Source organism: Rhodoplanes elegans (genome assembly GCF_016653355.1).
Classification (GTDB): domain Bacteria; phylum Pseudomonadota; class Alphaproteobacteria; order Rhizobiales; family Xanthobacteraceae; genus Rhodoplanes; species Rhodoplanes elegans.
This window is the reverse complement of the sequence record NZ_NHSK01000054.1, coordinates 1-42,379: the sequence shown is the minus strand read 5'-3', so window position 1 is coordinate 42,379 and position 42,379 is coordinate 1. Positions and strand designations below refer to the sequence as shown.

Here is a 42,379-nt window from a genome sequence, read left to right as displayed (position 1 = left end):
GGCGCGCAATGCGCGCCGGGGGTGGGGGGCTCTTCTCTGGCCGACGCGAACGCCAGCGCCGCGGCGAGGAGCCAGACGCAGCCGAACAGGATGTCGCGCCAGATGATGCCGAGGAACATGAAGCCGGGCGGCGCGAAGCCGAGCAGCACCGCGACGACGCCGAGCCATGGCGAGCGGCGCGCCAGCACCGCCCCGACGAACGCGAAGCCGCTCCAGTAGAGTGCCGCGGTGACGAGCAGCATGCCGGGCGGGCCGGGCACCAGGAGATCGATCTGCCGCCACGCCCACGCCATCACGGGCGACTGCCAGTCGCCGTAGACGCCGGCGCGCGCCGCCACCAGCACGTAGCGCGCGTCGTAGGTCATCACGCCGGGCCAGAACACGAGAAGCGTGAGGCCGAAGCCGGCGAGCGCGATCAGCGTGACGATGATCCGCGGCGCGGAACCCGCCGCGCGCGATGGCGAAAGTCCTGCAGCCGGCACCGCGAGCCGGAGGCCGGCGGCGCCGCGCCCCTCAGCGGACCGCATAGACGTCGCCGGAGTTCGCCGCGTGCGGCAGGCCGAGGATCCAGGCGCGCATCTCCTCGGCGCTCCGCCAGGTGCCGTGCTCGAAGCGATGGGACTCGCCGAGCGACGCCTCGAACTTCTCGTAACCGAGCGCGGCGCAACGGGCGAGCGCCGCGACCGCCACGTCGCGCTGTATCGTCGTGAACTCGAAGGAGAGCGCCGCGACCGTGTGAGACAGTCCGTGCAGCGCCTCGGCCTCGAAGCCTTCGACGTCGATCTTGATGAAGGCAGGGACGCCGTGGCGGGCGATCAGCGCGTCGAGCGTCGTCATCGGCACGGTGAGTCGCTCGGTCCAGCGCTCCTCCGCCCAGCCGGGCGCGCCGGCCGCCGCCGCGACGAACTGCTCCGACACGGTCGAGACCGTCGGGTTGTCGCGGTTGATCAGCAGCTCGGCCGTGCCCTCGCTGCGGCCGACCACGACGGGCGCGATCGTCACGGCGGGATCGCGACCGAACATCAGGCCGAGTACCTTCACGAGATGCGGCTGCGGCTCGACGGCCACCACCCGGGCGCCGAGCCGGCGGAACGCCGCGGTGCGGTCGCCGACATGGGCGCCGACGTCGAACACGAGGTCGCCCGGCGACACGTAGCCGGCATACAGCCGGTCGAGCCCGGCCCGGTGAGCGCGGCGGCCGTGATAGGTCCGCAGCGATCCGAGAAGGCCGGTCAGGGCGCGGAGGCGCTGGAGCATGACGGCAGTTCGGCGGGCGGGGACAGCACGGTGGGCGCGGGCGAGGTCGACGGCCGGACCGCGGACGGCAGCGCCGCCGCGGCCTGGACGACACGCAGGATCAGGGGCGGATCGCGCTCCTCCGGCAACCGGCACAGCCCCGCGCTCTGCATGAAGCGTCCGACTGCGGGCGAGGCGGTCAGCACCGCCAGCGGCACGGCGAGCGCCGGGCCGAGCGCCATCACGGCGGCGTAGGCCAGCGCAGCCGGCGCCGTCGCGCCGACCAGCATCAGCACGGCGAGCCCGAGGAACGTCTGCGGCCACAGCAGCCGCAGCGCGAGGCCGACCGGCACGGCGTGGTCGTCGCGGGCCTGGGCGCCCCAGCCGATGCCGCGCCCGAGCGCCAGCCGGACCAGGAACAGCGTATGGGCGAGCCACATGATCGGCACCAGGAGCTGCATGAACGTCATGGCGAGCAGCGCATTGGGCACCAACGCGGCGGCGCCGCCGAACGCTTCGGCGCCGCGCGGCCGCGTCACCATGGCGAGCACGGTCGCGATCTGCGGCGCGAACCACATCGGCAGCAGGATCCAGAACAGGGCGAGGCCGATCGCCGGATCGATCGCCGGGCGGCCGTCGGCCCCCAGCGCGGCGACGAGCGGGATCAGCACGGCGAGCCCCACCCAGGCCGGCGAGCCGAAGAACATCAGGATGGCGAAGACGAGCTGATAACGACTGATCGGCTTCAGGCCGGGCAGGCCGAGGAAGCGCCAGTACTGCATGTTGCCCTGGCACCAGCGCAGATCGCGCCGCACGAACTCCATCAGGGTCGGCGGGTTCTCCTCGAAGCCGAGCGTCTCCTCCGGCAGCACCCGCACCTCGAAGCCGGCGCGGCGCATCAGCACCGCCTCGATCTGGTCGTGGCTCAGCACGTGCCCGCCGAGCGGCCCGGTGCCGGGCAGCGCCGACAGCTCGCAGTGGGCGATGAATGGCTTCAACCGCAGCACCGCGTTGTGGCCCCAGTAGGGGCCGCAGTCGGCCTGCCACCAGGCGCTGCCATAGGTGTAGGAGCGCATCGACAGGCGCATGCTGTACTGGAACAGCCGCGCGAAGGCGCTGGTCGCCGGGCGTCCGATGACGAGGCCCTGGAGGATGCCGAGCTTCGGATCCGCCTCGACGATCCGCACCATGCGCAGCACGGCCTCGGCCGGCATGATGCTGTCGGCGTCGAGCGTCACGGCGAAGTCGTGCAGGTGCCCCCACGCATTGCAGAACTCGGCGATGTTGCCGGCCTTGAAGCCGGCATTGTCGGTGCGCCGACGATAGGTGAGCGCGATGCGTCCGACGAATTCGGCGGCGAGGGCGGCGAAGCCCGCCTCCTCGGCGGCCGCGATGGCGGGGTCGCTGGTGTCGCTCAGGACGTAGGCGTGGAACCGGTCGGCGTGCGGCGTCTCTGCGAGCCCGGCGAGAAGCGGCCGAAGGTTTCGCACGATCCGCTCCGGCGCCTCGTTGCGCACGCACACCAGGATGGCGGTCGAGCCGGCGATCGGGGCGGTCGGCGCCACCCGCGCCGCGACCGGCAGCACGGCGGCGACCGGATCGTCGGCGAGACGCAGGATCAGAAAGCCGATCACGGCGTTCCAGAAGCCGATGACGGTCCATGGCAGCGTGACGCCGAACAGCACGAGAAGGATCAGATCGAGACCCGACAGGCCGCCCGGCGCCAGCGCCGCGGCGGCGAGCGCCACGAGGCCCGCCATGGTGAGCAGCACGAGCCCGGCGAACAGCGCGCGCCGCGCGCCGGCCGGAACGGTCCGTTGCGGAACTGTCTGTCGATCCTCCGTCGGATCCGCCGCGGCCGCCTGCACCGACATCAAGTCCCCCTGCCCTGCCGCATCGTACGCGGGTATAGCGATGGGGCGGTTCCCGGGTCCAATAACGGATATGCGAGTGACACGCCCACCTCGGTCCTTCTCCGCTCCCATCGACGCCGCACCGGCCGATCCCCTGCAGGCCGACGCCTTGTGGACGGTCGCCCCCGGCCGCGCCGAGATCCGCCGCGAGACGCTGACCTCGCCCGCACCCGACGAGGTCCTGGTGCGGGCCCGGCACGGCGCCGTCAGCCGCGGCACCGAGCGCCTCGTGCTGCACGGCCGCGTGCCGGCCGCCGAGCACGATCGCATGCGGGCGCCGTTCATGTCCGGCGGCTTTCCGTTCCCGGTCAAATACGGCTATTCGACGGTGGGTTACGTCGAGGCGGGGCGGCCGGATCTGGTCGGGCGCACGGTGTTCGCGCTGTTTCCCCACCAGACCCGCTTCGTTGTGCCGGCCGAGGCCGTGGTGCCGGTGCCGGACGGCGTGCCGGCGCGGCGCGCCGTGCTGGCCGCCAACATGGAGACGGCCCTCAACGCGGTGTGGGATGCGGCGGCCGGCCCGGCCGACCGCATCGCCGTGGTCGGGGCCGGGGTGGTGGGGCTTCTGGTCGCATACCTCTGCGCCCGGCTGCCGGGCGCCGACGTGACGCTCGTCGACATCGCGCCGGAGCGCGCCGTCGCGGCGGCGGCGCTGGGGGTGCGCTTCGCGACCCCCGACGCGATGCCGCAGCGCTGCGACGGCGCCTGCGACCTGGTGATCCATGCGAGCGCCAGCGCGGCGGGTCTCGCGACGGCGCTGTCGCTCGCCGGGCTCGAGGCGACCGTGCTGGAGCTGAGCTGGTACGGCGAGGGCACGGTCGCCGCGCCGCTCGGCGGCGCCTTCCACAGCCGGCGGCTGACGCTGAGATCGTCCCAGGTCGGACAGGTGTCGCCGTCGCGCCGGCCGCGCTGGTCGTACCGGCGGCGGCTCGGGGCGGCGCTCGCTTTGCTCGCCGACGACCGCCTCGACGCCCTGCTCGCGCCGGCGGTGCCGTTCTTCGACCTGCCGGGGCAGCTGGAGCAGATGCTGGCACCGGAGGGCGGCAGCCTGTGTCCGCTGATCGATTATCCGGACGTCCCCGGTCATCCCGGGGCGGCGCTTCAGCGCCGAGCCCGGGATCCATGACCCCGGTCTTTCGTGAGCCGCTGACAACGGGCGTATGGGTTCCGGGCTCGCGCCCCTTCGGGTCGCGCCCCGGAACGACGGAGGCTCTCTCTTGCTCGGCTACATCTGCCCGGGTCCGCCGGGCGGGATCGGTGGCACGTAGTCGGGCTCCGAGCCGGGTTGGGTCGGGTCGGCGATGCCGGGATCGTTCACCGGATAGGGGCTGCGCGGGCCGGCCGGCCCCGGCACCGGCGGCTCGACCGGAGCCGGGGGTACCGGCTGCGGGTCGGGTCCGGGCGGAATTTTTGGTCCGGTCGGATCGGATGCCATGACGATGGCGTTTCCCGGCTCCGGCCGGCGCGGATCGATGTCCTGCATGCGTCCCTCGTTCGTCGCTCCGGACAAACCCGGCGCGTTCGAACGAGGTTCCGAACCGCGACGGCGATGCCGCCTGGGCGCGACGCCGCGTCGTGACGGTCACGCCGGCGCGTGGCAGACGACCTCGATGTTGTGGCCGTCGGGATCGAGCACGAAGGCGGCGTAGTAGCTCGGGTGATAATGCGGGCGCAGGCCCGGGCCGCCGTTGTCGCGGCCGCCGGCCGCGAGCGCGGCCGCATGGAACGCATCGACCGTCGCGCGGTCGGACGCCGACAGCGCGACATGAAGGACGCCGGTCAGGCCGCCCTCGCCGCCGATCCAGAAGTCCGGCTTGCCGTCGCGCCCGAAGCCCGCGGCGGCGTGGCCCATGTCCGTCTCGTCCGGGCCGAACTCCATGATCAGCGAATAGCCGAGCGGCGCCAGCGCGGCGGCGTAGAAGGCGCGCGAGGCCGCATAGTCCGCCACCGGGAAGCCGACATGATCGATCATGGTTTGTTCTCCATAAAAGCTCCGGGACGACCCACGGGCCGTCCCGGAAAAAACCGCGATGCAGAGGATCGGGTTCAGGTCTTCTGGCGCTCGACCATCAGCTTCTTCAGCTCGGCGATCGCCTTGGCCGGGTTGAGGCCCTTCGGGCACGCCTTCGAGCAGTTCATGATGGTGACGCAGCGGAACAGGCGGAACGGATCCTCGAGCTGGTCGAGCCGCTCGCCGGCCGCCTCGTCGCGACTGTCGATGACCCAGCGATAAGCGTGCAGGAGCGCGGCGGGACCGAGATAGCGGTCCGGGTTCCACCAGTATTCCGGGCACGAGGTCGAGCAGCAGGCGCAGAGAATGCACTCGTAGAGACCGTCGAGCATCTCGCGGTCGTGCTTGCTCTGGATCCACTCCTTCTCGGGCGCCGGCGTCGCGGTCTGCAGCCAGGGCTGCACCAGCGCGTGCTGGGCGAAGAAGTTGGTGAGGTCCGGGACCAGATCCTTGACCACCGGCTGGTGCGGCAGCGGCAGCACCTTCACGGCGCCCTTGATCTCGCCCATGTCCTTGGTGCAGGCGAGCGTGTTCACGCCGTCGATGTTCATGGCGCAGGAGCCGCAGATGCCCTCGCGGCACGAGCGCCGGAACGTCAGCGTCGGGTCGACCTTGTTCTTGATCCACAACAGCGCGTCGAGGACCATCGGCCCGCAGTCGTCGAGATCGACCGTGAAGGTGTCGACGCGCGGGTTCTTCCCGTCGTCCGGATTCCAGCGATAGACGCGGAACTCGCGCGTGTTGGTGGCGCCGTCCGGCTTCGGCCACACCTTGCCGTCGCCGACCCGCGAGTTCTTTGGCAGGGTGAATTCGACCATGTCAGTAAACCCTCGCCTTCGGCTCGATGTACGACACCTCGTTGGTCATCGTGTAGGTGTGCACCGGCCGGTAGTCGATCGTCACCTTGCGGCTCTCGGGATCGAGCCACGCCAGCGTGTGCTTCATCCACTCCTTGTCGTCGCGCTCCGGGAAGTCCTCGCGGGCGTGCGCGCCGCGGCTTTCCTTGCGGTTGACGGCGGAGTTCATGGTCACGACCGCCTGGGCGATGAGGTTGTCGAACTCGAGCGTCTCCATGAGGTCGGTGTTCCAGATCAGCGAGCGGTCCGACACCTTCACGTCGGCCGCGCCGGCCAGAACCTCGTCGATCAGCTTGACGCCCTCGGCCAGCACCTCGCCGGTGCGGAACACGGCGCAGTTCGACTGCATCACCCGCTGCATGCGGGAGCGCAGCTCGGCCGTCGGGGTCGCGCCGTTGGCGTTGCGGAAGCGGTCGAGCCGGGCGAGCGCCTTGTCGGTCTCGGCCGCCGAGAGGCTCGGCTGGCTGGCGCCGGGCTCCAGCACCTCGGCGCAGCGCAGCGCCGCGGCGCGGCCGAACACCACGAGGTCGATCAGCGAGTTGGAGCCGAGCCGGTTGGCCCCGTGCACCGACACGCAGGCGGCCTCGCCGAGCGCCATCAGGCCCGGGACGATGTAGTCGGGGTTGCCGTCCTTCCGGATCACCGCCTCGCCGTGATAGTTCGTGGCGATGCCGCCCATGTTGTAGTGGACGGTCGGGATGACCGGGATCGGCTCCTTGGTCACGTCGACGCCGGCGAAGATCTTGGCGCTCTCCGAGATGCCGGGGAGACGCTCGTGCAGGATCTTCGGGTCCAGGTGGTCGAGGTGCAGGAAGATGTGGTCCTTGTTCCGGCCGACGCCGCGACCCTCGCGGATCTCGATCGTCATGGCGCGCGAGACGACGTCGCGCGAGGCCAGATCCTTGGCCGACGGCGCGTAGCGCTCCATGAAGCGCTCGCCCTCGGAGTTGACGAGGTAGCCGCCCTCGCCGCGCGAGCCCTCGGTGATCAGGCAGCCCGAGCCGTAGATGCCGGTCGGGTGGAACTGGACGAACTCCATGTCCTGCAGCGGCAGGCCGGCGCGCAGCACCATGGCGTTGCCGTCGCCGGTCTGGGTGTGGGCCCCCGTGCAGGACAGGTAGGCGCGGCCGTAGCCGCCGGTCGCCAGGATGGTCATCTGGGCGCGGAAGCGGTGCAGCGTCCCGTCGTCCATGTTGAGCGCGATGACGCCGCGGCAGGCACCCTCGTCGTCCATGATCAGGTCGAGGACGAAGTACTCGACCAGGAACTCGGCCGAGTGCTTCAGCGCGGCGCCGTACAGCGTGTGCAGCATCGCGTGGCCGGTGCGGTCGGCCGCCGCGCAGGTGCGCTGGGCGATGCCCTGGCCGTAGTTGGTCGTCATGCCGCCGAACGGCCGCTGGTAGATCTTGCCTTCCTCGGTGCGGGAGAAGGGCACGCCCCAGTGCTCGAGCTCGTAGACGGCGGCCGGCGCGTTCCGGCACATGTACTCGATGGTGTCCTGGTCGCCGAGCCAGTCCGACCCCTTGACGGTGTCGTACATGTGCCAGCGCCAGTCGTCCGGGCCCATGTTGCCCAGCGCCGCCGAGATGCCGCCCTGCGCCGCGACCGTGTGCGAGCGGGTCGGGAACACCTTGGTCAGGCAGGCGGTGCGCAGCCCCGCCTCGCTGCAGCCGACGACGGCCCGCAGGCCCGCGCCGCCGGCGCCCACCACCACCACGTCGTAGGTGTGGTCTTCCAGCGGATAGGCCCGGCCGTTCACCGCCGGCGCGCCGCCGTTTCCGGAACCGTTGACGGCCATCGATCAGACTCCGAAGGAAAGCTTGAGGATCGCGTAGGTGCAGGCCAGCCAGAGCACGATGGTGAGGAACGTGTTGGCGATCAGCAGGCCCGTCTTCATCGCCTTGCCGTAGACGTAGTCCTCGATCACCGACTGCAGGCCGAGGCGCATGTGCAGCGTGACCGCGTAGACCCACAGCAGCATGGTGATGGCGACGAGGGGCGACCCGAGAATCTGGACGACGGCGGCGTGGTTGCGGCCGATCAGCGAGATCACGATGACGATCGCGGCGAGCGTCAGCGGCAGCAGCGCGATCGAGGTGAGCCGCATCTCCCACCAGTGCTCGGTGCCGGACTTGGCCGAGCCGAGGCCGCGCACCTTGCCGATCGGGGTGCGGATGCTGGTCGACTTCATCGCAGGCCTCCCATCACGAAGCCGCCGATGATCCAGGCGAGCAGGGTGAGCGAGATCGAGCCGATCAGGGTCATGCGGGCGAGCCACTCGCGCTCGTTGGGCGCGAAGCCGCGGCCGGTGTCCCAGATCAGATGGCGGACGCCGCCCAGCGAGTGGTGGATCAGGCCCCACGAGAAGCCGAGCAGCACCAGCCGGCCGATCCAGGTGCTCATGAACCACTGGATCCAGGCATAGGCGTTCGGCCCCGAGGCGGCGGCCAGCAGCCACCACACGACGAGGAGGAAGCCGACATACAAAACGATCCCGGTGACCCGGTGGAAGCCGGACATCAGGAACGTGAAGGTCAGACGATAGATTTGGAGGTGCGGCGAAAGCGGCCGCTCGACCCGCGCCGGGCGTTCAGCCATGGAATTGCTCCAATGAAGGCTTGTCCCTTGAAGCAGAAGCGCGTCTGTTGTGCAATGCCCAATCGACGGCCTGCGGTGGATGCCGGGGTCCTTGTGATTGCATGCCGGGGGCGAGACCGAACAGCCCGGCGGGCGACGGTCGACTGTGCCGCACGGCGGCACGATTTCAATGCGGGGAAACCCGCGTGCGCGGTGCGGAAAACACGCGTCGCGGACGCCGCGCGCGCGCGCCGTTTCGGCCGGCGGAGGCGCGGCCGCTCAGCGCGGAATCAGCGCCCAGTAATCGAGGTCCAGGATGACGCCCGGCTCGTAGTCGTGGCCGGCCCGCAGCGGGTGGTCCTCGCAGGTGCGGTCCTTGGTCGCGACGAGGCGCAGCCGCAGCGCCCCGACGTCGCTGCGGCCGGGCAGATCCGCTTTGCCGAGCACCTCCGACCAGGCGAACACGGTGTCGCCGGCGAACAGCGGCGCGACATGGGCGCCGCTGTTGATCGCCGCGACGTGGAAGACGTTGGCGAGGCCGTTGTAGGACAGTCCACGGGCGAGCGAGATGACGTGCCCGCCGTAGATCAGCCGGCGGCCGATCCGGGTGCGCACCTGGGCGAAGTGGTTGAAGTGCACCTTGGCCGTATTCTGGTAGAGGCGCGTCGACAACTGGTGCTCGGCGTCCTCGACCGTCATCCCGTCGACGTGGTCGATCTTCTCGCCGACCGCGTAGCCGTCGAACCGGTGGGGCGCGCCGGAGAGGCCGAAATCCCATCCCGCGGCATGGATCGACGGGCAGGCGGCGCCGAGGCTCGCCGGGTCGACCGTGGTCGCCAGCTCCGGCACCAGCTCGGTGTGGGGCTTGGCCGCCTCGTCGCGCTTGTTGACCATGACCCAGCGCACGTATTCGAGGACCTTGGTGCCGTCCTGGCGCCAGCCGGTCGAGCGGACATAGACGACGCCGGTGCGCCGGCTCGAGTTCTCCTTGAGGCCTATCACCTCGGAGGTCGCCGTCAGCGTGTCGCCCGGATAGACGGTGGCGAGGAAGCGCCCCTCGGCGTAGCCGAGATTGGCGACGGCGTTGAGCGAGATGTCCGGAACGGTCTTGCCGAACACGACGTGGAAGACGAGGAGGTCGTCGATCGGCGATCGCGGGTAGCCGATCGCCTGGGCGAAGGCGTCGGAGCTCTGCACCGCGAAGCGCGGGCCGTAGAGCGCCGTGTAGAGCGCCACGTCGCCGGTCGTGACGGTCCGCGGCACCGCATGCCGAATCACGTCACCGATGCGAAAGTCTTCGAAGTAACGTCCCGCGCTGGTCTTGGCCATCGGACGAGGCACTGGGGGTCGGTGGCGTTATGGGGATTGTCGCGTTGGGATTGCCCGAGTCGTAGCCCTCGGGCCGGACTTTGGCAATTGGCAGAAAGGCGGGAGGACCACCCCGGGTCCGCCCTCGGCCGGTCGAAGGTGCGCCCCGCGGGTCTCCCCGCCGCGACGCTCCGTCGTCCCGGCGTCGCTCTACCCCACGACGGCCGAGGCGTCGCTCGCCTCGGTCGACGACGAGCGGTCGGTGCGCGGCGCGAAGGGCTGCAGCAGCGCCCGCTTGATGGTGGCGATGCGGGTCGGCGAGGTGATGCGGGCGCCCATCAGGTCGGTGACGTAGAACACGTCGACGGCGCGCTCGCCGAAGGTCGCGACATGCGCCGAGGTGATGTTGAGGTTGAGCTTCGAGAGCGTCGAGGTGAGCTCGTAGAGCAGGCCCGGCCGGTCGAGGCCCGACACCTCGACCACGGTGTAGCGGTGCGACCACTGATTGTTGACCGACACCTCGGGCTCCACCCGGAAGGCGCGGATGCGGGCGCGGCCCGGCTGGCGCTTGGCCAGCATGTCCGGCACCTTCATGTCGCCGCGCAGCGCCTTCTCGATCGCCTCGGTGATGCGGGCGGCGCGGCGCGCCTCGTCGTCGTCGCGCTCGAACTCGCGTGACACCGAGATGGTGTCGAGCGCGAGCCCGTCGGTGGTCGTGTAGATCTGTGCGTCGACGATGTTGGCGCCGGCCGAGGCGCAGGCGCCGGCGATGACCGACAGCAGCCATGGATGGTCGGGCGCCAGCACGGTCAGCACCGTGACGCCGCGACTCTGGTCGAAGGCGAAGCGGGTGGCGAGCGGCAGCCCGGTCGCTTCGGTCTCCTGCACGAACCGCGCGTGGCCGACCTGCGAGGCAAGGTCGACCTTGAGCCAATAGGCCGGGTAGTGCCGGCCGATATACTTGTCGATCTGCTCGGGCGGCCAGTCGGTGACCGACGCGATCTCCTTGCGGAACGCGGTCTGCGACGCGGCGACGCGCTGCGCCCGGTTGACCTCGGAGAAGCCGCCGGTGAGCGCCGGCTCGGCCTCGTAATAGAGGGCCCGCAGGAGCTGCGACTTCCAGCTGTTCCACACGCCCGGGCCGACCGCCTTGATGTCGGCCGTGGTCAGCATGGTGAGCAGCTTCATGCGCTCGAGCGACTGCACGATCTGCACAAAGTTCTCGATGGTGCGGCGGTCGGAGAGGTCGCGCGACTGCGCGATGGTCGACATCACGAGGTGATACTCGACCAGCCACGCCACCGTCTCGGTGTCGGCCGCCGACAGGCCGAAGCGCGGGCAAAGATGGCGGGCGATCTTGGCGCCGGCGATGGAGTGGTCCTCGGGCCGCCCCTTGGCGATGTCGTGCAGGAACAGCGCCACGTAGAGCAGATCGCGGTGCTCCGGCTGGATGCTGCGGATCAGCTCGTTGGAGAGGCCGTACTCCTCGCTCTGCCCGGTCTCGATCTCGGCCAGCACGCCGATGCAGCGCAACAGATGCTCGTCCACGGTGAAGTGGTGATACATGTTGAACTGCATCATCGAGACGACGCGGCCGAACTCGGGGATGAAGCGGCCGAGCACGCCGGCCTCATTCATCCGCCGCAGCACGATCTCGGTGTCGTTGCGCCCGGTGAGGATCTCGAGAAAGAGTCGGTTCGCTTCCGGGTCGGCGCGCAGCTGCTTGTCGATCAGCTTGAGCGAGCGCGTCGCCGTGCGCATCGCGTCCGGATGGAAGGCGAGCGCGTGCTTCTGGGCGAGATGGAAGATGCGGATCAGGTTCTTCGGGTCGCGCGAGAAGACGTCCGGATCGGCGATGTTGATGCGGTTGTTGTCGACGATGAAGTCGTCGCTCTCGCGCAGCGTCCGCTGCGGCCGCGGCCGCAGGCGGTTGACGAAGCGGTTGAGCATCGGCACGTCCTTCTGGTGCCGGCTCTCCAGGCCCGCGCACAGGATCGCGGTGAGGTCACCGACATCCTTGGCGATCAGGAAGTAGTGCTTCATGAAGCGCTCGACGTCCTGCATGCCCGGGTGCTCGGTGTAGCCGAGCCGGACCGCGAGATCGCGCTGGATGTCGAAGGACAGCCGCTCCTCGGCGCGGCCGGTGACGAAATGCATGTGGCAGCGCACCGACCAGAGGAAGTCCTCGCAGCGCTGGAACAGCTTGAACTCCTGGCGGTCGAACACGCCGCGCTCGACCAGCTCCTCCGGGGTGCGCACCCGGTAGACGTACTTGGCGATCCAGAACAGCGTGTGGAGGTCGCGCAGGCCGCCCTTGCCGTCCTTCACGTTCGGCTCGACCAGGTAGCGCGACTGGCCGACGCGCTTGAGCCGGTCCTCGCGCTCGGCGAGCTTGGCGGCGACGAATTCCGGGCCGGTGTTCTGCACCACCTGCTTGTCGAAGCGGGTGACCAGCTCGTCGAACAGGCTCTGCTCGCCGAACAGGAAGCGCGACTCGAGGATCGCGGTGCGGATCGTCATGTCGGCCTTGGCCTGGCGGACGCTCTCGTCGATCGAGCGCGTCGCGTGGCCGACCTTCAGGCCCATGTCCCACAGGCAGTACAGGATCGCCTCGGCGATCGACTCGCCCCAGGCGGTCTGCTTGTAGGGCAGGAGGAAGAGGAGATCGATGTCCGAGCCCGGCGCCATCAGGCCGCGGCCGTAGCCGCCCGTGGCGACCACGGCCATGTGCTCGGCCTCGGAGGGATTCTGGGTCGCGTACAGGTGCGTCGTGGCGAAGTCGTAGAGGATCGCGATGACCGCGTCCTGCATTTGGCACAGCCGCTCGGCGCAATGGCGGCCGTGCTTGTCGGCGAGCAGCATCTGCTCGGCCTTGGCGCGCCCCTCGGTGACCACGGCCTTGAGGCGCTGCGCGACGGCGATGCGCAGCTCGCGTTCGCGTCCCTGATGCTCGGCGGCGAGCCGGTCGAGGTCGGCCGCGACGGCCTCGACGTCGAACAGCTCGCATTCGGGGCGGAGCGGCCGGGTCTTCATGTCGGTCATGCCCCTGGATAGCGAACCCGGCGCATCGTGTCACGGCCACGCGTCACGGCCGCCGCCGCAGGATGCCGGAACGCCGCGAAGAACGCTGTTCTGCCCCCGCCCGGGCTTCGGAGAAGACCATGCTCCGAACCGCTAAATACAAGTAATCTCTGTATTATTGACCATTCGCCCGGGTTGCGTCAGGGTTTTCCCGCATCCCGTCGGCCGGATTTCGGCGGCGGCAGCTTCGAGAATCGCACGCCAATCCTGTCCCTGATCCGGGCCGCCGCGCGGGCGCCCGGCCACCCCGACGCGCGGAGGTCTCTCATGTCGTCACTGTCGCGCCGTGCCGCGGCCGGTCTCCTGGCCGGTGCCCTCGTCCTGCCCTTCGCCGTCGCGCCCGCCGACGCGGCCGACGCGCCGAAGGAGATCCGGATCGACTGGGCGACCTACAATCCGGTGTCGCTCGTGCTCAAGGACAAGGGGCTCTTGGAGAAGGAGCTCGCCAAGGACGGCATCGCGGTGCGCTGGGTGCAGTCGCTCGGCTCCAACAAGGCGCTGGAGTTCCTCAACGCCGGATCGATCGACTTCGGCTCGACCGCGGGCTCCGCCGCCCTGGTGGCGAAGATCAACGGCAACCCGATCAAGTCGATCTACGTCTATTCGCGCCCGGAATGGACCGCGCTCGTCACCCGCAAGGACTCGGCCGTCAAGTCGGTCGCCGACCTCAAGGGCAAGCGCGTCGCCGTGACGCGCGGCACCGATCCGCACATCTTCCTGGTCCGCGCCCTGCTCGACGCCGGGCTGACCGAGCGCGACATCAAGCCGGTGCTGCTGCAGCACCCGGACGGCAAGACCGCGCTGATCCGCGGCGACGTCGACGCCTGGGCCGGCCTCGACCCGATGATGGCACAGGCCGAAGTGGAGGACGGCGCGGTGCTGTTCCACCGCAAGCCGGAGGCCAACACCTGGGGTATCCTCAATGTCCGCGAGGCCTTCCTGAAGGATCATCCCGCGCTGGTGGCGCGCGTGCTCGCCGTCTACGAGGAGGCGCGCAAGCAGGCGCTGGCCGATCCCGAGGGGCTGAAGAAGACCTTCGTCGCGGTGACCAAGCTGCCCGAGGCCGTGGTCGAGAAGCAGCTGAAGGAGCGCACCGAGCTGACCCACAGCCGCATCGGCGCGCCGCAGCGCGAGTCGATCCTCGCCGCCGGGCTCGCGCTCCAGCAGGCCGGCGTGATCGCGCCTTCGGTGGACGTGAAGGCGACCGTCGATGCCCTGATCGAGGACCGCCTCGCCGCGGCCGGCAATTGATCCGGGCTCGCGCGTTGCTCCCCATGCCGCCGTCGCGATGAGTGCCGAGATCGACAGCGTGCGGATCGCCGCGCCGGCCCAGGCCGGCGTCTCCGGCCGTCCGCGCCGCGAGACCAAGCGCCGGCGCTGGCGCGGCGTCGCGCTCGGCCTCGTCGTACCCATCGTCGCCGCGGTCGGCTGGGAGCTCGCGGTGCGGGCCGGGCTGTCGGACGGCCGCCTGGTGCCGCCGCCCTCGCGCATCGCCCAGACCTTCGCGGATCTGGCCGTCACCGGGGAGCTCGCCCGCCACACCGCCGCGACCGTCGCCCGGGTCACCGCCGGCTTCGGGCTCGGCGCGGTCGCCGGCACCGTGATGGGCGCGATCGCCGGCTACTCGGCGCTCGCGCGCTCGCTCCTCGACCCGACCCTCCAGGCGCTGCGCGCCATCCCGTCGATCGCCTGGGTGCCGCTGTTCATCCTGTGGCTCGGCATCTTCGAGGCGTCCAAGGTGGCGCTGATCGCGGTCGGCGTGTTCTTCCCGGTCTATCTCGGCGTGATGGGGGCGATCGTCGCGGTCGACCGCAAGGTCGTCGAGGTCGGCCGCATCTTTCGCCTGAGCGGCCCCGCGATGGTGCGGCGGATCCTGCTGCCCGCCGTGCTGCCGAGCTTCGTCGTGTCGCTGCGGGCCGGGCTCGGGCTCGGCTGGATGTTCGTCGTCGCGGCCGAGTTCATGGGGGCCGGCGAGGGGCTCGGCTATCTGCTGGTCGACGGCCAGCAGCTCGGCAAGCCGGCCCAGATCGTCGCCGCCATCGTCGCCTTCGCGATCCTCGGCAAGACCACCGACTGGATCCTGGTCGTCGCGACGGCGCCGTTCCTGCGCTGGCAGGACGTGGTGGCGGCGGAGGAGCCACGGTGATGCCCGGGACGTCGCCGGCTTCGTTCCCGGCCACGTGATCGAGGTGATAATGCGTGTTGACGACGGCGCGGATCGGCTTGCCGAGCTGATCGGCGAGCGTGGCTCGGAAGGTGCGGGCGAGGCTCTCGTTCTGCTGGGTGTCGACGACGAGAAGCGAGTCGCCGGTGTCGACCGCGCCGGCGTTGGATTCGCCGTCGGCACCGCGCCACACATAGGCGCCGGCGCCGACCGGCTGGAGCTGGGAGTCTGGCGTAGATGACTGCATGGGGGATTTCACGTCCGGGATCATCAACCCCGAGCCGTCCGGCGCGCGCGGCCCGGATGGTCGGCGGCGCCGCGAGTGTATGACCGGCCGGGGCGATTTGTCCAAGTCGGTTTACATCGCAAGTGATCGATCCTCGGGTCGGTGCCGCGGACCGCGGACCGCGGCCCACCGCGCGCCGGAGAACCTGCACGAATTTTGCATGCAATTGGCGGCGCTGCTAAGCAGGGCCGTGGGGCCGCCCGGTCCCCAGATCCTCGAGGCCGCAAATCCTCGAGGCTCAAGTCCTCGAGGCCGTGTCCCAAGGCCCTGTCGCAAGGCTGTTCATGACCAGCTCCGTCTCGTCCGTGTCCTCCGCCGCGGTCTCGTCCGCCGAGGACCTCGCCCGGCTCGACGCCGTCTCGCTCGCCGCCGCGATCCGCACCAAGGCCGTGTCGCCGCGCGAGGTGGTCGAGGCCGTGATCGACCGCATCGAGCGCCGCGACGGGCCGATCAACTCCGTCTGCACCATCGCGCGTGAGCAGGCCCGTCAGGCGGCGCTCGCCGCCGAGGCGGCCGTGATGCACGGGGAACCGCTCGGGCCGCTGCACGGCGTGCCGGTCGGCATCAAGGACGTGACCCAGACGGCCGGCATCCGCACGACCTTCGGCTCCAAGCTCTACGAGACCAACATCCCGGCCGCCGACGCCGAGGTGGTTCGCCGGCTGAAGGCGGCCGGCGCCATCGTGGTCGCCAAGACCAACACGCCGGAGTTCGCGGCCGGCGCCAACACGTTCAACGAGGTGTTCGGCGTCACCCGCAATCCCTGGGATGTCCGCCTCTCCGCCGGCGGCTCCACGGGCGGCGGCGCCGCGGCGCTGGCAGCCGGCCTGTTCCCGCTCGCCGAGGGCACCGACTTCGGCGGCTCGCTGCGGGTGCCGGCGTCGTTCTGCGGCGTCGTCGGCCTGCGCCCGACGCCCGGCCTCACGCCGCTGCGGCCCTCCGCGCTGCCGTGGGATTCGCTGCGCGTCTCCGGCCCGATGGCGCGCACCGCGCAGGACGTCGCGCTCGCCATGGAGGCGATCGCCGGTCCCTGCGCCGGCTCTCCCATCTCGCTGCCCGTGACCATGGACGGCCTGCTGGACAAGGTGCGGGCCTTCTCGGCGAAGGGTCTCCGGGTCGGCTATGTCGACGACGTCTCCGGCGTCGGCATCGACAGCGGCATCGCGGCCCTGTGTCGCCGCGCCGCGCGCGTGCTGGAGGAGGCGGGCGCCGTCGTCGAGGAGACGGTGCTGGATCTCGCCGATGGCCGCGAGGCGTTCCCCGTCCTGCGCGGTGCCGCCGTGCTGCTCACACATCGCTCGCGCATGGATCAGATCGACCGGATGGGCAAGAACCTCGCCGGCAACATCGCCTACGGCAAGTCGCTGAGCCTCGCCCAGGTGGTGGAGGCGGAGGCCGCGCGCGCCCGGCTGTGGGAGCGCACCTGCGCGTTCTTCTCACGTTACGACGTGCTGCTGACGCCGTGCGTTCCGGTGCCGCCGTTCCCGGTCGAGCAGAACCATCCGACCCACATCGCCGGCCAGCCGATGAAGAGCTACATCGACTGGATCGCGCCCACCTATGTGCTCACGCTGGTCGGCGTGCCGACCGCCTCGGTGCCGGCCGGCCTCGACGTCAACGGCCTGCCGGTCGGCCTGCAGGTCGCCGCGCCGCGGCTCGGCGAGGCGACCGTGCTGGGCGTCGCCCGCGTGATGCAGGAGCTCGTCCCGACCAAAACCATCGCGCCCGGATTTGCCGCATGACCGACGCTGCCTCGTTCTCGGATCCTCATAACGCGTTCTGTCACGACGTCGACGTGCGTCTCGACGGCAAGCCGCGCGGCCCGCTGAGCGGGCTCACGTTCGGCGCCAAGGACCTGTTCCACGTGAAGGGCCACCGCACCGGGGGCGGCAACTTCGACTGGCGCGACAGCCATCCGCCCGCCGAGGAGACCGCCTGGGCGATCGAGACGCTGGTCGCCGCCGGCGCCACCATGATCGGCAAGACCATCACGGACGAGATCTCGCGCGGCATCTTCGGCGAGAGCGCGTTCTACGGCACGCCGACCAACGCGCGCGCCCCGGGCCGGATCCCGGGCGGCTCGTCGAGCGGCTCGGCCGCCGCGGTCGCCGGCGGCACCGTGCCGTTCGCCATCGGCACCGACACGGCCGGCTCGGTGCGGGTGCCGTCGTCCTTCTGCGGCCTCTACGGCATCCGCACGACGCACGGCCGCGTGCCGGTCGCCGGCATGCTGCCGCAGGCGCCGAGTTTTGATACCGTCGGCTGGATGGCCGACGACGCGGACATTTTCGCCCGCGTCAGTGCGGTGCTGCTGGAGTCGTCGATCGAGGCCGCGCGGCCGAAGCGCATCTTCCTCGCCGAGGACGCGCTCGCCGTCGCCGAGCCGGCGACCGCCGCCGCGGTCGAGGCGGCGCTGACCAAGGCGTTCGGCGGCGAGACGGCGATCGAGCGGGTGACGCTGTCGCCGACCGGGCTCGCCGCCTGGTCGTCGCACCAGGCGGCGCTGCAGGGTCGCGAGGCCTGGACCACGTTCGGCGACTGGATCGACGGCACCAATCCGCGCTTCTCCTTCGAGGTCGCCGACAATTTTCTGCGCGGCATCAAGGCGAGCCCCGACGAGCTCGCGGCGGCGCGCGAGACCCGGGAGCAGGTGCGCGAGCGCGTCCACGCGCTGCTGGCCGACGGCAGCCTGATCGCGCTGCCGACGACGCCGTTCCCGGCGCCGCTCGCCGGCCAGAAGCGCTCGACCATGTGGGGGCTGCGCACCGGCATCATCGCGCTCACCGCGGTCTCCGGCATGGCCGGCACGCCGCAGGTGACGATGCCGTTCGCGAGCGTCGACGGCCTGCCGGTCGGCCTCTCGCTGATCGGTGCGCCGGGCGCCGACGAGCGCCTGGTCGGCGCCGCCCTCGATGCGGGGCGACGGGGCGCCAGAGTCTGATAACGTCGCGGATCGGCGGAGGCGAGAATGGAGCTCCGTCAGATCCGCTACGCCCTGAGCGTCGCCCGCGAGCGCAGTTTTACCCGCGCTGCGGAACGGCTGAACGTGTCGCAGTCGGCCGTCAGCGAGCAGGTGCGGATGCTGGAGGAGAGCATCGGCTTCTCGCTGTTCCGCCGCACGCCGCGCGGCATCGAGGTGACGGAGGCGGGCCGCACCTTCTTCTACGAGGCGGAGCGCGTCGTCGGCGACTTCGACAGCCTCGGCGACATCGCCCGCCGGCTCAAGCGCGCGCCGTCCGAGACCTTCACGCTCGCCATGGGCTCCGGCATGGCGCAGATCGTGATCCCCAAGCTGTTCCACGCGGTGCCGGACAGCCTGCGCACGGTGCGCCTCGACATCCTCACGGCTCCCACCAAGACCATCTTCGCGCTGCTCGCCGAGGAGAAGATCGACGCCGGCCTCGCGATCGAATCCGATCCCGAGCACGTGCCGGCCGGCATCGTGTTCGAGCCGCTCGCGGAGGCCGAGCTGACCCTGATCGCGCATCCGGCACACCCGCTCGCCCGCGGCACCGGCGCGGTCGATCTCGGCCGCCTGGTGCTGGAGCCGATCGTGATGAGCGAGCTGTCGGTCGGCTACGGCCGCGTCGTCCACGCGATGTTCGCCGATCTCGGCATCCGGCCCAACATCCTCGCGGTCGCCGACAACATCGAGACCATCAAGGTGATCGTGCAGTCGGGGCGGGGGCTCGCCATCGTGCCGCGCGCCTGCGTGGAGAACGAGGTCGCGCTCGGCGTGCTGCGGGCGCTGCCGATCACGCCGCAACGCAACATCCGCATGAACCTCTACCGCCGCCGCCAGGCCCTGTCGCGCCGCAAGGAGAGCCACTTCGCCGTGGTACGCGCCGCGCTGGTGGAGTGACGCGGGCGGCGAAATGCGTCGATCCGCCTCATCCTGAGGAGCCCGCGCAGCGGGCGTCTCGAAGGATGGCGGCCACATGGTTCGAGACGCGCTCCTGCGGAGCGCTCCTCACCATGAGGCGCTCGGGCGGTGCGCGCCGCGACCGTCAGAGCCATCGGTTTTTCCGATAATGGCTTCGCCAATCCCGCTTGGACAAGGACAACTGCGCTTCGCATACTTTTGCTGTCGGACCTCGCGCCCGCTCCGGGCGCCTCATCGGGAGACGGTACGCGATGGCGCAGGGCGCGACGCAGGCGGGAGTGCGGATCGGCATCGACACCGGCGGCACCTTCACGGACATCGTCGCGGTCGACGCCGCCTCGGGCGCCATGCGGGTCACCAAGGTCGCCTCGACGCCGAAGAACCCCGCGATCGGCCTGGTGCGCGGCGTCGTCGAGATCCTGAAGAGCGCCGATGCCGACATCGCCGACGTCGCCGGCCTCGCGCACGGCACCACGGTCGCGACCAACGCGCTGCTGCAGGGCGCCATCGACTCACTCGGCCTGATCGTCACCGAGGGCTTCCGCCATGTTCTCGAGATCGCCCGTCAGTCGGTGCCGGACGGCTACGGCAACTCCTATTTCTGGGTGAAGCCCGATCGTCTCGTGCCGCTGCACCGCGTGCGCGAGGTCGGCGGCCGGCTCGACTTTCTCGGCCGCGAGCTGCGCCCGCTCGACGAGGACGCGGTGCGGGCCGCGGCACGCGCCTTCAAGCAGCAGGGGATCGAGGCGATCGGCATCTGCCTGATCCACGCCTACGCCAATCCCGCGCACGAGCGCCGCGTCGCCGCGATCGTCGCGGAGGAGTACCCGGAGGCCGTGCTGTCGCTCTCCTGCGAGGTGCTGCCCGAGTATCGCGAGTACGAGCGCACCGTGACGACGCTGGTCGATGCGTTCGTGAAGCCGCATGTCGGCCGCTACCTGCGCCGCATCGCCGACGAGCTCGGCCCCGAGCTGCGGCAGGTGCCGTTCCTGGTGATGCAGTCCTCGGGCGGCGTCGCCGGCGCCGAGCAGGTGATGAAGAAGCCGATCACCACGGCGCTGTCCGGTCCCGCTGCCGGCGCGCTCGGCTCCGCCGTCATCGCCGAGATCGCCGGCTTTCCCGATCTGGTGACGCTCGACGCCGGCGGCACGTCCACGGATCTCTGCCTGATCGAGAAGGGCCGTCCGACCGTCACCAATGGCGGGTCGGTCGGCCCGTTTCCGGTGCGGCTGCCGATGATCGACATCAAGACGATCGGCACCGGCGGCGGCTCGATCGCCTGGATCTCGCGCGAGGGCCACCTGAAGGTCGGGCCGAAATCGGCCGGCGCCGATCCGGGGCCGATGTGCTACCCGAACGGCGGCGATCAGCCGACCATCACGGACGCCAACCTGGTGCTCGGCCGTATCCCGCCGGCGCTGATCGGCGGCGGCATCCCGCTCGACCGCGAACGCGCGCGGGCGGGGCTCGCGGCGCTCGCCGTGCAGCTGCCGGGCGACATGAGCCCGGAACGGCTCGCCGAGGGCATCATCGAGATCGCCAACTGGAACCAGGCGAACGCCATCCGCCAGATGACGGTGCAGCGCGGCATCGATCCGCGCGACTTCGCGCTGCTGTCGTTCGGCGGCTCGGGCCCGGCGCAGTCGCCGGCCGTGATGGCGCTGGTCGGCATGAAGGCCTGCATCGTGCCGCCGAACCCCGGCAACCTCTCGGCCTTCGGGCTCCTGGCGGTCGACTGGAGAACTGATCACATCGTCACCAAGGTGATGCACGAGAGCGCGATCGACGTCGCGGCGGTGGCGGCGATCTACGCCGGGCTGGAGGACGACGCGCGAAAGACGCTGGAGCGCGACGGCATCGCGGCCGAGCGGGTGCGGCTCGTGCGCGAGGCGGACATCCGCTACGCCGGCCAGTCCATGGAGGTGCGGGTGGTCGCGCCGGCCGGGCCGGTGGACGTGGCCTTCGTCGACGGCCTGATCGACGCGTTTCACGCGGCGCACCGGAAGACCTTCGGCTACGACTATCGCGGCCGCCAGCAGATCGAGCTGGTCAACTTCACGGTCTCGGGCTTCGGCGTGATCGAGCGCCCGGCGATCCCGCGGCTCGCCGCGCGCGAGGGCGCCGCGGTCCCGCCGGCGCGGCGGCTGGTGTGGTTCGGCGGCGCCTTCGTCGACACGCCGATCTTTTCGCGCGCCATGCTGGCGCCCGGCGAGACGATCGTCGGCCCGCTGGTGGTGGAGGAGTTCGGCTCCACCACGGTGGTGTTTCCGGGCCAGACCCTGACCGTGGACCCGCACGGCATCCTGATCATTCGCGCCGAGGGCGGGGAGGGCGGAAGATGACCATGCAGCCACGTGACGTGACTGCCGCCAAGGCCGCCGTCGATCCGATCGTCCTGCAGATCGTCGAGGGGACGCTCAACTCGATCGAGGCGGAGATCGAGTACGCGATCGAGCGCACCGCGCGCTCGCCGATGATCCGCGAGGCGCACGATTATCGGGTCGGGCTGTTCGATCGCCGGTGTCGCAAGCTCACCGGCCGCTCCTACTCGGCGATGCCGAACGCCGTGGTGCGCGACTTTCCGCCCGAGACCATGCGCCCCGGCGACGTCTTCCTGATGAACGACACCTATCTGACCGAGGGCTCGATCGGTCATCTGCCCGATCTGTGCTCGACCGTGCCGGTGTTCCACGACGGCGAGGTGGTCGCCTTCATCCAGGCGTTCGGTCATCACGACGACATCGGCGGCCGCGTGCCGGGCTCGATGCCGGGCACGGCGACCTCGGTGTTCGAGGAAGGCCTCGCGGTGCCGCCCATAAAATTCTACGACCAGGGCGTGCGCAACGAGGCGGCGTTCACCATCATCAAGCGCAACACCCGTGTTCCCGAGATGCTGGCGGCCGATCTCGACTCCGAGATGCAGGCCTGCCTGGTGGGCGCGCGCCGCATGGCCGAGCTGTTCGAGCGGTTCGGCCGCGACACCGTGGAGGCGTGCTTCCAGGCCATCCTGGACAAGTGCCGCGACATCTTCGCCGACGAGCTCCTCCCGAAGATCGCCGACGGCGAATATGCGTGGGAGGATTACGTCGAGCACGACGGGCTGACCGATCCCAAGCTGCACAAGCTCGCGCTGAGAATGATCAAGCGCGGACGAAAGATCACGCTCGACTTCACCGGCACGGATCCGCAGTCGGCGGGACCGATCAACTGGCCGGCCGACTATGCCGACGGCGCCTTCCTGATCAAGTGGATCGCGCCGATCCTGCGCAACCTCGCCGACACGCCGGAACGCGCCGCCGAGATCGACGTCAACGAGGGCGTCTGCGAGGTGTTCGACGTGATCTTCCCGCCCAAGGGCACGCTGATCACGCCCGAATGGCCGGCGCCCACCAATGCGCGCTCTTTCGTTCTGCTGCGCTGCCTCGGGCTGCTCGCCGGCACGGTGGCGCAGGCCGTCGACGGCCGCATCCCGGCCGACCAGGAGACGATCCGCTACACGGGCTTCTTCGGCATCGGGCGCGACGGCACACCGTTCCTGTCCCGCGAGGTGCTGGGCGGCGGCTCGGGCGGGCGCTGGTACGCAGATGGAAACGACGCCATCCACATCGTGCCGGATTCGCGTAACCAGCCGGCCGAGTTCACCGAGACGCGCTTTCCGCTGCTGGTCGAGAAGCTCGCGCTGCGCACCGATTCCGGCGGGGCGGGCTTCCGTCGCGGCGGGCTCGGCTACGAGAAGCATTATCGTGCGTTGGTCGACTGCCGCACCATCGTGACGGCCGATCGGGTGCGGCTCGGCTGCTACGGCGTCAACGGCGGCGCGGCCGGTCAGCCCTTCTGCGTTACGGTCGATCTGGACGGCGAGGCGCGCGCGCTCGGCGGCCTCGTCGACGGCGAGCCCGTGAAGGCCGGGCAGGTGGTCCGCGTGGTGACGACGGGCGGCGGGGGCTGGGGTGACCCGCTCTCGCGCGAGCCGGAGCTGGTGGCGCGGGACGTCACCGAGGGCCGCGTCTCGCCGGAGGCGGCGCACGACGACTACGGCGTCGTCCTGACCATCGGCATCGACGGCGTTGCGATCCCCGATACGAACGCCACGGCCGCACTGCGGGATGAAATCAGGTTGCGGCGAGCCGCGCCGCTGTCGATGATCGACCGCGGCCCGGGGTTTGCGGCGATGCTGAGCGGTGCGTGCAAGCCGTGGACGCGGACGAGCTGACGGCGCCGCGCCGCCAGCCGATGACGACGACCACGCATACAAAGACGAAGACACGCATACAAAGACCAAGAAGGAGACGTGAAGCATGGCGATCGATGTCGCCAAGATCCAGATCAAGAGCGTGCAGGACGCCTCCGGGCTCGCCGCCTGCATCGACGCCGGACAATTCTCCGCCGACCAGGTGATCGCCGTCATCGGCAAGACCGAGGGCAACGGCGGCGTCAACGACTTCACCCGGCTCCTGTCGGACCAGGCGTTCCGCCGCGTGCTGAAGAGCAAGGGCAAGCGCAGCGAGGCCGAGATCGCCGGCATCCCGATGGTGTGGTCGGGCGGCTGCGACGGCGTGATCACGCCACACGCGACCGTGTTCGCGCGCGACGAGAAGACCGGCCCGGCCGACAAGGCGCGGCTCGCCATCGGCACGGCGCTGTCCGAGGATCTGCTCCCGGAGGACATCGGCCGGCCCGCCATGGTCGAGAAGGTCGCGGCCGCCGTGAGGGCGGCGATGCGCGACGCCGGGATCGAGAACCCGAAGGACGTGCACTACGTCCAGACCAAGACGCCGCTTCTCACCATCGACTCGGTGCGCGATGCCGAGCATCGTGGCCAGACGGTCGCCTGCGAGGTGCACGATTCGATGGGTGTGTCGAACGGCACGACGGCGCTCGGCATCGCCGTCGCGCTCGGCGAGATCGCGATGCCCAAGGCGGAGGAGATCTGCAAGAATCTCGATCTCTACTCCTCGGTCGCCTCCTGCTCGTCGGGCGTCGAGCTGACCAAGGCGCAGATCGTGCTGCTCGGCAACAAGCCCGGGGCAGGGGGGCGCTACCGCATCGGCCACGCCGTGATGAAGGACGCCCTCGACATCGACGGCATCTACGACGCGATCCGGGACGCCGGCCTCGACCTGCCGGAGCGCGCCCGCGCCGCCGATCTGAACGGCAAGCTCGTCAACGTCTTCATCAAGTGCGAGGCGGACAAGCGGGCGAGCCTGCGCGGCCGCCGCCAGATCATGCTCGACGATTCCGACGTGCATCACCACCGCCACGCCAAGGGCGCGGTCGGCGGCGTCGCCGCGGCGGCGATCGGCGACCCCTGCGTCTTCGTGTCGGTCGACGCCATGCATCAGGGCCCGCATGGTGGTGGCCCGGTGATCGCCATCGTGGATGTCGGAGAGTGACGGCGCCGGGTGGCACGCGCCTTGCTTGAAATACACTGAATTCGGAGTGCGGCACGCCGCACTCCGGTCCTCTGATCCGACAACCGTCCAACCACCCTGACCCGCCGTTCCTCCTGAGCATACCGCGCGGCGAAGAGGCCAGGACCCACGGGAGCCGTCTGATGAAGCTGTTCGGAACGATCGGAGCGCTCGCCGCCGCGCTCGTGGCCCTCGGCGTCTCGGGCGCCCCGGCCGCGGCGCAGGACAAGGTGAAGGTCGGGGTGTTCCCGATCTCGTCGTCGCTGCCCTATTTCGTGGCGATCGAGCGGGGCTACTTCAAGGCCCGCAACATCGAGCCCGAGACCATCAAGCTGATGGGCGGCCCGGCCAATGTCGCGGCGCTGATGACCAACCAGATCGAGGTCTCGGCCGTTCTGGTCACGCTCGAAGGCCTCAACGCCAACGTCAAGAAGCCGGGCGTCGCCATGTACATCGCGATGCACAGCCAGACGCCCGACTACAAGATGGAGCAGTTCGTCGTCCGCACCGGCCTCACCGACAAGGTCAAGTCGATCGCCGATCTCAAGGGCCTCAAGCTGATGTCGGCGCCGGGACCGGCGAACCTCAACACGGCGAAGGGCGTGCTCGCCAAGGTCGGGCTGAAGGACGGCGACTACACGATCGATCAGCTCGACATGGGCCAGCACGTCAACGCCATGAAGGCCGGCACGTTCGACGGCGGCTACACGCTGGAGCCCGGCGCCACCATCATGGAGAAGATGGGGGTGGCGAAGCGCATCGAGGCGGGCGTGATCTCGACCTACATCCTCGGCAATCCGAAGGCCGACGCCTTCGCGGCGGGCTGCGCCTTCACGTCGGACTTCATCGCCAAGCGCCCGGACGTCGCCAAGCGCTTCGCCGAGGGCTGGGCCGAGGCCGTGGACTACATCAAGAAGAACCCGACCGAGGCGCGAAAGTACCTCGCCAAGAACACGATGACGCCGGACAACGTCGTCGACGAGGTGCCGATGCTCGGCTACACGATGACCAAGGACATGAGCCCCGAGCAGCTCGGCTGGCTGCAGCAGTTCGCCGACTTCGGTACCGAGATAGGCGTCGTGCCCGAGAAGATCGATGTGAAGAAGGTCGTGAAGGGATTTTGATGCCGATCCGCAGGGGACAGCGTCGAAGTTCCCGCCGTGCCGCACGTCTGTTCCGTCACCCTGAGGTGCCCGGCGAAGCCGGGCCTCGAAGGGCGACGGCCCGGGCCGCATCCTTCGAGGCTCGCCCTGCGGGCGAACACATCAGGATGACGGATTGAGGTCAGGTCGCGTCTGTAACATCTCAGCTCCCGACAGGTCGCCGCTCATGGACGCCACGCCGGACGCCGTCCGCTCCCCACCGATGGGATACTCGTCGCCTGATCATCACGGCGAGGAGTTCCCCTCGACCCCGCCGGTCGGTGGCGTCGGTAAGCGGCCGCACGTCACCATCCGGGGCCTCAGCAAGCGCTTCGGCAAGACCGTCATCTACGACGACTTCGACCTCGACATCCCGCGCGGCGAGCTGATCTCGGTGTTCGGCCCGAACGGTTGCGGCAAGAGCACGCTGATCAACATGATCGCCGGGCTGATCCCGGTGGACGCCGGCCGCATCCTGTTCGACGGAATGCTGCTCTCCGAGATCAAGTTCGGCTACGTGTTCCAGAACTACCGCGAGGCGCTGTTCCCCTGGATGCGCGCCTTCGACAACATCGCCTATCCGCTCAAGCTGATGAAGGTGCCGGCGGCGGAGCGCAAGGCGCGCACCGAGGCGCTGGTCGAGCGGCTCGGCGTCAAGATCGATCTCAACCTGCATCCCTATCACATGTCGGGCGGCCAGCAGCAGCTCGTCTCGATCATGCGGGCGCTCGTCGTCGAGCCCGAGATCCTGTTCCTCGACGAGCCGTTCTCGGCGCTCGACTACGAGATGACGCTGTTCATGCGCGAGCAGCTCCAGAAGCTGTTCATCGAGAGCGGCACCACCATGGTGCTGGTCTCGCACGACCTCGAGGAGGCCGTGTATCTCGCCGATCGGGTGCTGCTGCTGTCGCGTCACCCCGCCCGGGTCGCCGACTTCGTGCCTGTGAACGTGCCGCGGCCGCGCGGCGACGAGACGCTGTCGGATCCGGAGTTCGTCCGACTCAAGGCGCACTGCCTCGAGGTGTTCCAGCGCGAGGTGAGGCGAGGATGATCCGCCGGCTCGATTCTTTCCTGCCGCTGGTCGGCGTCGCCGGCCTGCTCGCCATCTGGTCGCTGGTCACGGCGCGCGGCTGGGTCGACCCGGTGCTTCTGCCGTCGCCGGCCGAGACCTTCAAGGCCTTCTGGAAGGGCATGGACGGCGGCGCGCTCGGCTTCGACTTCGTCAAGACCGTCTACCGCACGACGATGGCGACCATCATCGCGGCCGTCATCGCCATCCCGCTCGGCATCATGCTGGGCTCGTCGGAGCGGCTCTACCGCTCGCTCGAATTCGTCATCGACTTCTTCCGCTCCACCCCGGCCTCGGCCATGTTCCCGCTGTTCCTGGTTCTGTTCGGCGTCGGCGACGAGACCAAGATCTCGGTCGCCGCCTTCGGGGCGATTCTGGTCATCCTGTTCAACGTCGCCTACGGTGTCATGAATGCGCGAAAGACGCGGCTGCTCGCCGCCAAGGTGATGGGCGCCTCGCGCCTGCGCGTGCTCTTCGACGTGATGCTGTGGGAGTCGCTGCCGCAGACCTTCGTCGGCCTGCGCAACGGCGTGTCGCTCGCGCTCGTCATCATCGTTGTCGCCGAGATGTTCATCGGCTCGCAAGACGGCCTCGGCCACAGCGTCTTCGAGGCCCAGCAGCTCTTCGACATGCCGCGGATGTACGCGGCGATCGCCGCCGCCGGCGCGCTCGGCTACGGGCTGAATCTCCTGTTCCTCACGATCGAGCGCCGTTTCGTGCACTGGTCGGGGAAGTAGGGGGCGCGCGCTGCTCTTCCCTCTTCCCCTCGTCGGCGTGCGCATAATCCGTCATCCCGGGGCGCGGACCGCAGGTCCGCGAGCCCGGGATCCATAACCCCAGCGGCAGTGGCTCACGACAGGTAGGGCGTATGGGTCCCGGGCTCGGCGCTTGCGCGTCGCCCCGGGACGAGCCAGTGCCATCGTTTCTGCACCGCACACCTGTCATACAGGGTCCGGGAGACAATTCGTCGCCCTCCGATTCCGCGACGGCTGCTCTGCAGGACCGCGGGTTCTGTGCACGCGCCGGGGTCGTGTAGTCTCCTCGCCCCGATGATCGCGGACCCGGGATCCCCTCCCGGGCGGCTCGACCCGACCGCGACAGCTCAGAAAATTCGAGGAGACAGTCCGCATGGACCGGTATGCGCGCGGCCCCTTCAATGTCGGCTACGAGAGGCGCCTCGACGTCGCTGCGTTGCGGCAGAAGCGCATCGCGAAGGCGCAGGAGCAGCGCCGCAAGGCCGGGCTCGACGCGCTGCTCGTCTGGAAGGACGAGAACCAGCGGTATCTCACCGATCTGCGGCCGCAGCTCATCACCGGCAAGACGACGGCGCTCAACGGCGCGCTGCTGGTCGAGGGGCACGCCCCGATCCTGTTCTGCTCGGGTGGCGAGCGCGATCGCGTCGACCTCACCATGCCGTGGATCGAGGAGGCCCACACCATCCCGATCATCGAGGAGGTCGCCCTCGTCGACGGCATGGTCAAGGACATCCTCGGACCCGTGCTGCGCAAGCACGGCCTCACCGATGCGAAGCTCGGCCTCGACGAGGCCAACATCGTCTTCGTGAAGGCGCTGCAGCGCCACTTCCCCAAGCTCGCCATCGAGGACGGCGACACGCCGATGCTGATGGCGCGCCGCCACAAGCTGCCCGAGGAGATCGTGCTGCTCGAAGAGGCGACCGCGATCGCCGACGCCGTCACGGCCTCGGCCACGGCGGCGATCGCCGACGGGGTGCGCGAATGCGAGGTCGCCGGCGAGGCGATGCGCACGCTGTTCCGGCTCGGCGGCGAGTACTCGCACGTGATGACTCCGTTCGTCGCCTCGGGCGAACACATGGCGCCGCCCAACCGCATCTGCGGCGACAAGCTGATCCGCTCCGGCGACATCGTCTTCATCGACATCGGCGCGGCCTATGGCGGCTATTTCGGCGACGTCGCGCGCGCCGTCATCTGCGGCAAGCCGTCCGATCAGCAGAAGCGCATCTTCACGGCCGTCTACGAAGGGCTGATGGCCGGCATCGCCGAGATGCGACCCGGCCGCACCAACAAGGACTGCACCGACGCGATCGTGCGGGCGGCGAGCAAGTACGGGCTCGACGGGCGGTTCCTGTCGCTGTTCATCGCCCACGGCGTCGGCATCGGCGCGAACGAGCCGCCCTATATCGGCGAGACGCTGCCGGGCGCGCCGACCTACGAGTTCGAGCCCGGCATGGTGTTCGCGGTCGAGCCGCTGATCTGGGTGCCGGGCGTGCGCGGCGGCGGCGGCGTGCGGCTGGAGGACATGGTGCTGGTCACCGAGGGCGCCCCGCACGTGCTCTCGCGGGCACCCTACGACGAGAAGCTGATGCTGGGGTAGGGCACTGTCATCCCGGGGCGCGGACCGTCAGGTCCGCGAGCCCGGGATCCATACCCACGGCGGCAGTGGCTCACGTCGGACAGGGGGTATGGTCCCGGGCTCGGCGCTTTCGCGCCGCCCCGGGACGACAGCCGCATCATCCCACTCCATCGCCCTGCGTCGGCGGGGAGGGCGTCGCGAACGACGCCGGCGGCTGCCATTCGTAGACCCAGTCGTGCCGGGCCAGCACCGTCTCGCCGCCGATGGTCCGCATCGCGAGGTCGCGCAGCGCCGCGGCCGGCTGGCCGAGGTGATAGACGAGGTCGTTGCGGCGCGCCGCCCGCACGATGCCCGCGGTGCGGGCCTTGCGCCGGCTCTCGTAGTCGCGCAGCGCCGCCTGCGGCGCGTCGGGCCGGCGCGCCAGCGCGTCCGCAAGCACCGCGGCGTCCTCGATCGCCATGGCGGCGCCCTGGGCCAGGAACGGCAGGGTGGGGTGGACGGCGTCGCCGAGCAGCGTCACCGGCCCGCGGCCCCAGTGTCGCGCCGCCGGGCGGCCGTGCAGGGACCAGCGCAGCCACTGCTCCGGCCGCGCCAGCAGGTCGCGCGCGGTGGCCGACCAGCGGTGCGCGGGGAAGTGCTCCAGCACCTCCTCGCGCAGCCCGGGGGCGCTCCAGCCGGTGACGATCTCGTCGTCCTCGGCGATCGCCACGAGGTTGATCATGGCGCCGGCCCGGACGGGATAGTGGACCAGATGGGCGCCGCGGCCGAGCCACAGATTGACGGTGGGGGCGCGGTGTTCGGGCGCCACCGCCTCGGCCGGCAGCAGGGTGCGCCACGCCGTGCGCCCGGCCGCCAGCGCCGGGCCGTCGTCGAACAGCCGCGCCCGCACCCGCGACCACACGCCGTCGGCGCCGATCAGCACGAGCCCGGAAAACTCGCCGAGGACCGTCGGCCCGGCCGACGCCACCGTCACGCCGTTGGCGTGCACGGCGTACTCGTCGACCCGGGCGCCGAGCACCAGCTTGATGTCCGGCCGGGTCGCGCAGAGCTCGAGCAGCACGCTGTGGAGGTCGCCGCGATGCGCGACCCAGTAGGGGGCGCCGTAGCGCTGCGGCGCGTTGCCGATCGGGATGCGGGCGAGGTCGTCGCCCTGGGCGTTGCGCACCCGCACCACGTCCGGCGTCACCGCGACGGCGCTCAGCTTCGGCGCTGCGCCGATCCCGATCAGTACGCGGGTGGCGTTGGGGGAGAGCTGCAGGCCGGCGCCGGTCGGCTCCAGCCTCGTCGCCTGCTCCAGCACCACGACCCGGAACCCGCGGTCGGCGAGCGCGAGCGCCGCCGTCAGCCCGCCGATGCCGGCGCCGGCGATCAGGATCGTCCGCGACTCGACCACCGGGGGAGACGCCTAGGCGGCGCGGCTCTCCTCGAGTGCGCATTCGGGCGGCCGCGCCTCGAAGCCGTGCAGGGTGGCGTCGTGCTTGTAGAGGGTAGAGCAGTAGGGGCAGACGATCTCGCTGTCGTCCCCCATATCAAGGAAGACGTGCGGATGATCGAAGGGCGGCCTGGCGCCGATGCACATGAAGCGCTTGGCCCCGATGGCGATCGTCTGAACGCCGGGATCGTTATGGAAGTGGGGTACGATCTTGTCCGCCATGATTCCACCTCTGCGGCAACGTCTTGTCAGCGATCCGGGTGTACGCGATCGGGATGTACGTGAACGGAGCTTGGAGCGAGACTGTCGTCCGGGCGTGAACGGAACCGGGTCGGCAGGACGACAAACGCGTGCGGACCATAGCGACACCGGATAGGATTTCCTAGTGCCGACAGAACGATCCGAGCGACGGGCAAGGCTGCGCAGCGAGCTCGCACTGCCATTCCTGGTGGTGGCGACCGTGGCGGGCGGCCTGTGGCTGGCCACGCCGACGGCGCTCGATTCGGCCGGCCTGTTGCTCGACCAGAACAACCCGGTGCGGCTCGCCGACCGCGCGGTCGACAAGGCACTCACGCCCGAGGTCGCGCGTCGCGAGATCGAGGCGGCGCTCGCCGCCGGCGATGCCGAACTGGCGCAGAGCTTTGCCGAGCTCGCGCAGTCGCGGGCGATCACGCTCGATCCGGGGCTTCTGGCGCGGGTCGCCGCGGCGGGCACGGCGTCCGCGCAGGCGGCGCGCTCGGCGAAGAGCTTCGGAATGGGCCTCGTCACCGGCGAGCCGGAGGACGGCGCCGGCCTCGCCGGCACACTCCTGGGCGACCTGTTCGTCTTCGGCGACATCCGCGACGCGGTGCGCGAGGGCGGCCGGCTGGCGACCGGCGCCGAAGCCGACGAGCTGGTGCTCGGTCTCGCCTGCGTCGGTCTCGCCGTCACGGCCGGCACCTATGTGTCGCTCGGCGCCGCGGCGCCGGCGCGCGCCGGCGTCTCGGTCGTCAAGGCGGCCTGGAAGACCGGCAAGATGGGGGCGGGGCTCGTCGCCTTCACGGCGCGTTCGCTCCGAGGGGTGGTCGATCTCGCCCAGGCCCGGCGCGCCGTCTCCGGCACCGCGCTCCTGCAGCCCGCCACGGCCGCGCGCGGCCTGAAGGCCGCCGTGAAGCTCGACAAGGCCGAGCCACTGGTCGATCTCGTCCGCGACGCCGGCAAGGTGCAGGCCAAGGCCGGGACGCGCGCGGCCCTCGACGGGCTGAAGCTCGCCGAAGGTCCGAAGGACGTGGCGCGCCTCGCCAAGATCGCCGAGAAGAACGGCGGCAAGACGCGCGCGATCCTCAAGCTCGGCGGCCGCGCCGCGCTGGTGCTGACCACGGGCGCCATGACGCTGTTCAACTGGTCGTTCAGCGCGCTGATGTCGCTGATCTGGGCGCTCGTTCTGGTCAAGAGCCTGACCGAGCGCGCCACCCGTCGGGTGTTCGCCTTCTCCAAGAAGCGACGCGCCCGAAAAGCCGCGCGCGCCGCCGCGGCTCTCTCGCTCACCCCTCGGACGGCGACGCAGCCGGCCTGATCAAGCTCCTTCCAACTGTCCTCACGAGAATGCTGTCCTTCAAGAACGGTCCTGTCGAGCTCGCCTATCTGGACAAGGGCGAGGGCGAGCCCATCGTGCTCGTCCACGGCTTCGCCTCCAGCAAGGAGGCCAACTGGGTGCACCCGCGCTGGGTCCACACCCTCACCCATGCTGGCCGCCGCGTGATCGCGCTCGACATGCGCGGCCACGGCGCCTCGACCAAGCTCTACGAGCCGGCCGCCTATCACGCCGGCGCCATGGCCGACGACGTGCGGGCGCTGCTCGACCATCTCGGCATCGGCAAGGCCGACGTGATGGGCTACTCGATGGGGGCGCGGGTGACGGCGTTCCTGGCGCTCGCCCATCCGGAGCGGGTGCGCTCGGCGACCTTCGGCGGGCTCGGCTGGCACCTGGTCGACGGCGCCGGCTTGCCGGACGCGGTGGCCGAGGCCATGGAGGCGCCCTCGCTCGCCGACGTGACCGATCCGCAGGGCCGCACCTTCCGGGCCTTCGCGGACCGCACCAAGTCCGATCTGCGGGCGCTCGCGGCCTGCATCCGCGGCTCACGCCAGACGCTCACGACCACCGAGGTCGGGCGCATCGAGCCCCCCGTGCTGATCGCCATCGGGACGAAGGACGACGTCTCCGGACCGGGCCGCGAGCTCGCGGATCTCATCCCCGGTGCCAAGCTGGTCGACATCCCGGGCCGCGACCACATGCTGGCGGTCGGCGACCGCGTCTACAAGGCGGCCGTGCTGGAGTTCCTGACCGAGCGGCCGTGAGGAACGGCGTGCCGTCCGGTCACGCCGGGAGTAAGATGCCGGCACGCAGGCCCGGCGGCGCGCGGGAGAACGGCATGTTGCAGGACCGGAGCATCACCAGGACGCTCGGCCGCGTCGACCCGGTGTGGGACCGCATCCGCACCGAGGCCGAGGCGGTCGCCCGGCGCGAGCCGGAGCTCGCGTCCTTTGCGTATGGCGCGGTGCTGCATCACGACCGGCTGGAGGATGCGGTGGTTCGCCGTGTCGCGGCGCGGCTCGACCATCCCGACTTCGGCAGCGAGCTCATTCGCGGCGCCTATCTGGATGCGCTGCACGCGAGCCCGGAGATCGGCGAGGCGTTCCGGGCCGACATCGTCGCGGTCGTCGACCGCGACCCGGCGACCAGCCGGTTCCTCGAGCCGCTCCTCTACTACAAGGGCTTCCACGCCATCCAGGCGCACCGGCTGGCGCACTGGCTGTGGAGCCGCGGGCGGCGCGACTTCGCCCTCTATCTGCAGAGCCGGTCGTCGGTCGTGTTCGCGACCGACATCCATCCGGCGGCCCGGATCGGCCGCGGCGTCTTCCTCGACCACGCCACCGGCCTCGTCGTCGGCGAGACCGCCGTGATCGAGGACGACGTCTCGATCCTGCATCACGTGACGCTCGGCGGCACCGGCAACGAGACCGGCGATCGCCACCCGAAGATCCGCCATGGCGTGATGATCGGGGCGGGGGCGAAGATCCTCGGCAACATCGAGATCGGTCACTGCGCCCGCATCGCCGCCGGCTCGGTGGTGCTGCGGGAGGTGCCGCACAACACCACGGTCGCCGGCGTGCCCGCCAAGGTGGTCGGCGATGCCGGCTGCGCCGAGCCGTCGCACGCCATGGACCAGATGCTGCGCGAGCTCGGCCTCTAGGCCCGCGGGCGGAGCGAAATCGGCTTACGCCTCATACGGATGGCAGATGTCCACCGGGCGCCTTGCGCGACCGCGCCGGCCCCCGTATGGACTCCCCACCCATCACCGGCGCGCCGCTCCTGGCGCCGCCGCCGATCCCGACGACGGAAAAGGAGCCCGCCCGTGGACGCCGTTGAAATCCGCAAGCTCGAAGGCTATCTGCGCCGCCTGTTCGGCAATGCCCGCCTGCGCGTCGTGCCGCGCCCGAAGAAGGACGATTCGGCCGAGGTCTATATCGGCGAGGAGTTCATCGGCGTGCTGTTCGTCGACGACGAGGACGACGACCGTTCCTACAACTTCCAGATGGCGATCCTCAGCACCGATCTGGAGTAGGGCATCGGATTCGGCGAAAGCCTCGTGTCCCGGGCGCGGCGCATCGCGCCGCGAACCGGGACACTATGGGCGATCGGGCGAGACGGTCGGGTGAATCTTTTTTAGCTTATGGCCCTCGTGGCGCTCCGGGCCCCGGATCTGCGGCGCATCAGGCCTGCGGCCTGCCGCACCTTGTCCGGGGCACGAAGCCGAGCACCGGCATCATTGTTTCACTCCTAGAGCGGCGCAGTGGCCTCACCCGGCCTTCGGCCGGACGGTGACGAGCAGCCGTGAAAAGCCGTCGGCGACCTTGTGCCAGTCGGCGAGCCACTCGCGTGGGAACCGCATCGTCACCACGGCGCCGCCGACGATCTTCTCGGTCAGGCAGGTCGCCGGCGGGCGGCCCGGCGTCGGCCGCTCGCAACGGGCCAGGAACTTTTCCGGCGCGTTCTCCTCCCAGGCGAGGTCCTCGCCCTGATAGGGCGTTCCGTCGCGGAACTCGACGACGGCGAGCCCGTCGGGGGCCGGCTCGAGCATGTCACGGACGTAGCGCAGCCAGAGGACGCGCAGCCGTTCGGCCGGCTCCAGCGCGCCGGCGGCCGGTGCGATCGTGACATAGACGCGGTCACCCGGGCCGCGCTCGCCCGGAAGCCGCTCGCCCGGAAGGCGATCGCTCGCGATCCGGTCGCCGGCGATCGCTCCGGTCGTAACCGGGTCCACGGGGCGCGGCGGCGTCAGGTCCGGCCAGGCGTAGACGAGATCGAGGCGCTCCTGCGGGCCGGGCCGGCGCTGCATCGCCATCCGGATCGCGCCCGGCGCGACCGTGAAGGTCTCCGCCGCGACCACGATCGGCAGGTGCGGCGCATCGGCCGCGACCGGCGCCGGCGTCGCCGGCCAGCGGGCCCAGACGGACCACATGCCCGCCGCGACCGCGACGCCACCCACCACAACGAGGCCGGCCATCGCCACCATGGCCCTGCGGCTGTGCCGCCGCCGTGCCGGCCGCACCCGCGCCCCATACGCCACGTCCACCATACGCCACGCTCACGCCACGCCGTCCGAGTTCGGCGCGGAGTGTGCCACGCGGTCGTTAACCGCTTCTCGCCAAGGCGGGCGGCTGCACGTCGCGATGTCGTTTCCTCGTCGGGCGGCGCGCCGCAGCACCGCGTCTCGAACCACGGGGCCTCGATCCCGCGCCCTCTCGCGTTAACCGTTCTTTAACGATAGCGTGGCGGCGGCGGGCCGGATGGGGCACACCTGTCGGGTCGCAGTGCGTGCGGAGCCGTGTCATGTCGCCGGAGTCGATTCAGAACTTTCTCGCCCTGTCCATTGGCTTCGCCTTCGCCGGCCTGATCGCCACCGGCTACCAGATGTGGGCGCAGCGGCCGGCCTCGTTCCGGCTGCTGGAGCAGGGCGCCTCGGCCGCGAGCTTCGCGGCGGTGCCGTTCCTGGTCTTCGCGGCGCCCTTCATCATCATGCGCAACACCGTGCGGGGCCGCATCATCGAGCGCCGGCGCTTCGAGTTCGTGATGATCGCCACCATCATCGCCGGCCTGTGGAGCCTGATGTCGGGCACCATCGTGGTGATGACCGTCGAGGTCGTGACCAGCGGGCTCGCGCGCCTGATCGGTTGAGTGCGGCGGCCGCGCCGCCCGCCGCGCGCGGCACTTTCCGCTGGTCCCGTCTCCGGGCTAAGGGGGGGGCGGAAACGCTCGACCCCACCGCACGATCCGACCATTCGACCCGGAGGCGCGACGCATGCCCATCTACGCCCTGCAGGATCTCGTCCCCGAGCTGCCGCCGGCCGGCCGCTTCTGGGTCGCCGACACGGCCGTGCTGATCGGCCGGGTGCGGCTCCTCGACGAGGCGAGCGTCTGGTTCGGCGCGGTGCTGCGCGGCGACAACGAGTGGATCGAGATCGGCGTCCGCTCGCAGGTCCAGGACAATGCGACGCTGCACACCGACATGGGCTTTCCGCTCACCATCGGCAGCGACTGCGTGATCGGCCACAACGTGATCATGCACGGCTGCACGGTGGCGTCGAACAGCCTGATCGGCATGGGCGCGATCGTGATGAACGGCGCCAAGATCGGCGAGGGCTCGATCGTCGGCGCCGGCGCCGTGATCCCGGAGGGCAAGACCTATCCGCCGCGCTCGCTGATCGTCGGGGCGCCCGGCAAGGTGGTGCGCACCCTCGACGACGCCGCGGTCGACCGCATCCGGGCGGGCGCCGACGGCTACGTGCAGCGCGCCAAGCTCTACGCCGCCGCGCTGAAGCCGATCGGCTGAACGCCTGAAAGACGATGGACCGCCGGATCAGGTCTGGCGGTGACGAGGGAGAGGCGGTGCGCCTCGCTCGCGCGCGCTCAGCCGCCGAAGGACGGCGTCGCGGAGGCGGCGAACTCGGCCAGGCCGAGGCCGGGGCCGAGCAGCCGACGGCCGCGCACCAGCGTGGCACGGGCCGCGCGCGCGTCGAGCGCCGTGCGCATCAGGGCCGGCAGCTCCTTGGGCTGGCGCATCACCTGCCGCACCATGGCGAGGATGTCGGTGGTGCCGTTCGGCCGCATGGCGGCGAGCGCCGCCTTCGGGAGCGCGCGGTCGGCCGGATCGGTGATGACCCGGATCGCTGCCACCGGCAGGGCGTGCGCGGCGCCGATCTCGGCGACGATGTGGGACTCCATGTCGACGGCGAGCGCCCCGGTCGAGTCGTGCAGGCTGCGCTTGGCGGCCGTGTGGGCGACCGGCTTCGGCACGCCCACGATGGCGCCGCGCACCGCCCCCGGAATCGTGTCGGCGAGCTTGCGCGACCACGTCGGATCGGTCGGGAAACGGGCGCTGCCCGACAGGATCTCGGCCGCGACCACACAGGTGCCGGGCTCGAGATCCGGATGCAGCCCGCCGGCCACCCCGAAGCTGATCAGCCCGCCGCATTCGTCGTCGATCGCCTGCGTCAACGACGCGGCGAGGTTGCGGCCGTCGCCGCTGCAGATCACACGCATCCCCGCGTCCGCGACGATCTTCGCCTCGAACGCCAGCCCCACGACGACGATCAAGAAACCACCCCCGAATAACGACGCGCGCGGTCCCCGGCGCGCGACGTCCCCCATGCGACTCCAAGATCCTAAATTGCAGGGCGCGTCCGGCTTTGTACAGGTTCCACGGCGTGCACCACGGACACGCCGCAAGTCGGCCAAATGCCGCAGCGGCTCCGCGCCGCACGAAAAAAGAAAAGCAAAATCAATGCTGTAGAAAGATACCGGCCGCCTCCGTGGGGTGTGTCCTGCGGCCGCGAGAAAAATGCAACAGTGGCGAAATTTCCGGACACGATCGGTTGCGGACGGGCAACCGGAGGTGACGCCCGCAGCCGGTCGTATCGCGATCGACGAACAGAGCGTGCCGCGATCGGCTCAGCGCGACCGCGCCAGCATCTTGCGCAGCGTGTCGCCTTTCGGGGTGCGGGCATCGGCGATGCGCCAGCCGTCCTTGCCCTTGGCGAGCTCGAAGTCGAGATGAAGCGGCTGGCCCATGTTCTTGAGATCGACGGCGATCGTCGCCTTGTCGCCGGTCACCATGGCGGGCGCGACCGTGACGTCGGACAGCTCGAAGTCCTGACCCTGGACGAAGAAGTCGGCGTCGATCAGCTCGGCCTTCTGATAGCCCTGGACCACGGCCGGCACGAAGTAGCGACGCAGCACCTTCGGCTCGTTGGGCAGGCCCATGAGATCGGTCTTGCCGGTGCCGTAGAGCGCGTAGAGCTGCTTCACGGCCTCCTCGGGCGTGGCGAACTGCGCCTGCGCGGGCGCGGCGGCGAGGAGGGCGAGCCCGAAAGCGGCGGCGGCGAGGGGGTGAGAGGCGTTCATGGACCTTGCTGCGAGTTGCGCGCGGCGGAGCCGGCAGGATGCGGTGTCGACGCCCGCGACAGGGGAGCAGGCGCGTACCGCCGGGCACCTACGGGCGCATCTCGGCAAGGTCAAGGCGAAGCGCCGCGGGCGCCCGTGAGAAGGGTCGCCCGCGGCGAGGCGATCGATCAGCAGACGCGGCGCAGCCGCCAGGCGCCGCGCCACCAGACGCGCTGGACGCAGGGGGCGCCCCAGCCCGGCGAAGCGGCGTAGCCGTAATAACCGGCCGGCGCATAGCCCCAGCGCGGAGCGTAGCCGTAGCGTGGGGCGTAACCGTAGCGATAGCCGTAGGCGGGGTAGCCCCAGCCGCCGCCGTGCCAGCCGCCGCCTTGCCAGCCGATGCCGCGCTGAGCGTGCGAGGGCGTCGACGTCGCCACGAGGCCGAGCGCCGCCACGGCCGCGGCCGCCACCACAGATGTCCGGATCATGCCGTTCTCCTTTCGCTGAACGAGCCGGGCAGGGCCGGTTCGTCGGCGCGCTCGCGAGCAGCACTCCCGCGAGGGACGACGAGGGCGGCATCGGCTCTCGATCGCCCAACGCCGCGTCGGACCAATTGTGCCGCGGTAAACAGCGTTCGGTCCCGGATCTTGCGATCGAAGCCGTGTGCGGCCGCCCGTCGTGCTCAGCACAGGCGCCGCCACGTCCACCGCGTCTTGCTCAGCCACACCTTGCGCAGGCACGGCATCTCGTCGACCTCGCTGAAGGTCGGATAGGAGCCGTTCCAATAGGCCGGATAGCCCCAGAAGCCCCACGGATAGGCGCCCCAGCCCCACGGCCGAGCCACCCAGGGACCCGGCCCCGGGCCCCAGCCCGGACCCGGCCGCAGCCCTGGTCCGGGTCCCGATCCGGGCCTCGGGCCGAGGCCCGGTGCTCCCGGACCGGGTCGGCCTGGAGTTTCGATCATCCGGCCTTGCGCGCGCGCTTCGCTCGTGACGGAGAAGAGCGACAGGCCGAGCAGCGCGGCGACGGCCGCGGCCATCACGGATTTTCCGATCATGGCAAGACTCCTGAACGATGACCGGGACGGATCGGCCCCGGCGGTCGCGGCGCGGACGAGAGCCCTGGTCGGCGGTCCGGGCCGGCGAACGCCCGTGACCATGAAACCCAATTGGGCCGGGAACGCGGCTTCTGCGTTTCGGATCGCCAGGACAATTGTTTCCGGCGGCCGGACGACCGCGGCGCGCAAGGCGCGGCGGGGAGGGTGGTGCGCCGGCGCTTTCCGCGGCGCCTCGCGGCCCCTAGATAAGCGGGGCCGGCCGCCCTTCGCCTCCGCCGGAGTCGTGGCCGCGGGGAGACCGATGTCCGATCTGTTCGAAGACTTCTTCGCCGCGAGCCCGGCCGATCCGAACGAGGCGGCCAGGCGCACCATGCGGCCGCTGCGGCGGCGCTTCTACGCCGAGGTGACGCTGCGCGAGGCGCCGGAGGGTGTCGCGGTCGAACTCGACGGCCGGCCGGTGCGTACCCCGGCGCGGCGGACGCTCGCCTTCCCGACGGCGGCGATCGCCGAGCGCTGCGCCGCCGAGTGGCGGGCGCAGACCGAGATGATCGATCCCGGCACGATGCCGCTGACCCGGCTCGCCAACGCGATCATCGACGCGGTCGTCGAGACGCCCGAGGAGGTCGCCTCCGAGATCGCCCGCTATCTCGGCTCCGATCTCCTCGTCTACCGGGCCGAGGGGCCGGCCCGGCTGGTCGACAAGCAGAGCCGCGCCTGGGACCCGGTGCTGGCCTGGGCGCGCGACAGTCACGGGGCGCGCTTCGTGCTGGTCGAGGGGGTGGTGTTCGCGACCCAGCCGGAGCGGGCCGTCGAGACGATGCGGCGGCTGATCCCGCCCGGCGCCTGGCGGCTCGGCGCCCTGCACGTGGTGACGGCGCTGACCGGCTCGGCGCTCCTCGCGCTCGCGCTCGCCGAGGGCGTCGTCACGGCCGACGACGCCTGGGCGGCGGCCCATGTCGACGAGGACTGGAACATGGAGCTGTGGGGCCACGACGAGCAGGCGCTCGCCCGCCGCTCGCATCGCCGCAGCGAGTTCGACGCGGCCGCCGCGGTGCTGGAGCTGGTGCCGGAGGGCTGACCCTCAGCTCGTCGCCTCGCCGCCCGACGGGAGCACGACCACCTTGGTCCCGGTCGGGACCCGGCGGTACAGGTCGATGATGTCCTGGTTGATCAGCCGGACGCAGCCCGACGACACCATGGTGCCGATGGTCGCCGGTTCGACCGTGCCGTGGAGCCGATAATAGGTGTCCTGGCCGTCCCGGTAGAGATAGAGGGCGCGCGGACCGAGCGGGTTTTCCGGACCGCCCGGCATGCCGCCCGCATACTTCCCGTAACGCTCCGGCTCGCGGCGGATCATGTTGGGGGTCGGCGTCCAGCGCGGCCACTCGGCCTTGCGCGCGATCACGGCGCTGCCGCGGAAGTTGAACCCTTCCTCCTTGCCGACGCCGACGCCGTAGCGCATCGCGCGGCCGCGCTCGAGCACCAGATAGGCGTAGCGAGCGCCGGGATCGACGACGATGGTTCCGGGCTGCTCGGTGGTCCTGAAGGCGACCTCGCGGCGCAGGAAACGCGTGTCGATCGTCGAGAGATCGACCGCCGGTATCGGGAACGGCTCGGTGTCGATCGCCCCGTACATGGCCGCGTATTCACGCGCGACCGGGCCGCCCGGCTGAAGCCGGCTCGTATCTTGGGTCGTCGCGCAGCCGGCCAGCAGGCCGGAACTCGCCGCCATCGCGCCGCTCAGAAACTTGCGTCGATCGATCGTCACGCGGGCCACTCCTGTCGATTGTCCGACACCATGGATGCCCGCTGGCACCGACCGCGTCCAGGTGTTATGGGTGATAGATCCTATAACCGCGAGGAATGAATGGATCTGGCGCTTGCCCTGCGGGCCTTCGTGCGGACGGTCGAGCGCGGTTCGGTGACCGCCGCCGCGCGCGACCTTTCGGTGTCACAGCCGGCGGTGACCAAGCATCTGCGCAACCTCGAGCGGCATGTCGGAGCGCGGCTGCTCGACCGGTCCGCGCGTCTGGTGCGTCCCACCCCGCAGGGCCAGTCTCTCTACGAGGCGAGCCGATCGGCCCTCGCCACCATCGACTCCGCACTCGAAGGGGTGCGCCGAGACATGGGCGCGATCGACGGGCCGCTGCGTGTTCATGCCCCCTCCTGCATCGGCGTCCGGCACCTCTATCCGCTCGTGCTGGCGTTCCAGGCCGAGCATCCTGGTGTCGTCGTCGATCTCGTGCTGGAGAACCGCAGCGTCGACCTCGTCCACGAGAACTACGATCTCGCGGTGAAATACGGCCGGCCCGAAGGCCAGGAGCTGGTGGTCCGCCGGCTTGGTCTGATCCGGCGCATCATGGTCTGCGCTCCTGCCTTTCTGGCGCGGGTCGGCCCGATCGATACGCCGGCGCAGCTCGCCGACCTCGATCTCGTCGTCACGTCGGCGGTGTCGCCCGGCGACCACCTCACCCTCCAGCGCGCCGACGAGACGATCGAGGTCCCGGTCCGACCGGTGCTGCGGACCAACAATGCCGACGTGATCACCCGGACCCTGATGGGCGGGCACGCGGCCGGACCGGTGCAACGGCTGCTCGTGACCGAGGCGCTGGGGGAGGGCCGCCTGGTTCGCATCCTGGCCGACTGGGAGGTCAAGCCGACCGAGGCCTTTCTGGCCTATTCGTCTGCGCGCTTCATGCGTCCTGCGGTGCGGGCCTTCACGGATTTCGTCATTCCCGCGCTGCGGGCCGTGGACGGCATCGACGCCGTCACGGGGAAGTCGTCTCACGAACGGCTTCGCCGCAACCCAGAGGTTAACGTTCGGTTTACGCCCGCCTGCTAGCGTTCAGGGTGGAGACCCCTCGAACCGACGGATGCGGCCCGTGGATCTCGTCGTCTCGCCCATCGCGGTGGCGCTGAACACCCAAGGCGGCGGCAACGCGCCGGCCTTCACGCCGGGGCAGATCGTCGACGCCCTGGTGATGCGGGTGCTCGACCAGACCCATGTCCAGCTCGCCGTCGGCGACTCGCTGATCGACGTGCAGACCGCGGTGCCGCTGCCGCAGGGCGCCCACGTCCATCTCGCCGTCCGGGCGACCCCCGACGGCCTGCGCCTCGTGGTGCTGCACCCCGACGAGATCGGCGGTGCCGGTGGCGCAGCCACGGCCGGTGCGGCCGCGGGCACGACGGCGAAGGCGG

Annotated in this window: 40 protein-coding genes and 2 pseudogenes; 22 read left to right on the top strand and 20 right to left on the bottom strand. The window is 70.5% G+C overall.

Features of this window, described 5'->3' with window-relative positions; all coding sequences use genetic code 11:
• From CCR97_RS04965 to mdoH, 3 genes are all read right to left on the bottom strand, one after another.
• The coding region (locus CCR97_RS04965; protein WP_201159343.1) for a hypothetical protein at positions 1–527 on the bottom strand (527 nt) is incomplete at its 3' end.
• Entirely contained in the window at positions 514–1,257 is a 744-nt protein-coding gene (locus CCR97_RS04960; protein ID WP_111360015.1) for an FkbM family methyltransferase, read from the bottom strand. The genes CCR97_RS04965 and CCR97_RS04960, both read right to left, overlap by 14 nt.
• Entirely contained in the window at positions 1,233–3,110 is a 1,878-nt protein-coding gene (mdoH, locus tag CCR97_RS04955) for a glucans biosynthesis glucosyltransferase MdoH (RefSeq protein ID WP_170146063.1), read from the bottom strand. Before mdoH ends, CCR97_RS04960 begins: the two co-directional genes overlap by 25 nt.
• Positions 3,111–3,180: 70 nt before the next feature.
• On the opposite strand from mdoH, the gene CCR97_RS04950 reads away from it, so the two are divergent.
• Positions 3,181–4,275, top strand: a complete 1,095-nt coding sequence (locus CCR97_RS04950; protein WP_420826058.1) for a zinc-dependent alcohol dehydrogenase — start codon at positions 3,181–3,183, stop codon at positions 4,273–4,275.
• 99 nt (positions 4,276–4,374) lie between these two features.
• Here CCR97_RS04950 and CCR97_RS04945 read toward each other — a convergent pair whose 3' ends face one another.
• The 8 genes from CCR97_RS04945 to CCR97_RS04910 all read right to left on the bottom strand — a co-directional run bounded on the left by CCR97_RS04945 (position 4,375) and on the right by CCR97_RS04910 (position 12,944).
• Positions 4,375–4,584, bottom strand: a complete 210-nt coding sequence (locus CCR97_RS04945; protein ID WP_111356840.1) for a hypothetical protein — start codon at positions 4,582–4,584, stop codon at positions 4,375–4,377.
• 147 nt (positions 4,585–4,731) lie between these two features.
• Positions 4,732–5,121, bottom strand: a complete 390-nt coding sequence (locus CCR97_RS04940; RefSeq protein WP_111356837.1) for a VOC family protein — start codon at positions 5,119–5,121, stop codon at positions 4,732–4,734.
• A gap of 74 nt (positions 5,122–5,195) precedes the next feature.
• Entirely contained in the window at positions 5,196–5,978 is a 783-nt protein-coding gene (locus CCR97_RS04935) for a succinate dehydrogenase iron-sulfur subunit (protein ID WP_111356836.1), read from the bottom strand.
• A gap of 1 nt (position 5,979) precedes the next feature.
• Positions 5,980–7,815: a succinate dehydrogenase flavoprotein subunit gene (gene sdhA, locus CCR97_RS04930; protein WP_111356835.1), complete on the bottom strand. Its 1,836-nt coding sequence runs from the start codon at positions 7,813–7,815 to the stop codon at positions 5,980–5,982.
• 3 nt (positions 7,816–7,818) lie between these two features.
• A complete protein-coding gene (sdhD, locus tag CCR97_RS04925; protein ID WP_111356834.1) occupies positions 7,819–8,208 on the bottom strand; it encodes a succinate dehydrogenase, hydrophobic membrane anchor protein in 390 nt (129 codons plus the stop codon).
• On the bottom strand, positions 8,205–8,615 hold the full coding sequence (gene sdhC, locus CCR97_RS04920) for a succinate dehydrogenase, cytochrome b556 subunit (RefSeq protein ID WP_111356833.1): 411 nt from the start codon (positions 8,613–8,615) through the stop codon (positions 8,205–8,207). Before sdhC ends, sdhD begins: the two co-directional genes overlap by 4 nt.
• 258 nt (positions 8,616–8,873) lie before the next feature.
• Positions 8,874–9,923, bottom strand: coding sequence for a MaoC family dehydratase (locus CCR97_RS04915; protein WP_111356832.1), 1,050 nt, complete (start codon positions 9,921–9,923; stop codon positions 8,874–8,876).
• Between the two features lie 189 nt (positions 9,924–10,112).
• Positions 10,113–12,944: a [protein-PII] uridylyltransferase gene (locus tag CCR97_RS04910; protein WP_111356831.1), complete on the bottom strand. Its 2,832-nt coding sequence runs from the start codon at positions 12,942–12,944 to the stop codon at positions 10,113–10,115.
• A gap of 306 nt (positions 12,945–13,250) precedes the next feature.
• Between CCR97_RS04910 and CCR97_RS04905 the strand changes: the two genes are divergently transcribed.
• Together CCR97_RS04905 and CCR97_RS04900 are read left to right on the top strand one after the other, a co-directional pair.
• The gene (locus tag CCR97_RS04905) at positions 13,251–14,234 is read left to right on the top strand and encodes an aliphatic sulfonate ABC transporter substrate-binding protein (RefSeq protein WP_111356830.1); all 984 of its coding nucleotides are present in this window, start codon (positions 13,251–13,253) and stop codon (positions 14,232–14,234) included.
• A 37-nt stretch (positions 14,235–14,271) separates the two neighbouring features.
• Positions 14,272–15,129, top strand: coding sequence for an ABC transporter permease (locus CCR97_RS04900; RefSeq protein WP_111356829.1), 858 nt, complete (start codon positions 14,272–14,274; stop codon positions 15,127–15,129).
• Positions 15,130–15,208: 79 nt separating this feature from the next.
• On the opposite strand, the pseudogene CCR97_RS32500 reads toward CCR97_RS04900, so the two are convergent.
• Positions 15,209–15,394: pseudogene (locus tag CCR97_RS32500) on the bottom strand (hypothetical protein); the annotation flags it as partial.
• Between the two features lie 323 nt (positions 15,395–15,717).
• Between CCR97_RS32500 and CCR97_RS04890 the strand changes: the two are divergent.
• From CCR97_RS04890 to CCR97_RS04845, 10 genes are all read left to right on the top strand, one after another.
• A complete protein-coding gene (locus CCR97_RS04890; protein WP_111356440.1) occupies positions 15,718–17,175 on the top strand; it encodes an amidase in 1,458 nt (485 codons plus the stop codon).
• Positions 17,172–18,374 carry an amidase gene (locus tag CCR97_RS04885; protein ID WP_111356439.1) on the top strand — a complete coding sequence of 401 codons (1,203 nt, stop codon included), beginning with the start codon at positions 17,172–17,174 and terminating at the stop codon, positions 18,372–18,374. Before CCR97_RS04890 ends, CCR97_RS04885 begins: the two co-directional genes overlap by 4 nt.
• 27 nt (positions 18,375–18,401) lie before the next feature.
• The gene (locus CCR97_RS04880) at positions 18,402–19,295 is read left to right on the top strand and encodes a LysR family transcriptional regulator (RefSeq protein WP_111356438.1); all 894 of its coding nucleotides are present in this window, start codon (positions 18,402–18,404) and stop codon (positions 19,293–19,295) included.
• Between the two features lie 272 nt (positions 19,296–19,567).
• Positions 19,568–21,658, top strand: a complete 2,091-nt coding sequence (locus CCR97_RS04875; RefSeq protein ID WP_111356437.1) for a hydantoinase/oxoprolinase family protein — start codon at positions 19,568–19,570, stop codon at positions 21,656–21,658.
• On the top strand, positions 21,655–23,529 hold the full coding sequence (locus CCR97_RS04870) for a hydantoinase B/oxoprolinase family protein (RefSeq protein WP_111356436.1): 1,875 nt from the start codon (positions 21,655–21,657) through the stop codon (positions 23,527–23,529). The genes CCR97_RS04875 and CCR97_RS04870 overlap by 4 nt, the downstream gene beginning before the upstream one ends.
• A gap of 85 nt (positions 23,530–23,614) precedes the next feature.
• Positions 23,615–24,709 carry a cyanuric acid amidohydrolase gene (gene atzD, locus CCR97_RS04865; protein ID WP_111356435.1) on the top strand — a complete coding sequence of 365 codons (1,095 nt, stop codon included), beginning with the start codon at positions 23,615–23,617 and terminating at the stop codon, positions 24,707–24,709.
• 161 nt (positions 24,710–24,870) lie between these two features.
• A complete protein-coding gene (locus CCR97_RS04860; protein WP_111356434.1) occupies positions 24,871–25,851 on the top strand; it encodes an ABC transporter substrate-binding protein in 981 nt (326 codons plus the stop codon).
• A gap of 205 nt (positions 25,852–26,056) precedes the next feature.
• Positions 26,057–26,920, top strand: a complete 864-nt coding sequence (locus CCR97_RS04855; protein WP_111356433.1) for an ABC transporter ATP-binding protein — start codon at positions 26,057–26,059, stop codon at positions 26,918–26,920.
• The gene (locus tag CCR97_RS04850; protein ID WP_111356432.1) at positions 26,917–27,675 is read left to right on the top strand and encodes an ABC transporter permease; all 759 of its coding nucleotides are present in this window, start codon (positions 26,917–26,919) and stop codon (positions 27,673–27,675) included. Before CCR97_RS04855 ends, CCR97_RS04850 begins: the two co-directional genes overlap by 4 nt.
• A gap of 391 nt (positions 27,676–28,066) precedes the next feature.
• Positions 28,067–29,290, top strand: a complete 1,224-nt coding sequence (locus CCR97_RS04845) for a M24 family metallopeptidase (protein ID WP_111360629.1) — start codon at positions 28,067–28,069, stop codon at positions 29,288–29,290.
• A gap of 136 nt (positions 29,291–29,426) precedes the next feature.
• Here the strand turns inward: CCR97_RS04845 and CCR97_RS04840 are convergent, their stop codons facing one another.
• Both CCR97_RS04840 and CCR97_RS04835 read right to left on the bottom strand, forming a co-directional pair.
• Positions 29,427–30,662, bottom strand: a complete 1,236-nt coding sequence (locus CCR97_RS04840; protein WP_111357597.1) for an FAD-dependent monooxygenase — start codon at positions 30,660–30,662, stop codon at positions 29,427–29,429.
• 12 nt (positions 30,663–30,674) lie between these two features.
• A complete protein-coding gene (locus CCR97_RS04835) occupies positions 30,675–30,923 on the bottom strand; it encodes a zinc-finger domain-containing protein (protein ID WP_111357596.1) in 249 nt (82 codons plus the stop codon).
• Between the two features lie 163 nt (positions 30,924–31,086).
• On the opposite strand from CCR97_RS04835, the gene CCR97_RS04830 reads away from it, so the two are divergent.
• The 4 genes from CCR97_RS04830 (at position 31,087) to CCR97_RS31555 (ending at position 34,306) form a co-directional block, all read left to right on the top strand.
• Complete coding sequence (locus CCR97_RS04830; protein WP_146618760.1) at positions 31,087–32,256, top strand: hypothetical protein; 1,170 nt, start codon at positions 31,087–31,089, stop codon at positions 32,254–32,256.
• Between the two features lie 29 nt (positions 32,257–32,285).
• Entirely contained in the window at positions 32,286–33,038 is a 753-nt protein-coding gene (locus CCR97_RS04825; RefSeq protein ID WP_111357594.1) for an alpha/beta fold hydrolase, read from the top strand.
• 74 nt (positions 33,039–33,112) lie between these two features.
• Positions 33,113–33,934, top strand: coding sequence for a serine O-acetyltransferase (gene cysE / locus CCR97_RS04820; RefSeq protein WP_111357599.1), 822 nt, complete (start codon positions 33,113–33,115; stop codon positions 33,932–33,934).
• Between the two features lie 162 nt (positions 33,935–34,096).
• Entirely contained in the window at positions 34,097–34,306 is a 210-nt protein-coding gene (locus tag CCR97_RS31555; protein ID WP_111357593.1) for a DUF3126 family protein, read from the top strand.
• 234 nt (positions 34,307–34,540) lie between these two features.
• Here CCR97_RS31555 and CCR97_RS04810 read toward each other — a convergent pair whose 3' ends face one another.
• Positions 34,541–35,248: a hypothetical protein gene (locus CCR97_RS04810; protein ID WP_146618759.1), complete on the bottom strand. Its 708-nt coding sequence runs from the start codon at positions 35,246–35,248 to the stop codon at positions 34,541–34,543.
• Positions 35,249–35,574: 326 nt separating this feature from the next.
• Between CCR97_RS04810 and CCR97_RS04805 the strand changes: the two genes are divergently transcribed.
• Positions 35,575–35,919: a DUF6949 family protein gene (locus tag CCR97_RS04805; protein ID WP_111357591.1), complete on the top strand. Its 345-nt coding sequence runs from the start codon at positions 35,575–35,577 to the stop codon at positions 35,917–35,919.
• Positions 35,920–36,043: 124 nt separating this feature from the next.
• Positions 36,044–36,574 carry a gamma carbonic anhydrase family protein gene (locus CCR97_RS04800; protein WP_111357590.1) on the top strand — a complete coding sequence of 177 codons (531 nt, stop codon included), beginning with the start codon at positions 36,044–36,046 and terminating at the stop codon, positions 36,572–36,574.
• A gap of 77 nt (positions 36,575–36,651) precedes the next feature.
• Here CCR97_RS04800 and CCR97_RS04795 read toward each other — a convergent pair whose 3' ends face one another.
• The 4 genes from CCR97_RS04795 to CCR97_RS04780 form a co-directional block, all read right to left on the bottom strand.
• Positions 36,652–37,338 (bottom strand): phosphorylase, encoded by a 687-nt coding sequence (locus CCR97_RS04795; RefSeq protein ID WP_201159342.1) that lies wholly within the window; start codon positions 37,336–37,338, stop codon positions 36,652–36,654.
• A 354-nt stretch (positions 37,339–37,692) separates the two neighbouring features.
• The gene (locus CCR97_RS04790; RefSeq protein WP_111357588.1) at positions 37,693–38,145 is read right to left on the bottom strand and encodes a DUF3828 domain-containing protein; all 453 of its coding nucleotides are present in this window, start codon (positions 38,143–38,145) and stop codon (positions 37,693–37,695) included.
• Positions 38,146–38,312: 167 nt separating this feature from the next.
• Positions 38,313–38,612, bottom strand: a complete 300-nt coding sequence (locus CCR97_RS04785) for a hypothetical protein (RefSeq protein ID WP_201159341.1) — start codon at positions 38,610–38,612, stop codon at positions 38,313–38,315.
• Positions 38,613–38,806: 194 nt separating this feature from the next.
• Positions 38,807–39,181, bottom strand: a complete 375-nt coding sequence (locus CCR97_RS04780; protein ID WP_111357587.1) for a hypothetical protein — start codon at positions 39,179–39,181, stop codon at positions 38,807–38,809.
• 301 nt (positions 39,182–39,482) lie between these two features.
• Between CCR97_RS04780 and CCR97_RS04775 the strand changes: the two genes are divergently transcribed.
• The gene (locus CCR97_RS04775; protein ID WP_111357586.1) at positions 39,483–40,259 is read left to right on the top strand and encodes an ATP12 family chaperone protein; all 777 of its coding nucleotides are present in this window, start codon (positions 39,483–39,485) and stop codon (positions 40,257–40,259) included.
• 3 nt (positions 40,260–40,262) lie between these two features.
• Here CCR97_RS04775 and CCR97_RS04770 read toward each other — a convergent pair whose 3' ends face one another.
• On the bottom strand, positions 40,263–40,949 hold the full coding sequence (locus tag CCR97_RS04770; protein WP_420826057.1) for a L,D-transpeptidase family protein: 687 nt from the start codon (positions 40,947–40,949) through the stop codon (positions 40,263–40,265).
• A gap of 99 nt (positions 40,950–41,048) precedes the next feature.
• On the opposite strand from CCR97_RS04770, the gene CCR97_RS04765 reads away from it, so the two are divergent.
• Complete coding sequence (locus CCR97_RS04765; protein ID WP_111357585.1) at positions 41,049–42,023, top strand: LysR family transcriptional regulator; 975 nt, start codon at positions 41,049–41,051, stop codon at positions 42,021–42,023.
• A gap of 40 nt (positions 42,024–42,063) precedes the next feature.
• Positions 42,064–42,379: pseudogene (locus tag CCR97_RS04760) on the top strand (hypothetical protein); the annotation flags it as partial.

Bases quoted from the DNA above. Each gene is read 5' to 3' on its own strand.
- CCR97_RS04960 (WP_111360015.1), bottom strand. From the start codon at position 1,257: ATGCTCCAGCGCCTCCGCGCCCTGACCGGCCTTCTCGGATCGCTGCGG.
- mdoH (WP_170146063.1), bottom strand. From the start codon at position 3,110: ATGTCGGTGCAGGCGGCCGCGGCGGATCCGACGGAGGATCGACAGACA.
- CCR97_RS04950 (WP_420826058.1), top strand. From the start codon at position 3,181: ATGCGAGTGACACGCCCACCTCGGTCCTTCTCCGCTCCCATCGACGCC.
- CCR97_RS04945 (WP_111356840.1), bottom strand. From the start codon at position 4,584: ATGGCATCCGATCCGACCGGACCAAAAATTCCGCCCGGACCCGACCCG.
- CCR97_RS04940 (WP_111356837.1), bottom strand. From the start codon at position 5,121: ATGATCGATCATGTCGGCTTCCCGGTGGCGGACTATGCGGCCTCGCGC.
- CCR97_RS04935 (WP_111356836.1), bottom strand. From the start codon at position 5,978: ATGGTCGAATTCACCCTGCCAAAGAACTCGCGGGTCGGCGACGGCAAG.
- sdhA (WP_111356835.1), bottom strand. From the start codon at position 7,815: ATGGCCGTCAACGGTTCCGGAAACGGCGGCGCGCCGGCGGTGAACGGC.
- sdhD (WP_111356834.1), bottom strand. From the start codon at position 8,208: ATGAAGTCGACCAGCATCCGCACCCCGATCGGCAAGGTGCGCGGCCTC.
- sdhC (WP_111356833.1), bottom strand. From the start codon at position 8,615: ATGGCTGAACGCCCGGCGCGGGTCGAGCGGCCGCTTTCGCCGCACCTC.
- CCR97_RS04915 (WP_111356832.1), bottom strand. From the start codon at position 9,923: ATGGCCAAGACCAGCGCGGGACGTTACTTCGAAGACTTTCGCATCGGT.
- CCR97_RS04910 (WP_111356831.1), bottom strand. From the start codon at position 12,944: ATGACCGACATGAAGACCCGGCCGCTCCGCCCCGAATGCGAGCTGTTC.
- CCR97_RS04905 (WP_111356830.1), top strand. From the start codon at position 13,251: ATGTCGTCACTGTCGCGCCGTGCCGCGGCCGGTCTCCTGGCCGGTGCC.
- CCR97_RS04900 (WP_111356829.1), top strand. From the start codon at position 14,272: ATGAGTGCCGAGATCGACAGCGTGCGGATCGCCGCGCCGGCCCAGGCC.
- CCR97_RS04890 (WP_111356440.1), top strand. From the start codon at position 15,718: ATGACCAGCTCCGTCTCGTCCGTGTCCTCCGCCGCGGTCTCGTCCGCC.
- CCR97_RS04885 (WP_111356439.1), top strand. From the start codon at position 17,172: ATGACCGACGCTGCCTCGTTCTCGGATCCTCATAACGCGTTCTGTCAC.
- CCR97_RS04880 (WP_111356438.1), top strand. From the start codon at position 18,402: ATGGAGCTCCGTCAGATCCGCTACGCCCTGAGCGTCGCCCGCGAGCGC.
- CCR97_RS04875 (WP_111356437.1), top strand. From the start codon at position 19,568: ATGGCGCAGGGCGCGACGCAGGCGGGAGTGCGGATCGGCATCGACACC.
- CCR97_RS04870 (WP_111356436.1), top strand. From the start codon at position 21,655: ATGACCATGCAGCCACGTGACGTGACTGCCGCCAAGGCCGCCGTCGAT.
- atzD (WP_111356435.1), top strand. From the start codon at position 23,615: ATGGCGATCGATGTCGCCAAGATCCAGATCAAGAGCGTGCAGGACGCC.
- CCR97_RS04860 (WP_111356434.1), top strand. From the start codon at position 24,871: ATGAAGCTGTTCGGAACGATCGGAGCGCTCGCCGCCGCGCTCGTGGCC.
- CCR97_RS04855 (WP_111356433.1), top strand. From the start codon at position 26,057: ATGGACGCCACGCCGGACGCCGTCCGCTCCCCACCGATGGGATACTCG.
- CCR97_RS04850 (WP_111356432.1), top strand. From the start codon at position 26,917: ATGATCCGCCGGCTCGATTCTTTCCTGCCGCTGGTCGGCGTCGCCGGC.
- CCR97_RS04845 (WP_111360629.1), top strand. From the start codon at position 28,067: ATGGACCGGTATGCGCGCGGCCCCTTCAATGTCGGCTACGAGAGGCGC.
- CCR97_RS04835 (WP_111357596.1), bottom strand. From the start codon at position 30,923: ATGGCGGACAAGATCGTACCCCACTTCCATAACGATCCCGGCGTTCAG.
- CCR97_RS04825 (WP_111357594.1), top strand. From the start codon at position 32,286: ATGCTGTCCTTCAAGAACGGTCCTGTCGAGCTCGCCTATCTGGACAAG.
- cysE (WP_111357599.1), top strand. From the start codon at position 33,113: ATGTTGCAGGACCGGAGCATCACCAGGACGCTCGGCCGCGTCGACCCG.
- CCR97_RS04810 (WP_146618759.1), bottom strand. From the start codon at position 35,248: ATGGCCGGCCTCGTTGTGGTGGGTGGCGTCGCGGTCGCGGCGGGCATG.
- CCR97_RS04805 (WP_111357591.1), top strand. From the start codon at position 35,575: ATGTCGCCGGAGTCGATTCAGAACTTTCTCGCCCTGTCCATTGGCTTC.
- CCR97_RS04800 (WP_111357590.1), top strand. From the start codon at position 36,044: ATGCCCATCTACGCCCTGCAGGATCTCGTCCCCGAGCTGCCGCCGGCC.
- CCR97_RS04790 (WP_111357588.1), bottom strand. From the start codon at position 38,145: ATGAACGCCTCTCACCCCCTCGCCGCCGCCGCTTTCGGGCTCGCCCTC.
- CCR97_RS04785 (WP_201159341.1), bottom strand. From the start codon at position 38,612: ATGATCCGGACATCTGTGGTGGCGGCCGCGGCCGTGGCGGCGCTCGGC.
- CCR97_RS04780 (WP_111357587.1), bottom strand. From the start codon at position 39,181: ATGATCGGAAAATCCGTGATGGCCGCGGCCGTCGCCGCGCTGCTCGGC.
- CCR97_RS04775 (WP_111357586.1), top strand. From the start codon at position 39,483: ATGTCCGATCTGTTCGAAGACTTCTTCGCCGCGAGCCCGGCCGATCCG.
- CCR97_RS04765 (WP_111357585.1), top strand. From the start codon at position 41,049: ATGGATCTGGCGCTTGCCCTGCGGGCCTTCGTGCGGACGGTCGAGCGC.